This is a genomic window from Mucilaginibacter sp. L196 (genome assembly GCF_009765905.1).
Taxonomy (GTDB): Bacteria; Bacteroidota; Bacteroidia; order Sphingobacteriales; family Sphingobacteriaceae; genus Mucilaginibacter.
The window spans coordinates 664,580-712,018 of the sequence record NZ_LMUO01000015.1; the positions used below are offsets into that span (position 1 = coordinate 664,580).

General features: G+C 41.0%; 35 protein-coding genes (1 of these 35 running past the window's edge). 13 read left to right on the forward strand and 22 right to left on the reverse strand.

The genetic code is table 11. The annotated features are described in order from the left end of the window. Positions 1 to 1,452: the 5' portion of a L,D-transpeptidase family protein gene (locus GSQ74_RS13815; protein WP_158994236.1), read on the reverse strand. It extends 87 nt beyond the left edge of the window; only the first 1,452 of its 1,539 coding nucleotides appear in the window; the start codon lies at positions 1,450 to 1,452; its stop codon lies beyond the left edge, outside the window. A gap of 97 nt (positions 1,453 to 1,549) precedes the next feature. Here GSQ74_RS13815 and GSQ74_RS13820 point away from each other — a divergent pair, with 97 nt between their 5' ends. Together GSQ74_RS13820 and GSQ74_RS13825 are read left to right on the forward strand one after the other, a co-directional pair. Then, on the forward strand, positions 1,550 to 2,560 hold the full coding sequence (locus GSQ74_RS13820) for a glycosyl hydrolase (protein ID WP_158994238.1): 1,011 nt from the start codon (positions 1,550 to 1,552) through the stop codon (positions 2,558 to 2,560). Positions 2,561 to 2,562: 2 nt separating this feature from the next. Continuing rightward, positions 2,563 to 3,075, forward strand: a complete 513-nt coding sequence (locus GSQ74_RS13825; protein WP_158994240.1) for a DinB family protein — start codon at positions 2,563 to 2,565, stop codon at positions 3,073 to 3,075. A gap of 174 nt (positions 3,076 to 3,249) precedes the next feature. Here GSQ74_RS13825 and GSQ74_RS13830 read toward each other — a convergent pair whose 3' ends face one another. From GSQ74_RS13830 to GSQ74_RS13855, 6 genes are all read right to left on the reverse strand, one after another. Beyond that, on the reverse strand, positions 3,250 to 3,849 hold the full coding sequence (locus tag GSQ74_RS13830; protein ID WP_158994242.1) for a hypothetical protein: 600 nt from the start codon (positions 3,847 to 3,849) through the stop codon (positions 3,250 to 3,252). 58 nt (positions 3,850 to 3,907) lie between these two features. Beyond that, a complete protein-coding gene (locus GSQ74_RS13835; RefSeq protein WP_254060887.1) occupies positions 3,908 to 5,212 on the reverse strand; it encodes an MFS transporter in 1,305 nt (434 codons plus the stop codon). Between the two features lie 134 nt (positions 5,213 to 5,346). Continuing rightward, a complete protein-coding gene (gene aroC / locus GSQ74_RS13840; protein ID WP_158994244.1) occupies positions 5,347 to 6,441 on the reverse strand; it encodes a chorismate synthase in 1,095 nt (364 codons plus the stop codon). 360 nt (positions 6,442 to 6,801) lie between these two features. Then, positions 6,802 to 8,073, reverse strand: a complete 1,272-nt coding sequence (gene aroA / locus GSQ74_RS13845; protein ID WP_158995201.1) for a 3-phosphoshikimate 1-carboxyvinyltransferase — start codon at positions 8,071 to 8,073, stop codon at positions 6,802 to 6,804. Positions 8,074 to 8,184: 111 nt separating this feature from the next. Beyond that, on the reverse strand, positions 8,185 to 9,312 hold the full coding sequence (locus GSQ74_RS13850; protein ID WP_158994246.1) for a bifunctional 3-deoxy-7-phosphoheptulonate synthase/chorismate mutase type II: 1,128 nt from the start codon (positions 9,310 to 9,312) through the stop codon (positions 8,185 to 8,187). A 108-nt stretch (positions 9,313 to 9,420) separates the two neighbouring features. Next, positions 9,421 to 10,326: a prephenate dehydratase gene (locus GSQ74_RS13855; RefSeq protein ID WP_158994248.1), complete on the reverse strand. Its 906-nt coding sequence runs from the start codon at positions 10,324 to 10,326 to the stop codon at positions 9,421 to 9,423. A gap of 467 nt (positions 10,327 to 10,793) precedes the next feature. On the opposite strand from GSQ74_RS13855, the gene GSQ74_RS13860 reads away from it, so the two are divergent. Further along, positions 10,794 to 11,873 carry a DUF3667 domain-containing protein gene (locus GSQ74_RS13860; protein WP_158994250.1) on the forward strand — a complete coding sequence of 360 codons (1,080 nt, stop codon included), beginning with the start codon at positions 10,794 to 10,796 and terminating at the stop codon, positions 11,871 to 11,873. Between the two features lie 429 nt (positions 11,874 to 12,302). Further along, positions 12,303 to 12,824, forward strand: a complete 522-nt coding sequence (locus tag GSQ74_RS13865) for a transposase (protein ID WP_158994252.1) — start codon at positions 12,303 to 12,305, stop codon at positions 12,822 to 12,824. Between the two features lie 70 nt (positions 12,825 to 12,894). Here GSQ74_RS13865 and GSQ74_RS13870 read toward each other — a convergent pair whose 3' ends face one another. The 4 genes from GSQ74_RS13870 to GSQ74_RS13885 all read right to left on the reverse strand — a co-directional run bounded on the left by GSQ74_RS13870 (position 12,895) and on the right by GSQ74_RS13885 (position 15,667). After that, positions 12,895 to 13,353, reverse strand: a complete 459-nt coding sequence (locus GSQ74_RS13870) for a nuclear transport factor 2 family protein (RefSeq protein ID WP_158994254.1) — start codon at positions 13,351 to 13,353, stop codon at positions 12,895 to 12,897. A gap of 113 nt (positions 13,354 to 13,466) precedes the next feature. Continuing rightward, entirely contained in the window at positions 13,467 to 14,390 is a 924-nt protein-coding gene (locus GSQ74_RS13875) for a sterol desaturase family protein (RefSeq protein WP_158994256.1), read from the reverse strand. 1 nt (position 14,391) lies between these two features. After that, positions 14,392 to 15,456 carry a 3-dehydroquinate synthase gene (gene aroB, locus GSQ74_RS13880; protein WP_158994258.1) on the reverse strand — a complete coding sequence of 355 codons (1,065 nt, stop codon included), beginning with the start codon at positions 15,454 to 15,456 and terminating at the stop codon, positions 14,392 to 14,394. Between the two features lie 4 nt (positions 15,457 to 15,460). After that, positions 15,461 to 15,667 (reverse strand): RNA-binding S4 domain-containing protein, encoded by a 207-nt coding sequence (locus GSQ74_RS13885; protein ID WP_158994260.1) that lies wholly within the window; start codon positions 15,665 to 15,667, stop codon positions 15,461 to 15,463. A 110-nt stretch (positions 15,668 to 15,777) separates the two neighbouring features. Here GSQ74_RS13885 and GSQ74_RS13890 point away from each other — a divergent pair, with 110 nt between their 5' ends. After that, positions 15,778 to 16,956, forward strand: coding sequence for a proline dehydrogenase family protein (locus GSQ74_RS13890; protein ID WP_158994262.1), 1,179 nt, complete (start codon positions 15,778 to 15,780; stop codon positions 16,954 to 16,956). 229 nt (positions 16,957 to 17,185) lie between these two features. On the opposite strand, the gene GSQ74_RS13895 is transcribed toward GSQ74_RS13890, so the two are convergent. From GSQ74_RS13895 to GSQ74_RS13905, 3 genes are all read right to left on the reverse strand, one after another. After that, entirely contained in the window at positions 17,186 to 20,380 is a 3,195-nt protein-coding gene (locus GSQ74_RS13895; RefSeq protein ID WP_158994264.1) for an amidohydrolase family protein, read from the reverse strand. Between the two features lie 319 nt (positions 20,381 to 20,699). Then, complete coding sequence (locus tag GSQ74_RS13900; RefSeq protein WP_158994266.1) at positions 20,700 to 22,814, reverse strand: hybrid sensor histidine kinase/response regulator; 2,115 nt, start codon at positions 22,812 to 22,814, stop codon at positions 20,700 to 20,702. Positions 22,815 to 23,194: 380 nt separating this feature from the next. Then, a complete protein-coding gene (locus GSQ74_RS13905) occupies positions 23,195 to 25,330 on the reverse strand; it encodes a hybrid sensor histidine kinase/response regulator (RefSeq protein ID WP_158994268.1) in 2,136 nt (711 codons plus the stop codon). 300 nt (positions 25,331 to 25,630) lie between these two features. Here GSQ74_RS13905 and GSQ74_RS13910 point away from each other — a divergent pair, with 300 nt between their 5' ends. The 6 genes from GSQ74_RS13910 to clpX all read left to right on the forward strand — a co-directional run bounded on the left by GSQ74_RS13910 (position 25,631) and on the right by clpX (position 34,079). Further along, positions 25,631 to 27,523 (forward strand): ATP-dependent DNA helicase RecQ, encoded by a 1,893-nt coding sequence (locus GSQ74_RS13910; protein WP_158994270.1) that lies wholly within the window; start codon positions 25,631 to 25,633, stop codon positions 27,521 to 27,523. Between the two features lie 557 nt (positions 27,524 to 28,080). After that, a complete protein-coding gene (locus GSQ74_RS13915) occupies positions 28,081 to 28,698 on the forward strand; it encodes a GIN domain-containing protein (protein ID WP_158994272.1) in 618 nt (205 codons plus the stop codon). Between the two features lie 126 nt (positions 28,699 to 28,824). Beyond that, positions 28,825 to 29,547 carry a head GIN domain-containing protein gene (locus tag GSQ74_RS13920; RefSeq protein ID WP_158994273.1) on the forward strand — a complete coding sequence of 241 codons (723 nt, stop codon included), beginning with the start codon at positions 28,825 to 28,827 and terminating at the stop codon, positions 29,545 to 29,547. Positions 29,548 to 30,080: 533 nt separating this feature from the next. Then, positions 30,081 to 31,442, forward strand: coding sequence for a trigger factor (gene tig, locus GSQ74_RS13925; RefSeq protein WP_158994275.1), 1,362 nt, complete (start codon positions 30,081 to 30,083; stop codon positions 31,440 to 31,442). Between the two features lie 535 nt (positions 31,443 to 31,977). Further along, a complete protein-coding gene (locus GSQ74_RS13930; protein WP_158994277.1) occupies positions 31,978 to 32,700 on the forward strand; it encodes an ATP-dependent Clp protease proteolytic subunit in 723 nt (240 codons plus the stop codon). Between the two features lie 140 nt (positions 32,701 to 32,840). Further along, entirely contained in the window at positions 32,841 to 34,079 is a 1,239-nt protein-coding gene (gene clpX / locus GSQ74_RS13935) for an ATP-dependent Clp protease ATP-binding subunit ClpX (protein ID WP_158994280.1), read from the forward strand. 282 nt (positions 34,080 to 34,361) lie between these two features. On the opposite strand, the gene GSQ74_RS13940 is transcribed toward clpX, so the two are convergent. From GSQ74_RS13940 to GSQ74_RS13955, 4 genes are all read right to left on the reverse strand, one after another. Continuing rightward, on the reverse strand, positions 34,362 to 36,608 hold the full coding sequence (locus GSQ74_RS13940) for a CocE/NonD family hydrolase (protein ID WP_216846741.1): 2,247 nt from the start codon (positions 36,606 to 36,608) through the stop codon (positions 34,362 to 34,364). Between the two features lie 30 nt (positions 36,609 to 36,638). After that, entirely contained in the window at positions 36,639 to 37,337 is a 699-nt protein-coding gene (locus GSQ74_RS13945; protein ID WP_174236928.1) for a LytTR family DNA-binding domain-containing protein, read from the reverse strand. Beyond that, entirely contained in the window at positions 37,334 to 38,395 is a 1,062-nt protein-coding gene (locus GSQ74_RS13950) for a sensor histidine kinase (RefSeq protein WP_158994282.1), read from the reverse strand. Before GSQ74_RS13950 ends, GSQ74_RS13945 begins: the two co-directional genes overlap by 4 nt. A 196-nt stretch (positions 38,396 to 38,591) precedes the next feature. Further along, the gene (locus GSQ74_RS13955) at positions 38,592 to 40,964 is read right to left on the reverse strand and encodes an ABC transporter permease (RefSeq protein ID WP_158994284.1); all 2,373 of its coding nucleotides are present in this window, start codon (positions 40,962 to 40,964) and stop codon (positions 38,592 to 38,594) included. Positions 40,965 to 41,270: 306 nt separating this feature from the next. Here GSQ74_RS13955 and GSQ74_RS13960 point away from each other — a divergent pair, with 306 nt between their 5' ends. Then, complete coding sequence (locus GSQ74_RS13960; protein ID WP_158994285.1) at positions 41,271 to 41,984, forward strand: hypothetical protein; 714 nt, start codon at positions 41,271 to 41,273, stop codon at positions 41,982 to 41,984. Positions 41,985 to 42,014: 30 nt separating this feature from the next. On the opposite strand, the gene GSQ74_RS13965 is transcribed toward GSQ74_RS13960, so the two are convergent. Genes GSQ74_RS13965 through serC form a run of 3 tightly spaced genes read right to left on the reverse strand, consistent with a single transcriptional unit; the run spans position 42,015 to position 45,299 of the window. Next, positions 42,015 to 42,977, reverse strand: a complete 963-nt coding sequence (locus GSQ74_RS13965; protein ID WP_158994287.1) for an NAD-dependent epimerase/dehydratase family protein — start codon at positions 42,975 to 42,977, stop codon at positions 42,015 to 42,017. Between the two features lie 4 nt (positions 42,978 to 42,981). Next, a complete protein-coding gene (locus tag GSQ74_RS13970; RefSeq protein WP_158994289.1) occupies positions 42,982 to 44,190 on the reverse strand; it encodes a DUF1015 family protein in 1,209 nt (402 codons plus the stop codon). 8 nt (positions 44,191 to 44,198) lie between these two features. Continuing rightward, the gene (gene serC / locus GSQ74_RS13975) at positions 44,199 to 45,299 is read right to left on the reverse strand and encodes a 3-phosphoserine/phosphohydroxythreonine transaminase (protein ID WP_158994291.1); all 1,101 of its coding nucleotides are present in this window, start codon (positions 45,297 to 45,299) and stop codon (positions 44,199 to 44,201) included. Between the two features lie 310 nt (positions 45,300 to 45,609). Here serC and GSQ74_RS13980 point away from each other — a divergent pair, with 310 nt between their 5' ends. Continuing rightward, positions 45,610 to 46,077, forward strand: coding sequence for an Lrp/AsnC family transcriptional regulator (locus GSQ74_RS13980; protein ID WP_158994293.1), 468 nt, complete (start codon positions 45,610 to 45,612; stop codon positions 46,075 to 46,077). Positions 46,078 to 46,342: 265 nt separating this feature from the next. On the opposite strand, the gene GSQ74_RS13985 is transcribed toward GSQ74_RS13980, so the two are convergent. Beyond that, positions 46,343 to 47,332, reverse strand: coding sequence for a hypothetical protein (locus GSQ74_RS13985; RefSeq protein ID WP_158994295.1), 990 nt, complete (start codon positions 47,330 to 47,332; stop codon positions 46,343 to 46,345). Positions 47,333 to 47,439 lie beyond the last annotated feature (107 nt).

Sequence of the window (47,439 nt, forward strand, 5' to 3'; positions counted from 1 at the left end):
ATCGGCCCAGCAGGTGATGTAGGTAATGTAAACCGGGACTTTTTTATGTAATGATATTTCAGTAGGATCAGGTTTGGCTGTTGCCATATCTTGGGCAATCAGGGTGTATTTTGGGCCATCGCCAAAAAGCTCGTGGGCAAAATCGAGTGGTTTTTGCAACCTTACGCAACCATGGCTAACCGCGCGCATGCTTTGCGCGAATGGTAGCTGGGCAGGGGTATCGTGCAGATAAACACTGCTTTTATTCTTGAACAGAAACTTAATTTTACCTAATGAGTTATCGGCACCCGGTTGTTGTTGGAATGAATAATCTGATTTATCAACGCTTGACCAATCTATTGATTCCACATCATCAACTTTTTTGCCGTTTTTATAAACATTGATGTTTTTGTTCGACAGATAATAAGGGTCATTAGCTGCTTGTACAATAATTTCCTTATTGGCAATGCTTTCGGGTATATTCCATACCGGGTTTACTTCGGCTTCGTAAATCAAGCTGTTTAGTAATGGTGTTTCGTGTACAGGTTTGTCTACCTGGTCGGTATCCTGGTAGTTCATCAAGTTTTTCGCATAATCCATGTTACGGCCTTTGCCTACGCAAACTTTCATCCCTAAAACAGATCTGCCGCTGTCTATCACATCCAAATGAAAATCAGGAATATTCACGATCACATATTTGTTTTCAGTCGGTTTGTTCTTCCAGCGAAGGCGCTCCAAATTCAGCAATAAAACGCGTTTGCTTTCTTCGGCAGATAGGCCCGGTAAAACGGTGTTGTTTATAAATGCCTTTTGCAATGCGATGTATTGTGGATCTTTAGATTGTATGCTGTCCAGATACACCTTTAAATCTGTTGCATTCAACGCCTGGCTAATGGAGGTGCTGTCAGCTTGTTTGGTTGCGGTAAAATAGCGCCGGTAGATGTTTTTAGGATTGACCACTCCATATTGTATGGCGTTTGAATAGTTGATCAATGAGTTGGCAGTCATTAACTCTAGTTCGGCCATATCGTGATAAGCTTGATCCAGTGTTTTAATAGCCCTTCTGTTGTAGAATTTGGCTACTAATGCACGCACTTCCTGCGGGTGAAATAGATTAGAATCTAAACCCTGATCATTTGCCTGATCATAATAACCGACTAATGTTTTTAGTTCGTTATTTTTAAGGTTGGCTAACAGGAAAACAGGCTCGTAATCATGGCTATCATAGAAGTCTTTTATCGCCTCCGGATATTTTAATTTAGTTTTTTCGCTATCGAGCACACCCTGAAAAATAGTGGCGAATTGGTCAGGATCGAGCTTTCTGAATATCTTGTTTGGTGTTTTTTTATAGAGCAGATTAGCCATTTCGGAGCGTTTCTTTTTACAGCCCTGAACGCCGATAAATACGGTACAAAGTAATAATAAAAAGAGCGTACGGGTATGGCGTTTAATAAAATTGTGAGGGGTGGGCATATTACTTACAAATATATTTTTATCGTGTATAGCAATTGCTATACCACAAATAAAAATAGTTTAATTTTACCTTGCTGTATAATAATATCTGCTTGTTATGAAAAAATACATTGTGCTGTTTTTGTGCCTGTTTGCGGTTTTAGGGGCATCTGCCCAAAATTTTGACCCGGTAAATAAAAACGCGTCGCCGGAGGCCAAAAAACTGCTTGCCTATTTGTATAGCATTAAGGGGAAGTATATTATCTCGGGTCAGCATAATTTTAATACACAACTGAATACCTATTCAGACAGCGCCTACGCCAAAACCGGGAAATATCCGGCGCTTTGGGGATCGGATTTTATATGGGATTGGAAGACTGACCGCGGACAGGATATTGTAAACGAGGCGATCAAAAAATGGCATGACGGCTACATTGTTACACTAATGTGGCATGAGGGCAGGCCTACAGATGACCCGCCGTTCGACTGGAAAGAAAGTATACAAGGTAAGCTTACCGATGCGCAATGGACAGAGTTAATCACGCCAAACACAGAATTGAATAAACGGTGGCTGGCGCAAATTGATGTAGTGGCGGGTTATCTGAAACAATTACAAGATGCCCATGTACCTGTATTGTGGCGCCCTTACCACGAAATGAACGGTGTTTGGTTTTGGTGGGGAAATAAAAAGGGCAGCGATGGTATAGCCAAATTGTGGAAGATGATGTATGACCGTTATACTAATTACTTTCACCTGAATAACCTGATATGGATTTGGGGAGCGAATGGCTTAAGGGATATTCCTTTGGACGAGGCTTATACTTATAAAGATTATTATCCCGGCGCTAATTATGTGGATGTTTTAGGGGCTGATATTTACCACTTTGATTACGAGCAGAAGGATTATAACGAATTAAGAGAACTTGCCCACGGCAAATTAATGGCGCTTACCGAAACAGGCGAACTACCCAAACCCGAAATATTAGCCTACCAGCCCGAATGGGCCTGGTTTATGGTATGGACGAACTTTTTATGGAGCGATAATACGCTGGATAGGGTGAAGCAGATTTACTCGTTGCCGCAAACGCTCAACCACGATGTAGTTGGTGCGGAATTGCAACGCAAATAACAATGAGTAATAAACCCGAAGTTTGGTTACGTGGTCTGTTGGATGGGATACCTGCATTGCTGCAACCTATAGCGCATGCATTGTTGCAGGCGAGGGAGGAGGTTGATGAGTTGATGGCTGGTTTCCCGGATCTTTTGTTGTGGGAGAGGCCTGCGGGCATGGCATCGGCAGGATTTCATTTGCAGCACATGGCTGGTGTGTTGGACAGGCTTTATACTTATGTTAAAGATGAGCAGCTTAATCAGAAGCAGTTGGATTATTTAGGTGCTGAAGGAAAAAATATATCAGTTACAGTAAATCAATTACTTGAGCATTTTAACCGGCAGGTCGACATCGCCATAAAACAATTGAGTGAGACTGATGAAGCTACTTTGACTGAAGTTAGGGGTGTTGGCCGGGCTAATATACCGTCAACGGTTATTGGTTTGTTGGTTCATAGTGCCGAGCATACCATGCGGCATACAGGGCAGTTGCTGGTAACGGTTAGAGTTTTATTAGCAAATAGAAAAGCATAGGCTGTGCGGTTCCCCTGTTGAGAGGGGCGGAGGGGTGTGTTCGTCGAGCTGCTTGTAGAAACACACCCCTGCCACTACACAAATCCGGCGCTCCCCCTCTCGAGAGGGTAATAATATACCTACTTACATCAAATCAGATCAAGTTGTTGATTGTTAGTGTGTTATAATGTTATTTTAAATCTGCCGTTGTTTTAAAGTTTTCATTTTTAATTTCAAGCTGTCTGTTTTTATATTCATTTTTTGTTTTGCGTCTTGTTTGGTGTGATTTTTTAAATATACATCTGTAACCGAAACAGCCAAACTTCCAAAAGCGAATAAAGCGGCAGCTACAAAAGCATAAGTCTGTATTCTTGAATTTTTAATATTTATACTATTAGACTCGATGATAGAGGCATTGACCGAAATTGTGCTATCTACCTGTAATTTTTGATAATAAAATAATAATCCATTTGCTTTAAGAGTAGCAAAAGCTAAACCTCTCCCGTTTCGATATCCTTTAGCTTCATTATCTGTTTTAAATTCTAAACCAACGTGTTTTTCTTCCTCCATCGGTTTTAAATACTTCTCAAAATCTTCCGACTTTAAATCCCACCAAATATCTGCGAGAGTCTTATTTTTAAAATGCTTTGATAGTAGGTCTGTTATATCTTTTTCAATGTTAACTCCAGCATTTTTAGCTAAATATTCTAATATCTCGAAGTATAAATTCGGGTCAATATCATGAGTGGTTGGTGACTTAATAAAATCTTCTTCTTTTAGTTCATCATCTTCCATTTAGCTAATATAATCATTTAGTGTAAATTCATATATTAGTGCCCTTAAGAGGGGAATTTTAAAGGTTAAGGTTGCCCTTATTGGTAGCTTTTAAATATCGATAAAGCACCGAAAATCCTATCGCGGCAACCAAACAAACACCACCCAATATCCACCATAATAAAGCAAAACCACCGCCTACAATAATTAAACTGCCGACAGTCGGCGCTAAAATTTGCGCAGCAGACCAGGACATGCTATACAAGGCCGCGTATTCGCCCCGATTATTTTCGGTAGTGCGGGCTATCCAAAACGAGTTGGTGAAGGGCATGGCCATAATTTCGCCAAGAGTGATGAAGACAATAACTGCCAGCCCCGATAACGAGCTATGCGGTAATACATTCAGCAGCACAAAACCGAATCCAACCAATATCACTCCAAAACTGATATAATTTAGCGGATGTCTGCGGCCCTCGAGGCGATGAATTAGGATCATTTCGATCATCACAATTAAAATGCCATTTAGTGCCATTAATGCACCAATAACACGCTCATTTAATTGCCACATCGTTTTATAAAACAACGGTTGCATAGTGAACAGTTGAAAAAAACAGATGGCAAAAAGCGTGATCAACCCAATAAAAATTAAATAAGTGGTGTCTTTATAGGCTGATGCGGCGTTAGTTTTAGTCTCCGCATTTTTAACCGGTTTAAGGATTCCTGAGCGGGGTATCAACCTTAATAATAGTACTGCGGCAAACATATTGGTGCAGCCATCTACCCAAAACAATAAATGGTAGTTAAATGATGCTAAAAAGCCGCCCAGCGCCCCGCCAAATGCCCAGCCGAGGTTAATAGCCAAACGGTTTAGGGAGTAGGAGCGTGTCTTATTCTCCGGCGAGCTGTAATAGGCTATTGCTGCCGAGTTTGCAGGCCGGAAGGATTCGTTACAAAGGCTGAGGACAAATGCCCCCGCACCCAAGGTTATAAAGGTATGCTGAAAACCTAAAATAATGAATAGCACGCCACCACTGAAGAGCGCACCGATTTGCAAATCATAGAAGCCTATTTTATCCGTCAGCTTGCCACCGCCGAATGCGCCGAGGATTGATCCTAAGCCAAATAAGCCCATGATGTAACCAGCTTGTATAATTGTAAAGTGTAATTGTCGGGTGCAGTAGATGGTCATGAAGGGGATAACCATGGTGCCGCTGCGGTTCACCAGCATCACAAGGCACAAGTACCAGCTGTTCAGCGATAAACCGCTGTAGGCTTTTCTGTAGAGTTGGATGGGTGAGGTGAGCATTATTGCAAATATATAAGTTGTGGCAATAGTTGTTGATGGTGTAGAAAAATCATGTGGGAATGTCCTCTTCCCGCTCATTGCCGCGGGGGGCTACTTCTTTTGTCTTGAAACAAAAGAAGCAAAAATTCAAGACGGAAAAAACCTTCTGCCCACAAGGCCAACTCCCGGCCCGGTTTTCCGTCGGGCCTTTTACGCACTTTTGGGTTTGTGGTTTATCCTAAAATCGCGTTGCGATTTCGCAGCCAATGATCGGCCAAAACTAATGCAGCCATGGCTTCTACGATGACGACTGCTCGGGGCACTACACATGGGTCGTGGCGGCCTTTGCCAGATATTTCGGCGGCGTTGCCTTCGCTATCGATGGTGGCCTGGGCTTTCATAATGGTTGCTACGGGTTTAAATGCTACCTTAAACTCTATAGGCATCCCGTTGCTGATACCGCCTTGTATACCGCCTGAGTAATTGGTAATGGTAGTAATATCGCCGGTATGATTTTTAACGAATATGTCGTTATGTTCTGAACCCAGCATTTCGCTGCCTGCAAAGCCTGAACCAAATTCAAAGCCGTGTACCGCGTTGATGCTAAGCATCGCTTTGCCTAATTCGGCATGTAATTTATCAAATACAGGTTCGCCTAAGCCAACGGGGCAATTTTTAACATAGCAGCTGATCTTGCCGCCAACGGTATCGCCAGCTTTGCGGATGCCATCGATAAATTCGATCATTTCTTCGGCTGTAGCAGGATCTGCGCAGCGGACGATGTTTTCCTCGCGCTGGTTAATAAACTCCTGTACATCGCTTATATCTACGTTTGGGGCATTGATTTTACCTACGCTGCTTACATGGGCAACAATTTCAATTCCCTGGCTTTTTAACAACAGTTTTGCCAAAGCTCCTGCTGCTACACGTGCTGCGGTTTCGCGGGCTGATGAGCGGCCGCCACCACGGTGATCGCGGATGCCATATTTGGTTTGGTAGGTGTAATCCGCATGTGAAGGACGAAATACATCTACATTATGGGTGTAATCTTTGGAACGCTGGTCTTCATTAGGTATCAGCATTGCAATTGGCGTGCCGGTAGTTTTCCCTTCAAATACTCCTGAAAGAATTTTTACGGTATCGCTTTCCTTACGTTGCGTGGTGATTTTGGATTGACCCGGTCTGCGTTTATCCAATTCGGATTGGATGTATTCCAAGTCGACAGTCAACTGCGATGGGCAGCCATCAATTATTACGCCTATAGCTTCGCCGTGCGATTCGCCAAAAGTTGTTATCCTGAATAATTGTCCGAATGAATTGCCTGCCATGATGTTATTGATGTGCAGATTTGCAAATATGCAAATCTGCGGATGTTGTATTTTTTACTTAGAGCGTTGTCATGTTGAGGTACTCGAAGCATAAGCGTAAGGGCCTTTGCCCGCATACTTCGAGTGCCTCAGTATGACACCCTTTTGGTTTTACCAATTATTATTTAGTACGTCATTGCGAGGAACGAAACAATCTCTACTTAGGCAGATCGACTTTGCATGTTCCTATGTGTAATTTAGAGATTGTTTCGTTCCTCGCAATGACGGTGTTATTTACTCTTTTATATTGTTAAAGCATAAGCGTAGAGGCCTTTGCCCACATACTTCGAGTGCCTCAGTATGACACCCTTTTTTAATGCCTTAACCTTTTGTCTTTATCTCAAACCCAACTTTTTCCAGATCACTCCAAAATGCCGGGTAGGATTTTTCCACTACTTTGGCGTCTTCTATTTCCATTTCGGGGATTAGCAGAGCTAGCGGCGCAAAGGCCATTGCCATGCGGTGATCCTCGTAGGTGTTGATGAAAACCTTTTCGGGGATATGCTTTTCGCTGCAATCCAGTTTGTACACCTGTCCTTTTTCAATCAGTTTTACACCAATTTTTGCCAGTTCGTTTTGAAGGGCTAAAACACGGTCGGTTTCTTTGATCTTCAAAGTTTCCAGGCCGGTGAAGGTAGCTTCGTGACCTAATGCGGCGCAAACCACGATGACAGTTTGTGCCAGATCAGGGCATTCCTTTAAATCAAATATCTTGCGGAAAATTGGTTTAACTTCTTTTTGTAAATGAACGCCCCCGTTTTTAAACTGCGAGGTAATGCCAAAATTAGCCATTATCTCGGTTATTACGCTATCGCCTTGCAGGCTATATTGTGTTAATCCGGGTAGGAACAAATCTGCTTCATCAGCCAAAGCCGCTATGGCGTACCAGTAGGATGCCGCGCTCCAATCCGGTTCAACAGGTAAAACTGTCGGCGCGAATTCCTGGTGCGCAATGCTGATCACATTATCATTCCACTGGTGTTGGATGCCTGATTGTTGTAGCATGGCTAAGGTCATTTCTACATAAGGCTTTGACGTTAGGTCGCCTTCAATATGCAGCTCCAAACCTAAAGGCAATTTGGCGGCAATAAGCAGCAGCGCAGTAATGTACTGGCTGCTGATATTACCTTTTATATTAATTTGGTTAGTAAGCTGTGTAAAACCTCCCTTTAGCCTCAACGGCGGGAAGCCATCTTGTTCCTTATAAGCTATGTTAGCCCCCAACTGGCGCAAGGCATCAACCAAAATACCTATTGGCCTTTGTTTCATGCGTTCGCTGCCGGTTAGTATCACCTCATCATCCTGTATAGCAAAATACGCTGTTAAAAAACGCATGGCTGTACCGGCAGGACCAATGTTTATTTCAACCCCCTCTAAATCTCCCCCGGTAGGGGAGACTTTTTGAAGTTTCCCGTTTAAAATTGAATGCAATGTCACCGTATCAGCCGCATCAGAAATGTTCTCTACCTTAACTTTTCCGTTGCTCAGGGCTTCTATCACGAGGGCGCGGTTGCACTCGCTTTTTGAGCCGGTAAGTTGTACGGTTCCGTTTGCGGTTTTAGTTTTTTTGGTGAGGATGATATTCTGGTGCATGTGGATGTTAGTATAGTTTGATCGGCAGAGCGGTTTTACCCCCTCTGTCTCCTTCGTCGACATCTCCCCCTGATTCCAGGGGGAGAAAGTAGACTAGTATATCGTATTTTATTAAGCGTGTGTAAGTTTATCAGCTGCTTGTCCGGCCTGATCTTTATTCATCACTTCGGTTTGTTTGCGGATTGACTCGCTGTGTAATAGTTCTAATAATTTTTCGGTGAACTCGCCACTTAATTTTAATGCTTTTGCATAAGTTGTGCGTTTGTTCAGGATCTCATCCCAACGGTTAACCTGTAAAATGGTGATGTTGTTATCTTTTTTGTATTGACCGATCTTCTCAGCAATTTGCATACGCTCAGCAACTTTTTGGATAACCAAATCATCAATTTTATCGATCTGACTACGTAGTTCAGCTAATTTATCATTAACTACCGCGTCACGTACTTCTGGTTTGCGTAGTGCTAAATGGTCGATAATTTCAACTAAAGCAGCAGGAGTAACCTGTTGTGCAGCATCAGTCCATGCAACTGAAGGATCGATATGTGATTCGATCATCAAACCTTGCATATCCAAATCCAATGCTTTTTGTGACACGTAACCGATTAATGAACGGTTGCCGGTAATGTGGCTAGGGTCATTGATCATTGGTAAGTGCGGAGCCAAAGTTTTTAGGTGGATAGCGATATCCCACATTGGCTCGTTACGGAAAGCTGATTTTTCGTAAGATGAGAAACCACGGTGGATAGCAGCCAGTTTAGTGATACCTGCATTGTTGATACGCTCCAAAGCGCCAATCCATAATGACAAATCAGGGTTTACCGGGTTTTTAACCATTACAGGTACATCAACACCTTTAAGGGCATCAGCAATTTCTTGTACAGTGAACGGGTTTGCAGTTGAACGCGCGCCAACCCAAAGAATATCAACACCTGCTTTTAACGCTTCTTCAACGTGTTTAGCGGTAGCTACTTCAACAGCGGTAGGCAAGCCTGTTTCTGCTTTAGCGCGTTTTAACCACTCTAAACCAATGCTACCAATGCCTTCAAACTCTCCCGGACGGGTACGTGGTTTCCAGATACCAGCACGTAATGCAGACACACGGCCTGTTTGAGCCAATAAATGCGCGGTAGCTACTAATTGATCTTCAGTTTCGGCGCTGCATGGACCTGCTATTACCAAAGGTTCTTTACCTGTTTTTATCCAGGATTCAAGGGGTTGTATGTTTAATTCTAGTTTCATCGTGTTTTGATATTTACTTTGGAAGTTGGGAAGACCGAAAATCCGGAAATTTGTTAATGTTTATGTGCTTTAATTGTTAATTTTTACTTTTTATTTCTGTCTTTTCGGTTATTCTTTAACCAGTTTCTTGATCTTGATATAAGTCCTCTTTTCGGGCTTCTTAAATTGATCAATGCTGGGTTGTTCTTCAAACTTTTCGTACTCACCCAGTATGTTAAAGTTGTGGGTGTATTTTAGGATCTGTTTTATGGCATTGTCGTATTGTCTGCTTTCCCGCCACTCCACATCTACATAAAAATTGTACTCGGTTGGTTTGCCCAGTACCGGCATGGATTGTATTTTGCTCATGTTGAGGTTTTGCTCCGCGAAGATGTTAAGCACCTTGGCCAGCGAACCTACCTTATTGCTCACCTCAAAACATAACGATGCTTTGTTCGGTGTGCCTTTTATATTGTTTTCGTGGTTGGTGATGATTAAAAAGCGGGTAAAGTTCCTTTTGTTGGATTCGATGCGACGCTCTAAAACCTCTAAACCATATAGGTTTGCTGCCAGAGTATTGGCGATGGCAACAGTGTCAGTTAGTTGCTCCTCGCGGATGCGTTTGGCACAGGCGGCGGTGTCGCTGCTTTCAACCATTTGCAGGTGCGGGTATTCATCAAAGAAATCAACGCATTGACGGATTGCGATAGGATGGGAGGTTACATACTTAACGTCCTCAAACTTTACACCCGGCAAAGCCAGCAGGTGTAGTTGTATCGGGATGTAAACTTCGCCCACAACCGGGAAGCCGTAGCTCATCATCAGCGTGTAGTTAGGCAATATGCTGCCTGCTATGCTGTTCTCGATAGCCATCACCACGTAATCAGCTTCTTTGTTTTGCAGCGCCTCGAAGGTTTGCTTAAAAGAATTGCATTCAATAGTCTCGATGTCTTCACCAAAGTATTTAAACGCGGCTTCCTCGTGGAAGGAGGCACGGATACCCTGTATTGCAACTCTTGGTTTTTCGCTTTTCATAAATCCTGTTAAAGCAAAAAGTCCCGGCTTGTGGGCCGGGACTTTTCAGTTTCTATATGTTTGTTATCGCATATTAGTCCCGGCTCTTACTGTTAAAGTAAAAGTAGTAGCCATAAAAAAATGCGGTGTTAAATGTCATGTCGTTTTATTGTGCTGTAAATGTACGGTTAAAAAACAGTTTGTCAATAGAAAATTTTTATTTTCTGAAAATAAATAGGTGAAACAGAATTTTATTGGGTAAAAATGGATTTGACTTCTTTTATTCCCGTTGTTTGTGTCCTCACAAACAATAATTTTGGATTGCCTGTGAAGACACAGGCAATGGGGAGCTAATATATTAACTTTTTCATTTGCCTATTTAATTGTCCACATTTGAAGAGGCAAATGAGCGTAATGTACCTATTATGTTACAAAGTCAATTTTAATGATGTTTAGAATTGATATTTTTTTAGATATTTTTACTCTATATGAAACATGTCCATTTGCGTAAGGATAAAACCTGCCTTAATTGTGGTACTACGGTAACAGAACGATATTGCTCGCATTGCGGACAGGAGAATACGGAGCCAAAGGAGTCTTTCGCGCACCTGTTAGGACATTTTTTCGCGGATGTTACGCATTATGATTCGCAGGTTTTTACTACGATAAAGGATTTGGTGATCAGGCCAGGGTTTTTAACTAATGCCTATAATGCAGGCAAAAGAACCAGCTACCTGAACCCCATCAGGATGTATATTTTTATCTCGGCACTGTTTTTCATATTGGCTTTTTCATTCCATGAAGAACCGGAAAAAGCAAAACCAGTAACCAATACAAGTCAGATCATTAATCCTTACCGGCAGCACCTGGCAGATAGTTTAAGGAAATTATCAAAGGCAACATCACCTAAAGATAGTATTGTAAACAGTATTTATAACGGTTTGGCCATTCACCTGGATACGATAAAATCCAAAAACAGCGGCGAATCATTAAATGCAAGTATAAATAACCATGGTATTATAATTTTTCATCTCACAGAGTATAAATATGCCAATAACAGGCAATATGATTCCGCGCAGCGAAAAATGACCGATACTGCAAGAAACGGACTAATCGCTACCTACATTAGCCATAAAATGATCCATTTAACGCGGGAGCAGGGCCGCTACGATGTAGATATTAACAACGATATTACGCATGATCTGCCAAAGCTGATGTTTGTATTGCTGCCCTTATTCGCCTTGTATGTTCGTTTGTTCTATAATCGTAAAAAGTACTTATATTCACAGCACGCCATATTCTCCCTGCACTTTCACTGTTTTATGTTCCTGAGTTTTTTGGTTGTAACTGTAATTACAATGGTATTTACCAGCGATAAAGCAGAGTGGATTTTGTCAGGAGTTTCTTTGCTGGCTATTTTTATATACCTTGTAGCAGCGCTGCGTAATGTTTATAACGAGGCATTGTGGCTGTCCTTTATCAAATCAATAGCTATAAGTTTAATTTATACGCTTACACTTGTTATTTGCCTTAGTATTTTGATCTGTATAAAATTTGTTTTGCTTTAGAAGCAGTGTAAGCGTGGACGCTAAGATTGGTGTTCATCAAGTGTGGACACTTGATGAGGCGATTTGAGAATAATTATCAAAATAAGTTAAAATCTTTTTCCTCCTGAATCGTCATAACCACCATAAGCTTATTCTATGTACCTTATTCTTTTAGCAACGCATTCCTTAATCCGGTGGTTTGTATTAACGAGTTTACTTTTCGCTATTTACCGTGGTTACCAGGGTTGGTTGTTGAAGAAGCCATTTACCAAATTTGATAACAGTGTGCGACATATTACCGCTACTCCGCCAATTCAAGTGTCCACACTTGAATTCATTTAGTTGTGAGCGTCCACGCTTACAACTAAATGGCCACAATTAATGTAAGCGTCGATGCTTACGCACTAAATACATTTTGCCAAATCACAAATTATTCTCCATATTTATTTCATGTCACGCAATGCCTCAACCGACGAATTCTACTTTGTAACCCTAACAGTAACCAATTGGATAGACGTTTTTACACGACGATTATATAACGACTTTATTATAGAAAATCTAGCCTGGTGCCAGAAACACAAAAAGCTTAATATTTATGCTTATGTAATAATGACAAACCACATTCATTTGGTTGCAAATGTAACTGGCGGTTCGCTTGGTGATGTTTTAGGACATTTTAAAACGTATACATCCAAAGAGTTATTTAAAATGATTGCCAATAATACTCAGGAAAGCAGGCGCGACTGGATTATTAAGGCTTTTGAAAAGGCAGGGAAATATAATCCATTAAATACCAATCATCAATTTTGGCAAAATGGAAATTATCCGGTATTGCTTTATACTACGGCTGTTATTGATCAAAAGATAGATTATATTCACAATAATCCGGTAAGGGCAGGTTTTGTTGGTTCGGCACATGAATTTTGGTATAGTAGCGCTAATCCTGAAAGTCCTTTGGAAATAATTTATTAATGTAAGCGTGGACGCTTACAGTTTTTTGTATTCAAGTGTGGACACTTGAATAGGCGATGTATTATAATTTTCAGGATTGAAATTTGCTTAACCGGGCTAATGCCCGCTGCCTTACTTTGTTTTTCATCAAGGGCGTCCAACCTAACAAAAAACCTTTCAATCCAAATGCCTGGCTTGCCCATTTCCAAAAACTGAAGGTATCGGTATGCTTCACTATTTTGCTATTGCTGAATAGGAATTCGGCGTGGACATGATTGGTCACTTTTCTGCCTGTTAGGCTGAAGGTGTATTCTGCAACCCAATCGGTGCTGCCTGTTTGATCATCAGCTTTTATATTACCTGCTGAAATTTTAATCCCTGGTGTTTTTAATAGCATACGCCACATGTTTTTGGCGTTATTGCCTTTTAATGGGCCGAATGCAGGGTCTTGAAATTCAATATCATCAGTATAAAGACTTACCATTGCCTCGGCATCGCCAGCGGCAAAAGCATTATAGAAATTTTGTATAAGCTGTGCATGATCCATCATAGACGAGGTTTAATTGATGGATGAATGTACGGCTTTGTTTTTATTGTAAGCGTGGACGCTTACAATTTTTGCATTCAAGCGTGGACGCTTGAATGGGCGATGAATTTTAATTATTAAGCAGCATTGCTTTTTGCAGAATTGGAATTCCGATGCTGTTGCTTCCATTCTCGTTGTAAAACTCTGGCGGTTTGGGTACTGCCGTCGTGGCTCCAGCCGGGAGGTTTCACAAAGTACAGGAGTTTATTTTTGAAGCCGGGCGCTTGCTTTACATCGTGCAATAAAGCTCTCCACTCGTGGAAAAGGATATTTACCGGGCCGGTATCTTCGGGTTGATGGGTTAAGCCGTATTTGATAGGTTCGGGCGCATCTTCTTCGCGGAAAGTACCGAACAGCCTGTCCCATATAATAAAAACCATACCCATGTTTTTATCCAGGTAAGGGATGTTTGATGCATGATGAACCCGGTGATGAGATGGTGTTACCAATATCCAGCCATACCATTTAGGTAAGTTTACTTTGTATTGGGTATGCACAATATTGCCGTAAAGTTGGGTAATTAAATAAGCGTACAAAATATCCAGCGCGTTAAAACCCATAAAGGCCAGCGGCAGGTAAAAGAATACCCTGTACAAAGGCTCGAAAACGGTAGAACGGAAACCTGTTGTCAGGTTAAAATGCTCTGAGGAGTGGTGGGTAACATGCATCGCCCAAAACAGGCGTGAGTAGTGACCCACGGAGTGCAGCACCCAGTATAAAAAGTCCTGCGCGGTAACTAATACGATCCAATAGATCCAAACATTTTTAATTTCGAACAGGCGGTATTGCCATGCCAGATTTAATAAAAAGAAGGTGGAAAACTTTACTACCACATTGATGATAAAAGCCAGTACGGTAAGGTAAACGTTGGTAAGCGTATCGCGCTTATCATAATATTTGCGATCCTCGCGGTAGCTGAGCCACATTTCGGCTATGGTAAGTATAACCAATAGCGCTACAAGCGTTACGGCGGCATATCCACGATGATCTAATTGGGGCATATTATAATGATGTGTAATACCTTAAGCTTTCGTAAAGTTCGTCTTTTGTGCAGATGTTGTCAATGCTGTATTGGCCTATCTCCTGTAAAAACGTACAGTTTATTTTGCCATCCTCATTCTTTTTATCCTTCTGCATGTAAGTGTATAACTCATCAAATATGGATTCCGGTATATTATATCGAGGATATAACTTATTGATGACATTTACAATCTCGGTAAGCGAATCGGCACTTAAGCCTATTTTTTTGTGAGATAGATAAGCTTCGCAGATCATACCGATAGCGATAGCCTCGCCATGGGATAGGGCTTTATTGCCATCGTTTAATAAAGAATAAGTTTCAACCGCGTGCCCAACTGTGTGGCCAAAGTTTAAACTCTTGCGGATACCCATTTCTTTAGGATCCTCAATAACTACTTTGTTTTTTATTTCTATTGAGCGATAGATCAATTCGGCAGCCGGTTTTTTAAGATCGCTTGTTTTAAGCTGATCCCAGTAATCAGCATCGCAAATTAAACCATGCTTCAGCATTTCGGCTAAGCCGGATAGGATTTGTCTTTCAGGTAAAGTTTTTAAGAAGTCATATTCAATAAATACCGCTTTCGGCTGTGTAAATGTGCCGATGATATTTTTAATGCTATCAATGTCGATACCTGTTTTACCGCCAACTGAGGCGTCCACCTGTGAAAGCAGGGTAGTAGGCACATGCACGAAATCGATCCCACGTTTAAAGGTAGAGGCCGCGAAACCACCGAGGTCGCTCACTACGCCACCACCCAGGTTTACCATCAGGCTTTTGCGGTCGGCGCCAAAATCAATTAACATTTTCCAAACACCAATGCAAAAATCAATGTCTTTGCTTTCTTCGCCGGCGTTAATTTCTATCAGATCGTAATCATCTTCATTATCGCCTAATTTTTCTTTCAATAATGGCAAACACTGCGCGCTTGTATTTTCGTCAGTTAAAATAAAAAAGCGTGAGTATTTGCCTTGTTTTATAAAATTTACCAGTTGGGTAAGGCTATCAGAAAAATATATTGGGTAGCCAATGCTTTGAATAGTATCCATAAGATTAAATCACCACGATTTTGTTATTCCTGAATTCGATAACATCACCTTTTTTTACTTTGAGGCGTTTGCGGTAATCCACTTGTCCGTTATATTTTACTTCGCCCTCTGTTACAACTATTTGGGCTTCGCCGCCGGTTTGTACTAAACCAGCTGCTTTAAGCAGTTGTATTAACGGGATATAATCGCCTGTTACTTTAAATTCAATCATGGGAGGGCAAAATTAAACTATTCGCAGAAATAATGAGTTATCTTTTATAAATTTGTAACCACGTTTTTGGTTTGGAGGTATTTTTCTTCGGTTCAGAAACGGTTTTTAATATGACCTCAAAAGATAGCCTCTCGTTCGAGAATACCGAAATAGCGTTTCGGCATTCGTCCAATAACGCGCTTAAACGTGCTTATTGGCTGTTCAAAATCATCAATGTTAACTTTTTAGTGAAGATCGGGCCACCGATTACCAATTTCGCTATTAACATCGGCCTTCCGGTTAAGGGATTAATAAAAGCAACCATTTTCAATCATTTTTGCGGCGGAGAAACCATTGCCGAATGCGGTAATACCATCAAAAACTTAGCTAAAGGCGGTGTAGGAACTATTTTAGATTACTCGATAGAAGGCGAGGATGATGAGCAGGTTTTCGATCATACCCGCGACGAGATCATCCGCACCATTGAGCGTGCATCAGGCGATAAAGCTGTGCCAATTACTGTGTTTAAGGTTACCGGTGTGGGTAGGTTCTCGCTACTGGAAAAACTAGATGCCGCACAGGGGCTTACTGCTGATGAGCAAGAAGAATGGAAGAAAGTACAGCAGCGTGTGCTGGATATTTGTGATAAAGCCTATAAATTAAGCATCCCGGTGATGGTTGATGCCGAGGAAACCTGGATCCAGAAAACGATAGACTTATTGGCGCTGGATATGATGAGCCGCTTTAACAAGGAAAAAGCCATCGTATACAACACATACCAAATGTACCGCCACGATAAGCTGCAATCCATAAAAGATGATTATCAGCAGGCAGTTGACGAAGGCTTTATTTTAGGCGCTAAAATAGTGCGCGGGGCATATATGGAAAAAGAACGCCGTCGTGCTGCCGAGCAAGGTTACCCATCGCCCATACAACCTAATAAAGAAGCAGCGGATGAAGATTATAATGCTGCATTAAAGTTTTGTGTAGATCATATTGAGCGTATTGCTTTTGTGGCCGGAACGCATAATGAGCAAAGCTGTCAGCTGCTTGCCGAGCTATTAAGCGATAAAAATGTCGACCCTAAAAACCCACATGTTTATTTTTCGCAACTGTTGGGCATGAGTGATAATTTGAGTTTTAACCTTGCCAATGCAAATTATAATGTTGCCAAGTATGTGCCTTATGGGCCTATAAAAGCGGTATTGCCTTACCTGTTTAGAAGGGCGCAGGAAAATACTGCCATTGCGGGACAGATGAGCAGGGAACTGAGTTTGATTGTAAAGGAGACGAGGAGAAGAAGGATATAAATCTTAAGACGGTTTAATCTTAGAACTTTGTCATTCTGGGCACAGCGAAGAAACTGTAAGGTGGTAAACTGCTGTACAGATTCTTCGCTGTGCTCAGAATGACATTTTTTTTTCGTAACGAAAAGTATATAAACTCATTTCATGTCATTGCGAGGTAGGAAGCAATCGCGAACTTTGCATGAATGCTTTTCTACGTGCGATTGCTTCGTTCCTCGCAATGGCAAATGGACTAATCCCCATCCTCTGTACCGTACAAATACGTTTCCGTATTATCAACAGGCAGGCTTATCATATCGCCGCGACCCATTTGCCACCAGAAGTGCAGGCGTGGTTTTTCACGGTTGCCTATTTCATTCATCGAGTCGGAGTCGTACAGGCGGCCGTTAACCATTACATATTTAATTTTATCGGTGTTTCGGATATCGTCTAGCGGGTTGTCATCCATCACGATCAGGTCGGCTAGTTTGCCGGGTTCTAGGGAGCCTATCTCTTTGTCCATCCCTAAATAAGATGCGCCGTTGATGGTCGCGCAGCGCAAAACATCCATTGGCGCCATACCGCCCTGGGCCAGCATCCACATTTCCCAATGTGCGCCTAAGCCTTGTAGCTGACCGTGTGAGCCTAGATTCACCCTTGTGCCACCATCGGCAATTTGCTTAACATATTTTGATATTTCGATATGCCCATAATCGCCATATTCGGAGGTCATCCTGCGTCGGGAGCGGGCATCAACAATATATTGAGGAACAAAATTTAATAAATGCTCATCCTTCCAAACCTCGGTGCGATCGTACCAGAAATTCTCGCCAAACTGCGTGCCGTAGCTAACAATAAGCGTTGGCGTATAGCCAGATTTGCTGGCATTCCAAAACGAAATAACATCTTTATAAACAGGCCAAACAGGTATATTATGCTCGATGCCGGTATGGCCATCCAGTATCATGTTCATATTGGTGAAGAATGTTGAACCACCCTCCGGTACTACTTCCATTTGCAATTCGCGGGCGGCGGCAATAATTTCCTGGCGCTGCTCACGGCGGGGCTGGTTATAGCTTTTTACAGAGAATGCGCCCACGGCTTTTAAGCGACGCAGATTTGATCGGGCATCATCCAAACTATTAATTACCGCTTTAAAATCCCCATCGGCACCATAAAGAATTGTACCGGTGGAATAGACACGAGGGCCAACCATATTGCCAGCCTTCAGCATTTCGGATTGACTAAATACCATCTCGGTATTAGTAGATGGGTCATGAGCAGTGGTTACCCCGTAGGAAAGGTTGGCATAATAGTTCCAATCCTGTTGCGGAGATACGCCATCAACACTGGGATGTAAATGCGCATGCACATCAACAATACCCGGCATAATGGTTTTGCCTGTCGCGTCAAATACTTTGGCGTCAGCCGGTACAGGTACATTGGCAGCTTTACCAATGGCTACAATTTTATTATGATCGATGATAATATTCCCCTGCTCTATCACTTCGTTATCATCTTTCATGGTGATGATACGGGCGTTGGTGAAGGCTATTTTGCCATCAGGTACATCGGTTTTCAATTTCAGGCCGATGTCAATCCCTGTAGTATCGCCGCTGGCAACGGTTTTGGTATAATAGCGTGGGCCGAGTGTCCACATTAGTTTTTGGCTATCCTTGCTCCATTGTATGTAAGTGCCTGCATCGCGGGTAAGCTTGGTTAGCGGGATAGCTTTGTTTGCCGCTGAAAGATCCTGCGGGTTACCGGTGCTTACCATTGGTGTAATGTAACAGTTAAACAGCTCGGTAAAAGCCATCCATTTACCATCAGGGCTCGGGTTAAACTGAGTGGCATAGGTAGATGTATAAAGCGTACGCTGATTAGCGCCGGTAATATCCATCACACGAAATGTTTTTTTATCACCATCGGTGCTTTGATAATAAATTTTGGAATCGTCGGTAGAAAACTGCGGGTTGATGCCGTTATTGATGATCAATTGCGGGACTCCGCCAGTTATCGGCATCACATAAATGCCTGGGTTCTCGCCGAAGGCAAAACCTAGAACCTCATTACCTTCGCCTTTGCGGAAGATTATTTTATCGCCTTTATTGGAGATTTTTGGTGTGTAGTAAAAACCTTTGTCGGTTGTTAAGCGGGTAGCGGTTTTGGTAGCGATGTTGTAGATATTAACCGAACCTTTTAATTCATCGCTCCAATCTATATATACGATTGATTTGCCATCGGGACTAAAATCGGGCGAATACTCAAAATCGTTGGTAGTAGTGATACGGGTGGGTACGCCATTAGGTAATGTTTTTAGGTAGATATAACCAGCCGCATTAAACGCAACCTGTTTACCATCGGGCGAAGTGGTTAGTTCGCGGATCATTTTAACGGTAAACTCATCCTGAAAAACCTTTTGCTGATAATGCAGCGCTTCGGTTATGTTTTGGGTTGATGTAACCTCGAAGGGGATAGGTGTGGTATTTAAGACGTTGACGTCCAGATTCCAGATCTTACCTTTAGCATAAAAAATCAGGTTTTTACTATCCGGGGTCCATGCGAAATTAGGGTATACACCAAATATGGCCCAGGTTTCCTGCTGATCGTGCGACAGGTCATCGTATACCGGCCATTCTTCGCCGGTTTCCAGGTTATGCAGGAATATTACCGATTTTAAACGGACACGCTTTACAAAAGCCATCAGTTTACCATCCGGTGATATTTGCGGGCGGCAGGCACCACCTGTGCCGCTGGATACAGTATTGATGTCCCCTGTTTCGCGGTTCAATCTTTTTATGGCGTAGATGCCTTTGTTCGGGTCTTTATTGTATTGAAAGTTTGGGCCGGGGGTAACATCCTCGCTCCAATAAATATATTTGCCATCTGGCGACGCGGTGGGTTCACCCGCATCCTGCTCGTCGTTTTTGCGTTTGGTTAATTGTATGCCATCGCCACCGGCTTTGTTGTATAGCCAAAGTTCGCCTGCACCTAAGGAGCGGGTGTTGGTAAAGTGTTTGCGAGCCACCAGGTTTTGCCCGTCGGGTGTCCAAACAGCATTGTTCAGTAGTCTGAAAGTTTCTTTGGTAACGGAGTGTTTATCACCACCGTCGGCATTCATTACCCAAATATTGTCGCCACCCTCTTTATCGCTGGTATAGGATATTTGCTTGCCATCCGGACTAAAGCGAGGCTGTATTTCCCATGCCTTACCGCCTGCCAGCAAAGTTGCTTTACCACCTGTTACCGGCATGCTATAAATATCGCCCAGTAAATCAAAAACAATTGTTTTACCATCGGGGCTAACATCCAGATCCATCCAGGTACCCTCGTTAAGTGTAAGGGTTACTTTTTTTGATGGGCCGGGAGGCGTTTCTACATTCCATTTCTGGGCATGGGCCACAGTTCCAGTTAACAAAACAATTAGGGAGAGGCAGATAAACTTCATTATTTTACAATGTTTGCTGTGCGAAGTTAAAACTATTGATGTAAATAGATAGTTTTGGGATTGTCACAATTGTTTGGGGGAGTTGGAATTAGTTGATTGGGCGGAGAAAAATAAATTGTCATTGCGAGGAACGAAGCAATCGCGAACCATGTAAGGTGGCTTTTCTCCGTGCGATTGCCACACCATTGCAACGACGATAAATATCCGTGACATCAAACTCTTCATCTTGCCATTGCGAGGAACGAAGCAATCGCGAACTTTGCAAGGCGGCTTTTCTCCGTGCGATTGCTTCGTTCCTCGCAATGACATGGTAACCCAATCAATCCAAGTTTAATACGGCGGTTACCTGGTTTAATAAATCCTTTTCATTAAAAGGTTTACTAATAATGCCGTCGAAACCCATTTTTAGCATGCTTTCCTTATCTGCTGTCATGTTTGCACCGCTAATAACAATTACCGGGATCCTGTTTGACGACCCATTTAGGGGTTTTACCTTGTCTAATAAGATTTGTCCATCCATTTCGAGTATCTGAAGGTCGGTTAGTACTACACTTATTTCATTTTTTGAAATGATATCAAGTGCTTCAGTTCCATTGGCTGCCTGGTGAAATATAATGTTCCATTTCTCTGTTATTCTTTTCAAAAACAGCAGGTTTAGTGGGTTATCGTCTATCGCGAGTATGCTTTTGCCGTTTACTAACGATGTTGTTTGATTCTTATCCTTTTTAATAACAGTACCGCTGGCGGCTTTTGGATAAGGTATGAAAAACGTAAATATAGCGCCGGCGCCGGGATTGCTTTTTACGTTTATTCTGCCCCCCTGCAGCTTGACTAATTGTTTGCAAATAAATAAGCCAAGGCCAGTGCCCAATTGCCCTTTTGCTGAGTTGGTTTGATAATATTTTGAAAACAGGTTAGCCTGTTGCTCCTGACTAATACCATGGCCGGTATCTATCACCTCTACACGTAAACCATCATCTTTACCATATGCTTTTACTGTAATGCTACCTTCGCTGGTATATTTTATGGCGTTACTTACCAGGTTTATTACAATTTGCTTAAGCCTGAAACTATCGCCCATCAGCACCATATCTTTATCGCCCGTAAAGACATATTCAAGTGACAGTTTCTTTCTTATAGCACTAAACATCATGCTTTCCACCACTTTTTTTAGGGTATAGTCGGGGTTAAAAGGCTCACTGTTAATCTTTAGTTCGCTGCTTTCCATTTTTGCAGCATCAAGCGTATCGGTTAATGTGCGTAGCATCATATCCGATGACAGCTTTATTGATTCCAGCATATCCACCTGTTTGGGCGACATGTTTTGCTTGCTGAATATATACAGGAAACCGCTTATGGCCGTAAGCGGATTACGGATCTCGTGACTCATGTGGTGCAATAGTTCCATTTTTTGCTCTGCCATACTAACTGAACGTTCAATCTCATTTCGCAGTCCAAGTTCTGAATTGCCGAGCTGTACAATAAATACAATTAATAACGCGGCAAACATCAATACCAGGAATAGCGCTACCAAATACAGCGTATTTAATAGTGAGGTGCTTTCCTGATATGATTTTATGGCCGTACTTTTAAAATCATCGGCCATTTTGTAATTAATTTCTTTTAGCTCGTTAATGATGCCATCTAAAGCATTAATAATACTGGTATTAAGTATAATAAGCTGCCTTTGGGCGCCAAGCAGCTTTATATTCTGCAGTTGTAGCTGCTGTAGTTGTTTATTGTAGGCGATGATTTTCTGTTTAACTATTTTTCGGGTAGTTAGGCTCGTTTCCTTGCTGTTTCTATAATGGTTTATTTCGATAATGCCTTGCGGATTTGCTTGTTTATTACTGATAGCTTCTTTTAACCTCACAAGCAAGCCTTTTTTCTGAATGGCTTTTTTAACGGTATCTGAACTTACCTTTACATCCTTTTTATCCTTTTTAAAATTGTTGCTTAGCACGTGGGTGTTTACAACAGTAGGTACGCTGAAACCTGAATAAGTAGTTAATAAAGAATCAAAACCATGCCTTAGCAAAAGCAATCTGTTTGATAATGCCAGTTTTTCACCGTACCAATATTTTATTTTACCTCTTTGATGTAAATTTAAATTATCGGTGTCTGTTTGTGTTTTTAGTATGGTATCAATTTTACCAAAAGCAAGGGATAATTCGGTTTTATACTCGGCTTTTAAACTTGTATCGCTGCTAATTAGCGATTCTTGAAAATCATTATCAGCTTTATGCAGTATTACCAGTGCTTTTTCGGGTTGGGATTGATCGCTGTTAACGGTGTTTGTCAGTTTGGTGATAACATCAAGTTTGCTGGTTATAGAGCTACGAACAAAAATGGCAACTACTGATAGAATGATGATAAAAGTAAGGAGGGCAATAAGGATCTTTCTGGCAAGAGGTCGTGTATACGTTACTTTCATAAATTGTTCAGGGCAACAAGATCAGTGGGGTTCAAGTACCGAAATTGTTTGTACCTCGGAAATCTCTCACAAAAAAATTATTGTAAAGATATAAATAACAGTTTAAATGTAATAGGAATATTACGTTCCTGACATTGGCATTATTTAATTAATATGGGTACTTGGCCCGGCTATTTATTTAATAATAAATGATGAAACTAAATATTGGCCTGCTTTGTAAAGCGGTGATTGGGTGTAGAGAAATTGTCTGAACTCGAATTTAGGGAATTTGTTGAATGTTTAGAATTCAGGTAATTCTTTAATTCTAAAAATTCAGGTTCAGACAATTTTACCTTCACAATAACGATAGTTTAACCTATTGAACTCAATCAACCCAATATTTATACGCCGTCCGTCGCTTTGGTTTTAGTTAATACGGCAGTTACCTGGTTTAATAAATCTGTTTCATTAAAAGGTTTGCTAATTATACCATCGAAACCCAATTTTAGCATGCTTTCCTTATCTGCTATCATATTTGCGCCGCTAATAACAATTACCGGGATCCTGTTTGATGACTCATTTAGGGTTTTTATTTTGCCTAATAACATTCGTCCATCCATTTCAGGCATCTGAAGGTCGGTTAATACAACACTTATTTCATTTTTTGAAAGAATGTCAAGTGCTTCCATTCCACTGGCTGCCTGGTAAAATATAATGTTCCATTTCTCTGTTATTCTTTTTAAGAACAGCAGGTTTAGCGGGTTATCGTCTACCGCGAGTATGCTTTTGCCGTTTACCAACGATGTGGTTTGATTCTTCTCCGGCTTAATAACAGTGCCGCTGGCCGCTTTTGGGTAAGGTATGGAAAAAGTAAATACAGAACCGGCACCCGGGTTGCTTTTTACGTTTATTTTGCCTCCCTGCAGCTTAACTAATTGTTTACAAATAAATAAGCCAAGGCCGGTGCCTATTTGCCCTTTTGCTGAGTTGGTTTGATAATACTTTGAAAATAGGTTAACTTGTTGTTCCTGACTAATACCGTGGCCGGTATCTATCACTTCTACACGCAAACCATCATCGTTACCATATGCTTTTACTGTAATGCTGCCTTCGCTGGTGTATTTTATGGCGTTACTTACTAAGTTTATTACAATTTGTTTAAGCCTGAGACTATCGCCCATCAGCACCATGTCTTTATCGCCCGTATAAACATACTCAAGTGACAGTTTCTTTCTTATGGCGCTAAATATCATACTTTCCACCACCTTTTTTAGGGTATAGTCGGGGTTAAAAGGCTCGCTGTTAATTTTTAGTTCGCTGCTTTCCATTTTTGCAGCATCAAGCGTGTCGGTTAATGTGCGTAGCATCATATCTGATGACAGCTTTATCGATTCCAGCATATCCACTTGTTTTGGTGACATATTTTGCTTGCTGAAGATGTACAGAAAACCACTTATGGCCGTAAGCGGATTGCGGATCTCGTGGCTCATATGGTGTAATAATTCCATTTTTTGCTCTGCCATGCTAACCGAATGTTCAATCTCTTTGCGCAATCCAAGTTCTGAATTGTCGAGCTGTACAATAAATACAATTAATAAGGCGGCAAACACCAACACCAGAAATAGCGCTACTAAATACAACGTATTTAATAATGAGGTGCTTTCCTGATATGATTTTATAGCCGTACTTTTAAACTCATCGGCCATTTTGTAATTAATATCTTTTAGCTCGTTAATAATACCATCCAAATCATTAATAATACTGGTATTAAGTACAATAAGCAGCCTTTGGGCGCCAAGCAGCTTTATGTTTTGCTGTTCTAGTTGCTGTAGCTTTTTATTGGAGGTGATGATGTTATTCTGCTCAACTATTTTTTGGGTATTTAAGCTCGTTTCCTTAATGTTCCTGTTATGGTTTATTTCGGCAATGCTTTGAGTATTTGCTTGTTTATTATCTATGGCTTCCTTTAATCGTTTAAACAAGCCTTTTTTCTGGGCGACTTTTTTAACGGTATCTGAATTTACTTTTACCTCCTGTTTGCCTTTATTAGAGTGGTTGCTTAGCACGTGGGTGTTTACAACAGTAGGTACGCTGAAGCCTGAATAAATAGTTAATAAAGAATCAAAACTATGCCTTAGCAAAAGCAATCTGTTTGATAACGCCAGCTTTTTACTGTACCAGGATCTTATATTGGCTCTTTGGTGTGAATTTAAATTATTGGTGTCTGTTTGTGTTTTTAGTAAGGTATCAATTTTGCCAAAAGCAAGAGATAATTCGGTTTTGTAATCGGTTTTTAAGCTTATATCGGAACTGATTAGTGATTCCTGAAAATCATTGTCAGCTTTATGCAGCATAACCAGGGCTTGTTCGGGTTGGGACTGATCGCCGTTATCGGTGGTTGCCAGTTTGGTAATAGCATCAAGTTTGTTGGTTATAGAGCTACGCACAAATAAGGCGACTACTGACAGGATGATGATAAAAGCAAGAAGGGTAATAAGAATCTTTCTGGCAAGTGGGCGGGTATAGGTTGCTTTCATAAATTGTTAGGGGCAGCAGGATCAGTTGAGTTAAAGTACCGAAATTATTTGTGTATCGAATATCTCTTGCAAAAATTTGCTGCGAAGCTATTAACAATAGTTTAAACATAATAGGAATATATTATCCCTAACATTGGCATTATTTCATTGACATAGGTATAAGGTTATCTTAATTTTTTTGACCGGGATATTTAATAATAATGATGGTAACCCAATATTGGCCTGCTTTGTAAGCCGAAGTGAAAACATTTATTGATAAGGCTAATTATTAATAAAAGCATTTTGATAGTTTTGGTACAAATGACCATTCAGCAAATCCTCAAACAGTATTGGAACCACAATGCCTTCCGGCCGATGCAGGAGGAGATCATACAATCTGTTTTGCTGGGGCATGATGTTTTAGCGCTATTGCCAACGGGTGGGGGTAAATCTATTTGTTTCCAGATACCGGCATTGGCTAAGGAGGGGATATGTATCGTAGTATCGCCGTTGATCGCTTTGATCAAAGACCAGGTGGAGAGTTTGAAGGCTAAGGGTATTAACGCGGTTTCCATCGTGTCGGGCATGAGTAAGCGGGAGATTGACATTGCTTTGGATAATTGCATTTACGGCGAGGTGAAGTTTTTGTACTTATCGCCGGAGCGTTTGCTGTCGGAGTTGGTGCAGGAACGCATCAAATATATGAAGGTGAACTTGATAGCGGTTGATGAGGCGCATTGTATATCGCAATGGGGTTATGATTTTCGGCCACCGTATTTGCATATCGGCGATCTGCGGGGTTTGCATCCGGATGTACCGGTACTGGCACTTACGGCCACAGCCACCGCCGAGGTGAGAGTTGATATTCAGGAGAAATTAAGATTTAAGAATGCCCGTGTTTTCCAAAAGAGCTTTGAGCGGAAGAATATCAGTTACGTGGTTTTGCAGGAGGAAAATAAGCTTAAGAAGCTACTGGATATTCCGAATGGCGTAAAAGGGACGGGTATAGTATATGTACGCAGCCGGAAGGAAACGGTTGAGATAGCTAAATTTTATAACGATAACGGCATCCGCGCGGATTACTACCATGCGGGTTTACCCATGCCAGAGCGATCTGCCCGGCAGGAGAACTGGGTAAATAACCGTACCCGGATTATTGTAGCTACCAATGCCTTCGGGATGGGGATTGATAAGGCTGATGTGCGCTTTGTGATCCATAAGGATATGCCGGAGAGTTTGGAGGCTTATTACCAGGAGGCTGGTCGCGGGGGGCGGGATGAGCATAAGGCCTACGCTATATTATTATATACCGAAGCTGACAAGCAAAAAGAACTGCGTAAGCTGGAGTTTAATTTCCCTACGGTGGATGAGATCAAAATGGTTTACCATAGCCTGGCTAATTATTACCAGCTGGCTTATGAAGCCGGTGAGGGGATAAGCTTCGATTTGGATATAGCGGCGTTTTGCAGCAAATACAGCCTCGACCCAGTAAAAACCTTGAATGCTTTGAAGTTTTTGGAGCAGGATGAATACCTGGCATTTAATGAGAGTGTGTTTTTGCCATCGCGGTTTATGTTTAGGGTGTTTAATGAGCAGTTGTATAATTTCCAGATACAAAATGCGGGCTGGGACCCATTTATAAAAACTTTGCTACGCTCATATGGGGGGGCGTTTGAGAATTATGTTCGCCTGCGTGAGTTTGATTTAGCCCGGCGCAGCAATATGAGCACCCAGCAGGTGATTGATGCTTTAAAGCAACTACAGGAAATGAAGATATTGAATTACCTGCCGCAAACGGATCACCCGCAGGTTACTTATCTTAAACCAAGGCAGCAGGCCAACGCCTTATATATTAATAAGCATTTGATTGAGCAGCGCAAGGAAACTTATCGCCGCAAAATTGAGGCTGTTTTTGCTTATGCGCTACATCGTCGTTGCCGCAGCCAAATGTTGCTGGCGTATTTTGATGAGGATAATGCGCCTAAATGTGGTATCTGTGATATTTGTTTAGAAGAAAAACGCCAGGTTAATGTTGATGAAATTGGCGATGTGATTACTAATGAGATTGTGGAGTTGTTGAGTGTTGGTCCGCTGGATATTGGTGGGTTGGTTACTTCGATTAAGAGCGGGGTGGAGAAGGAACGGATGGAGACGATTCGGCTTTTGCTTGATGCGGGGAAAGTTAAAACGGATGGCGAAGTTTATTATTTGTAAGGCGTGCTTGCTTGTTGAGTCGCTTTGTGTCGCTCATTGCCGCGACAGGCTACAGTTATTCACTTATTGTTTGTTTTTGATTGGTGTGAATGATTGCTCCGCAATTTTGTCTTGAAACAAAAGAAGCAAAAATTCAAGTTAACCCGAATGCTTCTTTGCCGCACAAGCCTTGCCCTGCAAAACGAGCAGAACCTGGGCTGGAATCTTTTACTCCATGCTTCGCCGCTCAATCCTATGCTTCAGTAAAAGTTCCTATGCCCTGCAACCGCGCAGGCCAACATTGTTCTGCCCGTTTTCGGCTGAAGCTGCCGGGTTGACGTTCTGAAAAAATGTAATGCTTCTTGGCCATAATTGCTATGTAAGCATCAAATATTGATTCCTGGCTCTTGATTCTTAAATCTTTTTCTCCTCTTTCACCGATGAAAATTTGGGGTTTACCGACATATTGATGTCATACGTCTATTAGGCCGTAATTTGCTGTAACGTAATTGGTTCGGGGTCGTCTTATGGTTGTAATTAATGAAATACAAACAATTGACAATCAAAATCATAAAAAAATGAAAACCTCACTAATCACCATCGCAGCTATCGCAGTTTTAGCTCTTGGTACAGTAAATTTAAGTAATGCAGCAACAACAACAACAATTAATAACAATGCCGCAGTAGTTTTAAACAATGTTAGCAAAATAAACAAAATCGAAATCCACGGAAACGTTCAGGTATTTGTAAGCGACGGCACCAGCGACCAGGTTAAAGTTTACAACAAGTACTATTCAGAAAATGCCCTGGTACAAAATGAAAACGGCGTGTTACGCATATCATCATATACTAAAGATAAATTGGTAGTTTGGGTTACCGCTAATGATTTACGCTCAATCAGTGTTTATGATAATGCCGAAGTAAAATCTTTCGGTAAATTATCAGAGATCAACCTTGATGTAAACCTTTATAACACTTCAACTGCTACATTGGATCTGGATTCATATAGCGCAAGCATCAACGTAAATGATCATGCTAAAGCAAACTTAAGCGGCAACCTTGACAATTGCGACCTGCAATACTCTGCACAAACTACAGTTAACCAAAGCACGCTTCAGGCTGTACACATCAATAATGTAAAACAAATTGTAAAACCGGTTCAACATAATAGTGTTGACGAGCTGGCTACTTTGTAACCAATACTTTTGCAAAAGTTCAATCATATATCAGAGCTATGCCCTACGGGGAATAGCTTTTTTTATTTTTAATGAAATCTGAATAGTATATTAGTTGTCTAAACTCAAAAACCTATAAACACTGTTATGAAAAAAGCATATGTATCTGCCCTGTTAATTTTTGCCGGCTTCGGCATGGCATCGTTATCATCCTGTGATGTGGATTGTATACAGGGATCGGGTCACCAGGTGACTGAAACCCGTAAAGTGGTTGATTTTAAAAAGATCGATATTTCGGGCGCGTTTAAAGTTTATCTCAAACAGGATAGCTCGTTAACGGTAACTATTACTGCCGACGATAATATCATCCAACATATAAAGACACCGGTAAAAGGCGATGAATTGTACATCAAAAATAAAAGGGGCGCTTGTAACGCAGGCGAAACGGTTGTAACCATTGGTGTACATAACCTTGACGAGATCAGTGCTTCAGGTAGTAACGAGGTGTCTTCTAACGGCACATTGGTTACTAAGGATTTGGCTATTGGTATGTCGGGCGATAGCAAGATTACACTTAACCTTAATGCGGCTAATGTGACTACCGAAGGCAGCGGGTCGTCTGAGTTGTATTTAACCGGTCAGGCCAGCTCACATAAAATTGATTTCAGCGGTGATGGTAAGCTTTCGGCTTTTGGGTTCATAGTGGGTGATTATGATATTGAAACGTCAGGATCAAGCGACTGCGAGGTGAATGTATTGCACAATTTACACGTAAGCACCAGCGGATCATCGGATATTAAGTATAAGGGTAACCCATCGAATGTTACTAATGATAAGTCCGGGTCTTCGGATTTGGAGAAGGTGAATTAAGGGGATTTTCATTTCTCTTCTATTGTCATTCTGAGGAACGAAGAATCTGTAAAGTAGTTTACATGTGTACAGATTCTTCGCTATGCTCAGAATGACAAATCTTTTTTTACACTACTACAATGCTTCGTACCTCGCAATGACATAGTGGAGACAGAAGTTCGTGTTAAGGATTGCAGCGGATACCGGCCTCGCGCTTAAGGCCTGCAGGCGTATGAGTGGAAAGCCTGACCGAAGGGTACGCCCAAAGACTTTTCGGTCGTTTACTCACCCGGTCTTGCTGCGCTCGCCCACCCTCTCTATCGCTGTGCGACAAAGAGGGATGGAACCTAAAGATGAAATAGAAAAACACATGAAATTTTGATTCCCTCTTTCCGCCGAAGGCGTAGAGAGGGTGGGCGAGCGCAGCAAGACCGGGTGAGTAATTTACCTTTTTAATTTTTTTTAATACCTTTGCGCCTCTAAAAATGTTTGTTGGCATTGCTATTGATATTAAGCTACAAACGATTTAAAAATAAATTTATCCGCAAAAAAAGATGAATATTTCACAGGAAAAAATTGATAACCTGAATGCGATCTTAAAGATCAACCTTAACCCTGACGATTACCAGCCACGTGTTGAGAAGGCTATAAAAGAACAAGCTAAAAAAGCTAAAATAGCGGGTTTCCGCCCGGGTATGGTGCCGACTTCGCATATCAAAAGAATGTACGGAAAAAGCATTTTGGTTGATGAAATCAACACTTTGCTATCAGATACCCTGAATAAATATATAGAAGAAGAGAAATTAGAGGTATTAGGTCAGCCTTTGCCTAAAGTTGACGAGCGTAAAGAATACAACTGGGATTTTGCCGATAACTTTGAGTTTAACTACGAAGTTGGTTTGGCGCCTGAGTTTAATATCGAGTTTACATCTAAAGATAAATTAACGCAATATGTGATTAAAGTTGATGAAGAAACATTGGCATCACGTATCAAAAATATCCGCAGAAGCTATGGCAAAATGACAAATCCTGACGTATCGGCAGATGATGATGTGCTTTATTCAGAATTAGTGCAGCTTTCTCCGGATGGTTCTGTTTTTGAGGATGGGATAAGTAATACAACATCTGTTAGATTAGACCAGATCCAAAATGATAAGATTAAAAAATCATTGATCGGCCTTAAAAAAGATGACGTAGTAACGCTGGATATTCAGAAAGCTTATAACAACGACGCGACCCGTATCGCGGCCATTTTAAAAGTTGATGAAGATGTGGCAGCTGATTTAAAATCGAACTTCCAGTTAACGGTAAAAAACATTAACCGTTTAGAAGAAGGTGATTTGAACCAGGAGTTCTTTGACAAATTATTTGGTGAAGGTACCGTAACAACTGAAGCAGAATTCAGAGCTAAAATAACTGAAGAGTTAGAAAGCATGATGCAGCAGGACGCTGAGCGCCAATTGCAGGATGAAATTTATCATTACAGCTTAAACAAAGTTGAGTTTAACTTGCCTGATGAATTTTTGAAACGCTGGTTAAAAGCTACCAACGAGAAGTTGAGCGACGAAGAATTGCAAGGTGGCTACAATGATTTCGCGAAGAACCTTAAATGGACTTTGATCGAAAACAAGATCATGAAAGAAAACAGCGTTGAAATTAAATACGACGAAGTTTTCGCTTTAGCAAAACAGCGTTTAGCACAACAATTCCAAATGTACAGCCCGCAGCCTATTGCTGAAGAGCAATTAGCGCAATACACTGTACAATATTTGCAAAGCAAAGAAAACGCGAACAAAATATTTGAAGAGCTAAAGGCCCTTAAAACATTTGATTACATAAAAAGCGTTGTTACTTTAGAAAATAAAGATATTGCCATTACTGATTTTAACAAATTAGTAGCTGAGCATAAACACTAGTTTTTTAGTATCAAGTATCAAGTAGCAAAAAATTGCATGCTTGATGGTCACCAAAAGCAACTTTAACAGTTGCTTTTGGTGTTTTATAATCCTTTGTCATTCTAAGCGTTTTTGTCATGCTGAGGGACGAAGTATCTATCCGCTATCTGCAAGCGGTGAGCCTATCGATAGATTCTTCACTGCGTTCAGAATGACAAAGTTGACTGGTAAAAAGAATTGTCATGCTGAGGAACGAAGCATCTATCCGCTGATCTGCAAGCGGTGAATCTATCGATAGATTCTTCACTCCGTTCAGAATGACAAATGGGAATTATAAAATATGTCATTGCGAGGAACGAAGCAATCGCACGGAGGCAAGGCGGTCATGCAAAGTTCGCGATTGCTTCGTTCCTCGCAATGACATGCCGGGTATGCGGTACATCAAATCCAAATAAATTTACTTTTTGCAAACTTTGTGTTGTAAAAACTATTGAAGTAAAAACTATATTTAGGGCGGTTAAACCCTGCCGATACATTAAAACAAAAAACAAATAACATGGATACTATTGATAAAAATGAATTCCGGAAATATGCGGTTAAACATCACCGCATTAACAGTATATATGTAGATAAATATATTGCTAACGTTGACCGTAGCCGCATGCCAAGTGGTATTGCTACTACCGGTATGACGCCTTACATTATTGAGGAGCGCCCTTTAAATATTTCGCAGTTAGACGTGTTTTCGCGCCTGATGATGGACCGTATTATATTTTTAGGTGATGCTATTTATGATAATATCGCAAACATTATACAAGCTCAGTTGCTATTCCTTCAGTCGGCGGATAGTAAACGCGACATCCAGATTTATATTAACTCTCCGGGTGGTTCAGTTTATGCTGGTTTAGGTATTTATGATACAATGCAGTTCATATCAAATGATGTGGCAACTATCTGCACAGGTATGGCGGCATCAATGGGCGCAGTGCTATTATGTGCAGGTGCAGAAGGTAAACGTGCGGCATTACCACACGCAAGGGTAATGATTCACCAACCGTCAGGCGGTGCGCAGGGTACACAATCGGATATTGAGATCTCGTATCATGAAATTACTAAGCTTAAAAAGGAATTATATCAGATAATAGCTGACCACAGCGGTACATCATACGAAAAAGTATGGGATGCATCAGACCGTGACCATTGGATGATTGCTGAAGAAGCAAAAGAATTTGGTATGGTAGATGAGATTTTACGCGGTAACAGTACTAAGGCTAAGTAATATTAGTTATTAGTATTAAGTCGAAAGTCTTGAGTTTTAAGTCTGATTTGACTTAAGAATCAGGGGGTTAGACTATAGACTCAACAAAGTCTTTATATATTAAAACAAATAGTTATTTTTGTTAAACAAAAGGAAATCAGATGAATAAAAACAGCAAGGAGATAAGATGTTCGTTCTGCGGAGCAGGAAAACAGGACTCCCTGATGCTAATAGCCGGGCTTGACGCGCACATTTGCGATAAGTGTGTGAACCAGGCGAACGAAATATTGGCTGAAGAGCTGAAAGTGCGTAAGGTTAAAACAACGCCGGCAACCCCAGGGATATTAAAACCCGCCGAGATTAAGAGCCACCTTGACCAGTATGTTATTGGCCAGGATGACGCTAAAAAAGTATTATCCGTTTCGGTATATAATCACTACAAACGCCTGAATCAACGTATTGATAAAGACGAAGTTGAGATCGAAAAATCGAACATTATAATGGTTGGCGAAACGGGTACAGGTAAAACTTTACTGGCAAAAACGCTGGCTAAAATATTAAACGTACCTTTTTGTATTTGCGATGCTACCGTATTAACCGAAGCCGGTTATGTAGGGGAGGATGTGGAAAGTATTTTAACACGCTTACTACAATCTGCCGATTATGATGTAGCTACCGCGGAACGTGGTATTGTTTATATTGATGAGGTGGATAAGATAGCACGTAAGAGCGATAATGCTTCTATAACCCGTGATGTATCAGGCGAAGGCGTACAACAAGCTTTATTAAAAATATTGGAAGGAACCATGGTTAACGTACCACCACAAGGCGGCCGTAAACATCCAGACCAAAAAATGATAACCGTTAACACCAGCAACATCCTGTTTATTTGCGGTGGCGCGTTTGATGGTATTGACCGTAAGATTGCTAACCGTTTACGTACCCAAACCGTTGGTTACAAAATGAAACGTGAGGATGGCGAGGTTGACATGAAAAACCTGTACAAGTACATCACACCACAGGATTTGAAATCGTTTGGGTTGATACCTGAGTTAATTGGTCGTTTACCGATATTAACTTACCTAAATCCTTTGGATAGGGAAGCGTTACAAAATATCCTGACCGAGCCTAAAAACTCGCTATTGAAGCAGTACAAAAAACTGTTTGAATACGAAGGTGTAACTTTAGAGTTTGAACCTGAAGTGCTGGATTTTATTGTAGATAAAGCAATGGAATTTAAATTAGGCGCCCGTGGTTTACGCTCGATATGTGAAGCGATAATGATTGACGCGATGTTTGAGTTCCCATCACAAAAAGATGTGAAACAACTAACTGTAACATTGGATTATGCCCACGAGAAATTCGAAAAATCAGACTTGAAAAAGTTGAAGGTTGCTTAATTTATTGTTCCAATATGAAACAAAAGCCCGGTATTTGCCGGGCTTTTTTGTTTCAAAAGTGTTTTAAAAGCCATAAAAAGTGTGATTTTTGATGCTTTTTTAAGTAAAAAATTGATAATTTTTTGATGTTTTTAGTCTAAAATGAACTGTTTTTAGCTGTTTTTGAATCTGTTTTGGGTTTTTTTTCAATGTAATATCGCTGTTTTTAGCAGCAAAAAGGGCGTTTTTGGGCCAGAAAGTGTTCCAAATGTACCAAGTGTTTCACTTGTGCCATGGTACAGTTTACTCTGAAAGAGGGACGTTTATAAAACTATCATTAAACCATTTGATTTTTAAAGGCGATTGTGCATCCTTTATTGTTTCCTTAGCAACATCCTTGCCTGTGCCGTAATTTACTTCTGAAAATGGGCTTTTCAGCACATTTAGAACAATCAGTAACCGACTGCCTTTACTCATCTGCCTGCTTACCAGTCTTGTTCTGGTGAATGGGATTGATTCAATTTTGCCTGGATGCAATAGCACTCTTTTGCTCATATCCTTTGCATAACTGGCCCGCCCAATGAAGTAAGATAGCTCGAAGTATTTACCGTTGGGCATTACTTCATATAATGCTGCGCAAACATCCATATCTTTTTTATTGATCATCGCCTTCAGTTCACCGCTGAACATTCCGTTAACAGCTACTGGTTTATCAAACGGTTTACAGATGTAGAATAGTCCGTTGCTCCTGTCGAGGCTGTCTTTTATAATTGGATATGGATAATAATCGCCATTGCTGGTTTGGCGGTCGGCTAAATCAACCACTTGGTTTAGTGCGCTTTTTTTATTGGGTTTTATTGCTAATAAGTTGTAATTATTCCTATTCTTCGAGTTTGTTAAATATAGTTTTAGTTGATGGTTAGCCATTTTTGTTATGGATGCTGTATGCTTCCATACATTGCTACCCATTAATTCATAATTGATCTTATCTTTTAGTATTTCAGGTTTTTTGGCTCCTTTCAATATATAATCCAGCCATTGAAAAGTAATATCCCTGGTGCTGATCAATGCCACGGGATCGACTTTATAATCCCGTAACACAGGTACGCCGCCCCGCTGTGTTCCAAAATGATCATAGGGGCCTATTATCAGGTAATGAACAGCTTTTGGGTTATATTTTAGATCCTCCAGCATGTAATGTAGCCCCGAAATTTGGCCATCATCATAATAACCTTCAAAAGTTAGCACGGGGATATTTATAGCTGCGAAATCTTTTTCATAAGGCACCTGATCCTGCCAGAATTTATCGTAATCGGGGTGTTTCAACCAGCTTTGCAGCAAGGGATTGGGCGTACCATCAATACTGTCAATTTTATTATAGGCCGCACCGCTGTTGTACCAATTGAAATTGATGTTACGCCAGCGGCTGGGATCATAGTATATTTTGTCATCCAGGTATTTATTATCCGTAACATAAAAAGCCCAGCCATAGTTGGCATTAATAAACACATTGTTTTCCATAGGCAAACCTAGCCCAGGGATTGCCGCAACATAGGGTACAATAGTTTTAAGTGCCGGGTTGTGATACTTAGCAGCAGCCCATTGGGTAAAGCCATTATAACTACCACCGTACATACCTATTTTGCCATTACACCAGGATTGTTTACTAATCCAGTCAATTACAGCATTCGCATCCTTGCCATCATCTTCATACGGAACAATTTTTTCCGGGCTTCGGCCTTTTCCTCTTGTATAGGCAATTATACCGGCGTAACCGTATGCCGCAGGTTCAATAATCCGTGTCCAGTCGGTGCTATCAGCATAAATAGTATATTGTAATACAGCTGGCTGAGGGGTATTAATCCCTCTTTTTAATACAACTATAGCGTTAATCAAAGCACCGTCCGGGGTTTTTATGAGCTTATCCTCAATAATATAGCGCCTGTTGCAATCTGCCTTAATTAGAGGTTTTGAAATAGCCTCGATACCTTGGTAAAGCTGAAGCTCATAATAGTTCCTGCAAAACGATATCGCGTCGGTAATGCTAAGACTATCTTTTTTCTGTATCGTTGTTAACGCGTTTTGAAAATCACCTTTCAGCTCATCAAGGCCATCGTTCGAAGCGAATGAGTTATAAGTTTTATAGGCGCTTTTATTATCCAAACTTTTAAGCATATTACTGAACAATTCATCAAATGCTATTTTAAAGGATGTGTTGGTTGCGTGTTGTTTAGCTTGGGCCTCTAAAAATAGTTCGTGTTGTATATACTGTGAATTTTTGGCCTTTGAATCAGCCCTAATGTGGTTAATAGAAGTTACCGCATCGGCATAATCCCCTGCAAGTACCTGTAGCCTGAATAAATCATCAAGGTAGTTTTTTTGATCGCCCTGATCTTTATATTTTGATAAAACTTCAGTAGCCAATAGCGGTATTTGTTTGGCTAAGGTTATGCTATCAGTTGCGGTTGGTTTGGAAAAATTAGCTTGTTGCCCTATGCAATAATTAGTTATAATCAGGCATAGCAATGCCATACAGAGTTTTCTGTTCATGATTGTAATGTTGATTTTTTTAATTGTTGATTATGTACGACCCATGTTTTTGAGCTTTACCGCCTGCCTTTCTGATACTTCAAATACACCACCAGGTTTCAGGCTTATAGTCATTTTACCGCCTGGTACTACGCTTATTTTATCGATGAAATGCCTGTTAATTATCTGCGCCCTGTTTATCCTTAGAAAAACTGCTTCGTCAAGCTTGTTTTCCAGTTGATTTAATGAGCTTTTGAGAAACACCTTTTTATCATCAAAATACAACCGGGCATAATTATCCATCGATTCTATTAAATACACTTTGCTCCAGCTTATAAAATGATATTGCTGGCGGTCCTTAACAAAAATCTGACTTTCGGCTGTGTTGTTGGCTGCTTTTGGTCTTACCTGTTCAATAGCTTTAGCAAAGCGTTCTTCGCGTACGGGTTTCATCAAATAATCAATCGCACTCACTTCAAAAGCTTTAACAGCGTATTGATCGAAAGCTGTAATGAATATCACTTGTGGCACCCTGTCAAGCGATTCTAAAAGGTCAAACCCTGATTTTTCCGGCATCTGTATATCCAGGAACAATAAATCAGGTTGTTTTAATTCAATTAATAATTTAGCGTCATCAGCGTTTTTAGCTTCGCCGATTATTTCAAAATCTGCATAATTATCCAGCAGTCTTTTCACTTCATCCCTCGCGGTACGCTCATCATCTATAATAATGGTCTTTATCTTTTTCATGCGCGTGGTATAAGTATGGTTGATGAAACATTTCCTCCCGCCCCATGAATAATATCAAATTTGGCTTTCCCTTTATATTGAAGTAATAGCCTTTCGGTTAAGTTTTTAATCCCCAAACCTTCGGCTGATGCATCAATGTTAAACTCGCCTGGATTTTGAACACTAATACTGATAAAACCACCTAACTCGATAATTTTTATGCTGATAAGGCCGCCATTCTTTTGCCTCGCGATGCCATGTTTTATCGCATTTTCGGCAAGTGTTTGGATACTAAAGCGTAGGATTAATGCATTGTTCAACCTATCATCAGCGTCAATATAAAATTGTAAACGTTCTTCAAAGCGTAATCTTTCCAGTTCAAAATAATCTTTTACCAGCGCAAGCTCATCCTTTAGGGTAGTTAATAACACATCTCCGCTATAAAGCGAGGTTCGCAGCAGATCGGATAGCAGATCTATAGCCCTGCGTGCCGATTTCGGGTTCTCAATCACCAATGCTTTGATATTATTTAAAGAGTTGAACAGGAAGTGGGGGTTGAGCTGTGCTGCTAAACTATTAAGCTGCGCATCTTTGGCGATGATGGCTAAGCGGGCATTTTCTTTTACAATACTAATCTCCCGCTGCGCATAATGATATAAATGATAAGCCAGCAACCAAATGGCCATAAGCCTGATCCCGGCCATCAACATAGCCGCCCAATTAAGTTTGAAAAAAAGCAGGAATGGTGGTACATGATCAGGCGTAAGCCAAAATCTGAATAAATAACTTTTAACTACAGTTACCAATAGATAAGCCAAACCCATTACAAAAATTGCCGGGACAATTCGTTTTAGTAATTGGTTAAGATTTAGCTGCTGCCATTTGTGCTTGATTGAAAAATTACGGTATAGATGGGTGATTAATATGTAAACAAAAACATCAGATAAAAATTGAAACAGGCCAATAAGAATATTGAAACGCCCGCCTGAATATCCTATATAGCTCCAGTATAGCGCGGCAACCGACCATCCGATGAGCTGGCATTTCCAATAAAGCGATATGGATGTATTTTTCTTCAACTTTTTTGCACTGATTATAAATCAAAGCAACACAATATACTTTATACTTAAAATATAAAGTACAGGAATGAAGTATTTTGGGGATAAACGCGTACTTTATACTGAAATTAGAACGGCCTTTTACAATATTGTAAAAGGCCGTTCTGTATATTAAAATAAGCTATTCAAGGTTATTACCTATTCTGCTCGCAGCTTATTATTCACTCTTCAAACTCTTTACCGGGTTCATCAACGCAGCCTTTATTGCCTGAAAACTGATAGTAATTAAGGTGATAGTAATCGCTAATAATGCTGATACGACAAATACTCCCGGCCCTATGCTGATTCGATAATCATATTTCAGTAACCAACTTTGTAAAAAGTAATAAGATAGGGGCGAAGCAATAAGGCAACTGATTACAACCAATACGATAAAATCTTTTGAAAGCAATAACCACACCTGTGCTATGGTAGCACCCAGTACTTTGCGGATGCCTATTTCCTTGGTGCGCTGTTCTGCTACGTAAGCGGCAAGGCCAAATAAACCCAGGCAGGAGATAAAGATGGCCAGCCCGGCAAATATACCGGATAGCTTGCCGATAAGCACTTCGATCTGGAATTTGCTGTTATAGTCCGCATCTACGAACCGATAACCATAAGGAAAACCTTGATCGTATTTATTAAAGATGGCAGTCACTTTTTCAACGGCTTCATGGGGCGGTATATTGGCCGACAGTCTATAGATCATGTTTCCACCCTTATCGGGGTAGAACATGGTAGGATCAGCAGGGGCAAAGGGCGAAATCATCAAAGCATCTTTTACTACACCAACTATCCTGAGGCGCTGGTTTCCATTCATCATTAATTGATTTATCGGATCTTTTAAACGCAGGCGTTTAACGGCTGCTTCATTCAATATAACATTATTGGAGTCTGCTTTTGAACCAGTAATAAAATCCCTTCCGGCTACCAGTTTTATCCCCAGCGTTTTAAAATAATCATCCGATATACCAATATAACCCATCTCGACTGTTTCTCCGGGTAATTTACCGGGCCAGTGATCAATATCCCCATGCGAACCAACATCAGTAACAGGACTGCTAGCCGTAGTAACCGATTGTACCAGGCCGCTTTGTACCAGTTCATTTTTTAGCGCAACATAATTACGGTCAAGGTCATCGTTCATATCCGTTGCCATCAGGCGATCAATATTATAACCGGTCGGCCTGTCCTTGGCGAATTTGATCTGCTTGTAAATAATCACCGTGCTAATAATCAGGGCAATGGAACAGCTAAATTGCACCACCACCAATATTTGGCGAGAAAATGATTTGGATTTTCCAGCGCTCATTGAACCCTTTAAAACTTTTACCGGGTTGAAGGAAGAAAGATAAAAAGCAGGTTTCCCGCCAGCTAATAGCGCGGTTAATGATACGCAGCCAATCATCATCATCCAAAACAAAAAACTACCATAAGGAATAGCTATGGGTGTACCGGTAAGGCTGTTAAAGGATGGCAATACCAAGATTACCATTACAAGGCAGCATAAAAATGATATAGCGGTGATCATGGCCGATTCGATCAGGAACTGGAAGATAAGGTCGCTTCGCAAAGAGCCGATTGCTTTTCTTACACCGACCTCCCGTGCACGTTTTTCAGACCTGGCGGTAGATAGGTTGATAAAATTGATGCAAGCAATAATCAGCACCAATAAACCTATGATACTGAAGGTATGCACATAATCAATAAAACCGCTGCTGGCAACACCGTTTTTGTATTCGCTGTATAAATGCCAGTCACTCAAAGGTTGTAGAATCACTTTTGAATTACGCGCATTCGTGCTTTCGGGTTCGCTTTTCTCAATATCTCTTATTTTAGGCTCAACCTGTGCATAGCTAATGCCCGGCCTTAATTTAACAAATATCTGAAAATTGTTAGACCCAAAGCCACTGGTACGTGCTTGCTTTACATAGCTTTGTGTTTGTTCAAGATAGCTAAAAGGAAGAACGAATTTAAACTGGAAAGACGAATTTGCAGGCAAGTCCTTAAGTATTCCCGTTACCTTAAGGTCATGCAAATCATCCACCCTTACGGTTTTATCCAGCGGGTTTTCATTGCCAAACAAGGCTTTTGCGGTTGATTCGGTTAATACAATCGAGTAAGGGTCTTGAAGGGCTGTTGCCGCATTTCCTGCTATAAAAGGATATTGAAACATTTTTAGAAAATCACTTCCAATCTGCGCTCCTGCCAGGTAGAATTTACGGTTATCAACTTTTAACCCATGTGACCCCATCCAATCCGATTCGGCTACATTTTCAATTTCGGGGATGTTGTTCCGCAAGGCATCCGCCAGTTTCAGCGATGTACTGCTAAATGTGAGTGTTTCACCATTGCTGTTAAAGTTTCGCCTAACCTGGTATAATTGCCCGTAATTGGGCAAAGTCTTGTCATAAGAATACTGATAGTGTACCCACAGGCCAATAACCAGCGCCACAGCCATCCCAGCTGCTAGGCCAAGGATATTCAGGAGGCTATAAACCTTGTTATTTAAAATATTGCGCCAGGCGATCTTTAAATAGTTTTTTATCATGATAACCGAGTTGAAATAAATATAACTAATAAAGTTTAATCATGCCAAAATATAAGCCAAAATAGTAAGTTGTTGATTTTTAGTGAATTAATATCTCATTGTAACTATTGGCTGTATCATAAGCGAACATCAATTGTTCGTTTCTGAAATTATGGCTAAATGGATTTCTGATTATGAATTATGGGGATTGATTTTGGCATGAAGTGCCAGTCTCCAGGAATATCCAGATATGGGCCTGAATGTAAAAAAAATAATTGCTTAAAATGTTTTTGCTCCTCAATCGTCTAAACCGGTAAACAAACCTGTATGGAAACATCTTTTTTACAAAATATAAAAAAACGCGCCGGGAGACTGATCGAACCGGCCTTATTAAAATCAGGGCGTGTGCTGGAAGTTCGTTATTGGAAGTCCGCTACCATGATCGAGATCGACCTTCATCTGCCGGAAGCTGATATGCAGCAATGGTCAGAAGTGCCTGCTGTTAAATTCAGGGTTAGCAACCTAACTTTCCGGGATTATACTCCAACTGGCTGGGATGCAGAAACGCGCACCTGTACATTGCTCATCGATGCTGCACATCCCGGCCCCGGTAGTGATTGGGCCAGGGAGCTGCGAAAAAATGACGTGGTGAATTACCTGAAGATTGAAATGACACGTCATACGCCTAACCCAACTGCGCTGATTGTTGGATTGGGTGATGAAAGCAGTATGGGGCATTTGCTCGGCCTACAGCAATTGGTGCATCCGGTTACCCGTTTTATTGGTGCCATTACCATAAGCAATGAAGGTCAACGTGATGAATTTACCAACTATTTCAGGTCGCCCATAGAACCCCTTGCCCGTGAAGATGAATACGGCATGGAAAATTTGATCAGTTGGGTGGAGCTACAGGGTTTTTGCAGCGCGCATACTTATTTCCATCTGGCCGGTAACAATACACTTGTAAGCCAGCTGCGTCGGTCTTTAAAACAGTTGGGGTATCTTCCTGATCAAATTATGGTAAAAGGGTTCTGGTCATAAAAATGAGAGATTGAGCAATCTGTAAATTTCTTATGCCTCAATACACCTCGTTACAATTTCTTTGTTTTTACCAATATGAAGCAACATATCTGCCGTCATCTTTTTTAGGTCGAATTGTGGTTGCCACCCCCAGTCCTTGCGTGCCTGTTCATCTTTGATGCTGGCGGGCCAGCTATTAGCAATCTCGTTCCGGTAATCAGGTTCATAAGCTATCTGGAATTTCGGCAAATGCATTTGAATCGCCGCAGCCAGGTCACAAGGTGCAAAACTCATCCCGGCAAGGTTGTAGGAGGTGCGAATGCTGATATTTTCCTTTGGCGCATGCATCAGTTCCATCGTCGCCCTTATAGCGTCTGGCATATACATCATGGGCAGGCAATTATCTTCGGTAAGGAAACAGGTGTAATGCCCGCTTTCCAAAGCCTGGTGAAAAATGTCGATGGCATAATCTGTCGTACCTCCGCCGGGCGGGGTGCTGTAAGAGATCAGGCCGGGATAACGTATACTGCGCACATCCACGCCAAACTTATCAAAGTAATACTGGCACCAGTATTCGCCAGCCCTTTTGCTGATTCCGTAAACGGTATTGGGTTCTATCCTAGTATGCTGAGGGCAATTGTATTTGGGCGAGGTAGGGCCGAATATGGCGATACTGCTTGGCCAGAAGATCTTATCCAACTGGAATTCTTTGGCGATTTCCAATACGGATAACAGGCTTTGTACATTTAGTTTCCAGGCCATCTCCGGATGTTGTTCGCCTGTAGCGGATAACATCGCGGCTAATAAATAAACTTGGGTAACCTCCAAATCATGGATGACCTGTCTTAGTTTAGTGGCATCAAGCACATCCAGTTCAATACTGTCAGAACCGGGTTTAATGGTTTTATCGGCAGCAATCACATTTTCACGTCCATATTCCTGTCGAAGAGCTATGGTAAGTTCTGTACCGATCTGTCCGGCTGCGCCGATAACCAGTATGATTTGTTTCTTCATTATACTATTCATGTTTATAGAGTAATAAGCCGTAAGGTATTTTTGGATCAATCCAGGTTGATTTTGGCGGCAGATTAAGGCCAGCATCCGCAGCTGTGCAAAGCTGATCAACCGTCATCGGGCAAAGTGTAAAACCAATTGCATCTGGGTTTTCCCGGAACAGCAGCTCCATTTCTGGCATGGCTTTTTCCCCGCCTGTATGTTTTAATCGCTGGTCTGTAGCAGGATCGGTAATATGAAATAATGACGATAAGATAAAATCCTGTAGAATGGATACATCGAGGATATTGGTATTTGAGCTATAGGTGTTTGGCTTAGCTCTTAAATAATACCAGTTTCCCTGTATATACATTCCCATCTTTCGTTCTTCAAAAGGTTGTACAGGATTGTTGTTAAATGATTCTTGTATATAAAAATGTGGCAGTAGTTGATTGAAGAGCCACTTCTTCCTGATGGGCATATCAGGAAGAACCACACGATTATATTTTCGGATCTTAACCTCTTGTGTTGACATATAGATCGCGGAAATGGTATCAAAAAGCGTTTTTTCGTTTTTTGCCTGTTCCTGCAAAAGCAATTGTGCTGAATGTTTACGATGGTGGCCATCCGCCAGATATACAGATTCAATGCCTGCAAATGCAGAAATCAGTTGCTCCTGTATTTCGGGCTTTTCAATTTTCCAAAGTTTATGGATACCTGCAGCGCTCTCATAACGCACATCTGGAAAACCCTGCTTACTTTCTGCGATAATATCATCAATCACTGGATCCGGTGGATAGGTTAGCAGGATTGGGCTACCTTCCAGGCCGGTATGTTCCCGGTAATTTTTGATGCGACGAACACTGTCGTCAAATGTGAGTTCATGTGTTTTGATAGGCTCTTCGAGAGCGGTCAGCGCCCAAATCCCAACCTGTTTGTAGGATGGATGCGCCGCTTCATAAACATAAATGCAAGGGGTTGCGTCGAGCCATAAACGTTCGCTTTCCAGCAGCTGTTTTAAGATATTATTGATGTCGTCATAGGCTAATGCTTGCATCTCCGGGGTTTCGGGCCTTAGGCGCGCTCCCGTTTCGAGCAGGGTTTTCAATGGCGGCAAACCTTCAGGTAATTCAGCATTACCCGCAACAGATTCCGCCTGTGGTTTGGCGAAGACCAGCTGATCAGCGTAAAATGGATTGGGGTGTATTGCCCTGAAGGGTTTGATAGTGGCCATAGTTTAGCTTAGTAAGTGGACTGAAATGGAACAACCGTTTCGGCATAGGCCTGCATACATCCAACCAAAGCCTTTACGCTTTCATAAGGGAGTGCATTATAAAGCGAAGCACGGAAACCGCCGATCGTACGGTAGCCTTTGATGCCAACCATACCCGATTTTGCCGCATACGTTAAGAAATTAGCCTCATCCACGGGGTTTTCCATGCGAAAAGTCACATTCATTAGCGAGCGATGTTCGCGGGCGGCTGTACCCTTAAATAGCGGATTACGGTCTATTTCATCGTATAACAATTGCGCTTTGGCAAGGTTTTCCTTAGCTATGAATTTCACGCCACCTGTCTCTTTCAACCATTGCAGGTTGAGCATAGCGGTATATATTGAGAATACGGGCGGTGTATTATACATTGAGCCATTGTCACGGTAAATGCGGTAATCCAGCATGGACGGAACCGGGTGTTTGACACTATCGAGGAATTGGTTTTTTGCAATCACGATGGTTAGGCCTGCAGGGCCGGTATTCTTTTGAGCACCTGCATAAATCAAGTCGAACTGCGAGACATCGATTTCCCTGCTGAATATATCCGATGACATATCACAAACTACGGGGACGTGTGATTTTAGCGCTCCCCACATTTGCGTGCCTTCAATAGTATTGTTACTGGTGTAGTGGAAATAAGCAGCATCCTCAGGTATTGTGTAATCCTCCGGAAGATGGGTATAGCCGGCATCTTTACTGGAACCGATTACGTTCACTTTTCCAAAAAGCTGAGCTTCTTTAATAGCTTTAACACCAAAATATCCCGCATCAAGGTAGGCGGCTTCCTTTTTGCTGCCCTGCAAAAAATTCATGGGCACCATGCAAAACTGCATACTGGCGCCGCCCTGTAAGAAGAGCACACTGTAATCATCCGGAATATTCAGCAGTTCGCGGATCAGCATTTCTGTTTCTTTTACAACACTTTCAAATTCGGGCGAGCGATGCGAAATTTCGAGGATGGATAAGCCTATTGAATCCCATCTTTTTACGGCTTCGGCGGCACGTTGCAAAACAGTTTGCGGCAGGATACAGGGGCCTGCACCAAAGTTATGTTTAAGGGTTGCTGACATCGTATGAATAATTGATTATTTTATGCTGCAAAGTTTCAGTATTTAAGGATTATTACCTATACATTGAGTACTATTTAGGTGTTTAACCTATTTAATGTAGTTTTTTTAGTTAAAACACCTTTTCATAGTCTTTAAAAGGGTGTTTTATAGGTATTTTACTAGTTTCAATACACTATGCTGTTAACTTATTTATGCAAATATTTATCGGGTTTTGAATGATATTCGCTTTATTTAATCGTTTATATTTACCTTAGGCCCGCAGATTATGTAATAAACATAAGCTGTATTTTTTACACTAAGCTATGTGAAAATGAAAAAGAAACTGGACAAGTTTGATATTGGTATTTTGGATATTCTGCAGCAGGATTGCCGCACATCCTGTAAGAAAATAGGAGCAGAGGTCGGCCTGTCTGAAACGCCTGTGCAGGTACGTATTCAACATATGTTTGAGGGCGGGTATATCAAGCGGTTTACAGCAATTCTGGATGCTAAAAAGGTTGGTTATGGATTGATTGGGTATGTACAGGCAAAGCTGATTGAGCATACGGAAGAGAGCCTGACAAGTTTTATGACAGAAGCGGTAAAACTAAAGGAAGTAAAGGAATGCTACCATATGTCGGGTGCTTATGATTTTTTGATGCGCGTGATCATCAGTGATATGGATGAATACAGCCAGATTCTGTTAAAAAAACTGGCCAGGTTACCCGGAAAACCCCACTTCGAAAGCTTTTTTGTAATGGCAGAGGGAAAATGCGAAACATCCTTTGACGTAAGATAAATCAGCAGTAAAAAGGCATAAAACAGAAAAGGTCTTAGTAAAACTAAGACCTTTTTAGCAGTGCGCCCACCTGGGCTCGAACCTATCTTTGTTAGTAGCTTATTATCAATAACTTATAAAGAAAGTCAATCTTCAGGTGCTTAGTTAGGTGCCCACTTTATTGACTGTTCAAATATACGGTTTTCTCTCTAAAATGTGGATATTCCGCTGATATAACTGAACTTTGTATGCCTTGCAAATAGATACGCTTATTGGGGTTACCATGTTACACCTTCCAGTCGTAACTCATTTTACCACATCCACATCTAATTTTTTTTTCTACAGTATCATAATGCTTAACTAAAACCGGCTTATTACAAGCTGCGTCTTGACAATAAAACAATTTCTGCAATTCAATAAGGTCTGCCCAAAAAGATTTAAGGTCGCCTAACTTAGGAGAAAACGGATTGTCGTGTGATAGTAAGTTACCTATAATATTTGAATTAATTATTCTGTCAATGATTGGCATTTGTGCTTTGAGTTCTACACTACTCTTATTGATTTTCGATTTCAATTCATTTAGTAACTCATCTGGCATCCGCTTTTCATTCCATTCATTCATCCTGAAATTAACTTTTACTTCAAGATTTGAACAAATTTCTTTTAGCAAATGCTCAAGGTATTTCCTGATTGGATTTCCTAAAATATCAACATTACCTTTTGCCAAGTTCGTTTCAATAATTTCTCTTATGTCTGTTGGCTTATCTTCCAAATAGGTTCCATCTGCATCACTCCACTTAATTTCATTGATTAACCAATTTTTTCTTTTTGCAAGTTGGCTTACATACTGAAACCATTCGTTTTCATGAGTCAATAAAATTATTTGATAGTCAGCAAATTTCTCGAACAATAAATTTGCAAATCTGATTCTATGATTACTGTCAAAACTTGAAATCACATCGTCTAAAAACAAAAACTTATTCTCTTTATTGAAAGCGATAACGGAAGCTAAAAAGAATGATAAACCAAAACAATTTAGATGTGATTCACTAAAATATTTTTGAGGTGGCGAAACCCAACTGCCGTTATATTGATACTGAATTGTGATTCCATTTAATTCGTCTTCTTCGCCAATAGTTATAATCTTCAATTCCTGAAACTGTTCGCCAGGGTTCATAAACTGATAGAACTCGTTTATCTGCCCTGAGAAAGTAGAAATAAAAATTTCTAATCCTTCCTTTTGCTTCTTCACAAATTCATTGTAAATAATTTCCATTGAAGTCCTTTGGTCTGGAGATTATGATGAATGAGACCACACCATTTCGGCGCAAGCTGACCCACCGTTTCGGGGCAAACTGACCAGGGCATTTCGGGGCAAACTGA

Bases quoted from the DNA above. Each gene is read 5' to 3' on its own strand.
- GSQ74_RS13895 (WP_158994264.1), bottom strand. From the start codon at position 20,380: ATGAAGTTTATCTGCCTCTCCCTAATTGTTTTGTTAACTGGAACTGTG.
- GSQ74_RS13855 (WP_158994248.1), bottom strand. From the start codon at position 10,326: ATGAAAAGCGAAAAACCAAGAGTTGCAATACAGGGTATCCGTGCCTCC.
- GSQ74_RS13885 (WP_158994260.1), bottom strand. From the start codon at position 15,667: ATGATTGAATTTAAAGTAACAGGCGATTATATCCCGTTAATACAACTG.
- GSQ74_RS13985 (WP_158994295.1), bottom strand. From the start codon at position 47,332: ATGGAAATTATTTACAATGAATTTGTGAAGAAGCAAAAGGAAGGATTA.
- aroA (WP_158995201.1), bottom strand. From the start codon at position 8,073: ATGCACCAGAATATCATCCTCACCAAAAAAACTAAAACCGCAAACGGA.
- GSQ74_RS13835 (WP_254060887.1), bottom strand. From the start codon at position 5,212: ATGAGCGGGAAGAGGACATTCCCACATGATTTTTCTACACCATCAACA.
- aroC (WP_158994244.1), bottom strand. From the start codon at position 6,441: ATGGCAGGCAATTCATTCGGACAATTATTCAGGATAACAACTTTTGGC.
- GSQ74_RS13850 (WP_158994246.1), bottom strand. From the start codon at position 9,312: ATGAAACTAGAATTAAACATACAACCCCTTGAATCCTGGATAAAAACA.
- GSQ74_RS13965 (WP_158994287.1), bottom strand. From the start codon at position 42,977: ATGAAGAAACAAATCATACTGGTTATCGGCGCAGCCGGACAGATCGGT.
- GSQ74_RS13825 (WP_158994240.1), top strand. From the start codon at position 2,563: ATGAGTAATAAACCCGAAGTTTGGTTACGTGGTCTGTTGGATGGGATA.
- GSQ74_RS13905 (WP_158994268.1), bottom strand. From the start codon at position 25,330: ATGAAAGCAACCTATACCCGCCCACTTGCCAGAAAGATTCTTATTACC.
- tig (WP_158994275.1), top strand. From the start codon at position 30,081: ATGAATATTTCACAGGAAAAAATTGATAACCTGAATGCGATCTTAAAG.
- GSQ74_RS13980 (WP_158994293.1), top strand. From the start codon at position 45,610: ATGAAAAAGAAACTGGACAAGTTTGATATTGGTATTTTGGATATTCTG.
- GSQ74_RS13920 (WP_158994273.1), top strand. From the start codon at position 28,825: ATGAAAAAAGCATATGTATCTGCCCTGTTAATTTTTGCCGGCTTCGGC.
- GSQ74_RS13915 (WP_158994272.1), top strand. From the start codon at position 28,081: ATGAAAACCTCACTAATCACCATCGCAGCTATCGCAGTTTTAGCTCTT.
- GSQ74_RS13890 (WP_158994262.1), top strand. From the start codon at position 15,778: ATGACCTCAAAAGATAGCCTCTCGTTCGAGAATACCGAAATAGCGTTT.
- GSQ74_RS13940 (WP_216846741.1), bottom strand. From the start codon at position 36,608: ATGAACAGAAAACTCTGTATGGCATTGCTATGCCTGATTATAACTAAT.
- GSQ74_RS13860 (WP_158994250.1), top strand. From the start codon at position 10,794: ATGAAACATGTCCATTTGCGTAAGGATAAAACCTGCCTTAATTGTGGT.
- GSQ74_RS13945 (WP_174236928.1), bottom strand. From the start codon at position 37,337: ATGAAAAAGATAAAGACCATTATTATAGATGATGAGCGTACCGCGAGG.
- GSQ74_RS13970 (WP_158994289.1), bottom strand. From the start codon at position 44,190: ATGGCCACTATCAAACCCTTCAGGGCAATACACCCCAATCCATTTTAC.
- GSQ74_RS13830 (WP_158994242.1), bottom strand. From the start codon at position 3,849: ATGGAAGATGATGAACTAAAAGAAGAAGATTTTATTAAGTCACCAACC.
- serC (WP_158994291.1), bottom strand. From the start codon at position 45,299: ATGTCAGCAACCCTTAAACATAACTTTGGTGCAGGCCCCTGTATCCTG.
- clpX (WP_158994280.1), top strand. From the start codon at position 32,841: ATGAATAAAAACAGCAAGGAGATAAGATGTTCGTTCTGCGGAGCAGGA.
- GSQ74_RS13930 (WP_158994277.1), top strand. From the start codon at position 31,978: ATGGATACTATTGATAAAAATGAATTCCGGAAATATGCGGTTAAACAT.
- GSQ74_RS13900 (WP_158994266.1), bottom strand. From the start codon at position 22,814: ATGAAAGTAACGTATACACGACCTCTTGCCAGAAAGATCCTTATTGCC.
- GSQ74_RS13960 (WP_158994285.1), top strand. From the start codon at position 41,271: ATGGAAACATCTTTTTTACAAAATATAAAAAAACGCGCCGGGAGACTG.
- GSQ74_RS13865 (WP_158994252.1), top strand. From the start codon at position 12,303: ATGTCACGCAATGCCTCAACCGACGAATTCTACTTTGTAACCCTAACA.
- GSQ74_RS13820 (WP_158994238.1), top strand. From the start codon at position 1,550: ATGAAAAAATACATTGTGCTGTTTTTGTGCCTGTTTGCGGTTTTAGGG.
- GSQ74_RS13955 (WP_158994284.1), bottom strand. From the start codon at position 40,964: ATGATAAAAAACTATTTAAAGATCGCCTGGCGCAATATTTTAAATAAC.
- GSQ74_RS13910 (WP_158994270.1), top strand. From the start codon at position 25,631: ATGACCATTCAGCAAATCCTCAAACAGTATTGGAACCACAATGCCTTC.
- aroB (WP_158994258.1), bottom strand. From the start codon at position 15,456: ATGGATACTATTCAAAGCATTGGCTACCCAATATATTTTTCTGATAGC.
- GSQ74_RS13870 (WP_158994254.1), bottom strand. From the start codon at position 13,353: ATGATGGATCATGCACAGCTTATACAAAATTTCTATAATGCTTTTGCC.
- GSQ74_RS13875 (WP_158994256.1), bottom strand. From the start codon at position 14,390: ATGCCCCAATTAGATCATCGTGGATATGCCGCCGTAACGCTTGTAGCG.